The organism is Nocardioides sp. P5_E3, assembly GCF_054049275.1.
On sequence record NZ_JBFUMR010000002.1, the window covers coordinates 172451 to 215199 of the forward strand.

Annotated in this window: 41 protein-coding genes (1 of these 41 cut by a window edge); 19 read left to right on the plus strand and 22 right to left on the minus strand. The window is 71.5% G+C overall.

Annotation, left to right across the window (positions count from 1 at the left end):
• Window positions 1-117 carry the 3' end of a spermidine synthase gene (locus tag ACXJKB_RS01780; protein WP_457184828.1) on the plus strand. 570 nt of this gene lie to the left of the window's left edge, so the window shows 117 of its 687 coding nt (coding positions 571-687); its start codon lies beyond the left edge, outside the window; the stop codon is at window positions 115-117.
• A 13-nt stretch (window positions 118-130) separates the two neighbouring features.
• Here ACXJKB_RS01780 and ACXJKB_RS01785 read toward each other — a convergent pair whose 3' ends face one another.
• Genes ACXJKB_RS01785 through ACXJKB_RS01795 form a run of 3 tightly spaced genes read right to left on the minus strand, consistent with a single transcriptional unit; the run spans window position 131 to window position 2975 of the window.
• Window positions 131-2035: a penicillin-binding transpeptidase domain-containing protein gene (locus ACXJKB_RS01785; RefSeq protein ID WP_457184830.1), complete on the minus strand. Its 1905-nt coding sequence runs from the start codon at window positions 2033-2035 to the stop codon at window positions 131-133.
• Window positions 2036-2091: 56 nt separating this feature from the next.
• Entirely contained in the window at window positions 2092-2613 is a 522-nt protein-coding gene (locus tag ACXJKB_RS01790; protein WP_457184832.1) for an SRPBCC family protein, read from the minus strand.
• Window positions 2610-2975: an ArsR/SmtB family transcription factor gene (locus tag ACXJKB_RS01795; protein WP_457184834.1), complete on the minus strand. Its 366-nt coding sequence runs from the start codon at window positions 2973-2975 to the stop codon at window positions 2610-2612. The genes ACXJKB_RS01790 and ACXJKB_RS01795 overlap by 4 nt, the downstream gene beginning before the upstream one ends.
• Window positions 2976-3069: 94 nt before the next feature.
• On the opposite strand from ACXJKB_RS01795, the gene ACXJKB_RS01800 reads away from it, so the two are divergent.
• Genes ACXJKB_RS01800 through ACXJKB_RS01810 form a run of 3 tightly spaced genes read left to right on the plus strand, consistent with a single transcriptional unit; the run spans window position 3070 to window position 5766 of the window.
• Window positions 3070-4464, plus strand: a complete 1395-nt coding sequence (locus tag ACXJKB_RS01800) for a class II fumarate hydratase (RefSeq protein ID WP_457184836.1) — start codon at window positions 3070-3072, stop codon at window positions 4462-4464.
• Window positions 4465-4505: 41 nt separating this feature from the next.
• The gene (locus ACXJKB_RS01805; protein ID WP_457184838.1) at window positions 4506-5093 is read left to right on the plus strand and encodes a GNAT family N-acetyltransferase; all 588 of its coding nucleotides are present in this window, start codon (window positions 4506-4508) and stop codon (window positions 5091-5093) included.
• Between the two features lie 31 nt (window positions 5094-5124).
• Window positions 5125-5766 carry a DUF4396 domain-containing protein gene (locus tag ACXJKB_RS01810; protein ID WP_457184840.1) on the plus strand — a complete coding sequence of 214 codons (642 nt, stop codon included), beginning with the start codon at window positions 5125-5127 and terminating at the stop codon, window positions 5764-5766.
• Between the two features lie 231 nt (window positions 5767-5997).
• Here ACXJKB_RS01810 and ACXJKB_RS01815 read toward each other — a convergent pair whose 3' ends face one another.
• Genes ACXJKB_RS01815 through ACXJKB_RS01825 form a run of 3 tightly spaced genes read right to left on the minus strand, consistent with a single transcriptional unit; the run spans window position 5998 to window position 7884 of the window.
• The gene (locus ACXJKB_RS01815; protein ID WP_457184842.1) at window positions 5998-6492 is read right to left on the minus strand and encodes a PaaI family thioesterase; all 495 of its coding nucleotides are present in this window, start codon (window positions 6490-6492) and stop codon (window positions 5998-6000) included.
• Window positions 6461-7348: a CPBP family intramembrane glutamic endopeptidase gene (locus ACXJKB_RS01820; RefSeq protein WP_457184844.1), complete on the minus strand. Its 888-nt coding sequence runs from the start codon at window positions 7346-7348 to the stop codon at window positions 6461-6463. The genes ACXJKB_RS01815 and ACXJKB_RS01820 overlap by 32 nt, the downstream gene beginning before the upstream one ends.
• A complete protein-coding gene (locus ACXJKB_RS01825; RefSeq protein WP_457184846.1) occupies window positions 7345-7884 on the minus strand; it encodes a DUF2867 domain-containing protein in 540 nt (179 codons plus the stop codon). The genes ACXJKB_RS01820 and ACXJKB_RS01825 overlap by 4 nt, the downstream gene beginning before the upstream one ends.
• Before the next feature lie 55 nt (window positions 7885-7939).
• Here ACXJKB_RS01825 and ACXJKB_RS01830 point away from each other — a divergent pair, with 55 nt between their 5' ends.
• Complete coding sequence (locus ACXJKB_RS01830; protein WP_457184848.1) at window positions 7940-8530, plus strand: TetR/AcrR family transcriptional regulator; 591 nt, start codon at window positions 7940-7942, stop codon at window positions 8528-8530.
• 182 nt (window positions 8531-8712) lie between these two features.
• Window positions 8713-10149 (plus strand): hypothetical protein, encoded by a 1437-nt coding sequence (locus tag ACXJKB_RS01835; protein WP_457184850.1) that lies wholly within the window; start codon window positions 8713-8715, stop codon window positions 10147-10149.
• A gap of 21 nt (window positions 10150-10170) precedes the next feature.
• On the opposite strand, the gene ACXJKB_RS01840 is transcribed toward ACXJKB_RS01835, so the two are convergent.
• The 3 genes from ACXJKB_RS01840 to ACXJKB_RS01850 all read right to left on the minus strand — a co-directional run bounded on the left by ACXJKB_RS01840 (window position 10171) and on the right by ACXJKB_RS01850 (window position 13564).
• Window positions 10171-10848, minus strand: coding sequence for an aggregation-promoting factor C-terminal-like domain-containing protein (locus tag ACXJKB_RS01840; protein WP_457184852.1), 678 nt, complete (start codon window positions 10846-10848; stop codon window positions 10171-10173).
• 392 nt (window positions 10849-11240) lie between these two features.
• Window positions 11241-12566 carry a PhoH family protein gene (locus ACXJKB_RS01845; protein WP_457184854.1) on the minus strand — a complete coding sequence of 442 codons (1326 nt, stop codon included), beginning with the start codon at window positions 12564-12566 and terminating at the stop codon, window positions 11241-11243.
• A 218-nt stretch (window positions 12567-12784) separates the two neighbouring features.
• Entirely contained in the window at window positions 12785-13564 is a 780-nt protein-coding gene (locus ACXJKB_RS01850) for an isoprenyl transferase (protein ID WP_191192960.1), read from the minus strand.
• An 88-nt stretch (window positions 13565-13652) separates the two neighbouring features.
• On the opposite strand from ACXJKB_RS01850, the gene trhA reads away from it, so the two are divergent.
• Together trhA and ACXJKB_RS01860 are read left to right on the plus strand one after the other, a co-directional pair.
• Entirely contained in the window at window positions 13653-14393 is a 741-nt protein-coding gene (gene trhA, locus ACXJKB_RS01855; protein WP_457184856.1) for a PAQR family membrane homeostasis protein TrhA, read from the plus strand.
• A gap of 207 nt (window positions 14394-14600) precedes the next feature.
• Window positions 14601-14999, plus strand: coding sequence for a hypothetical protein (locus tag ACXJKB_RS01860; RefSeq protein WP_457184858.1), 399 nt, complete (start codon window positions 14601-14603; stop codon window positions 14997-14999).
• On the opposite strand, the gene ACXJKB_RS01865 is transcribed toward ACXJKB_RS01860, so the two are convergent.
• Both ACXJKB_RS01865 and ACXJKB_RS01870 read right to left on the minus strand, forming a co-directional pair.
• Complete coding sequence (locus ACXJKB_RS01865) at window positions 14986-15921, minus strand: DUF1353 domain-containing protein (protein ID WP_457184860.1); 936 nt, start codon at window positions 15919-15921, stop codon at window positions 14986-14988. The two genes, ACXJKB_RS01860 and ACXJKB_RS01865, sit on opposite strands and share 14 nt — an antisense overlap.
• A gap of 83 nt (window positions 15922-16004) precedes the next feature.
• Window positions 16005-17009 (minus strand): glycoside hydrolase family 26 protein, encoded by a 1005-nt coding sequence (locus ACXJKB_RS01870; RefSeq protein WP_457184862.1) that lies wholly within the window; start codon window positions 17007-17009, stop codon window positions 16005-16007.
• A 134-nt stretch (window positions 17010-17143) separates the two neighbouring features.
• Here ACXJKB_RS01870 and ACXJKB_RS01875 point away from each other — a divergent pair, with 134 nt between their 5' ends.
• Entirely contained in the window at window positions 17144-18133 is a 990-nt protein-coding gene (locus ACXJKB_RS01875; protein WP_457184863.1) for a YihY/virulence factor BrkB family protein, read from the plus strand.
• Window positions 18134-18155: 22 nt separating this feature from the next.
• Here ACXJKB_RS01875 and ACXJKB_RS01880 read toward each other — a convergent pair whose 3' ends face one another.
• Genes ACXJKB_RS01880 through ACXJKB_RS01895 form a run of 4 tightly spaced genes read right to left on the minus strand, consistent with a single transcriptional unit; the run spans window position 18156 to window position 20626 of the window.
• A complete protein-coding gene (locus tag ACXJKB_RS01880) occupies window positions 18156-18809 on the minus strand; it encodes an HAD family hydrolase (protein WP_457184865.1) in 654 nt (217 codons plus the stop codon).
• Window positions 18806-19273, minus strand: coding sequence for a PTS sugar transporter subunit IIA (locus ACXJKB_RS01885; protein WP_457184867.1), 468 nt, complete (start codon window positions 19271-19273; stop codon window positions 18806-18808). The genes ACXJKB_RS01880 and ACXJKB_RS01885 overlap by 4 nt, the downstream gene beginning before the upstream one ends.
• On the minus strand, window positions 19270-19527 hold the full coding sequence (locus ACXJKB_RS01890) for a glucose PTS transporter subunit EIIB (protein ID WP_457184906.1): 258 nt from the start codon (window positions 19525-19527) through the stop codon (window positions 19270-19272). The genes ACXJKB_RS01885 and ACXJKB_RS01890 overlap by 4 nt, the downstream gene beginning before the upstream one ends.
• 46 nt (window positions 19528-19573) lie before the next feature.
• Window positions 19574-20626, minus strand: coding sequence for an SIS domain-containing protein (locus ACXJKB_RS01895; protein ID WP_457184869.1), 1053 nt, complete (start codon window positions 20624-20626; stop codon window positions 19574-19576).
• Between the two features lie 96 nt (window positions 20627-20722).
• Between ACXJKB_RS01895 and ACXJKB_RS01900 the strand changes: the two genes are divergently transcribed.
• From ACXJKB_RS01900 to nagA, 3 genes are read left to right on the plus strand one after another with little or no spacing between them, the layout of a single operon-like run.
• Complete coding sequence (locus ACXJKB_RS01900) at window positions 20723-21499, plus strand: GntR family transcriptional regulator (RefSeq protein WP_457184871.1); 777 nt, start codon at window positions 20723-20725, stop codon at window positions 21497-21499.
• Complete coding sequence (locus ACXJKB_RS01905) at window positions 21499-22746, plus strand: PTS transporter subunit EIIC (RefSeq protein WP_457184873.1); 1248 nt, start codon at window positions 21499-21501, stop codon at window positions 22744-22746. The genes ACXJKB_RS01900 and ACXJKB_RS01905 overlap by 1 nt, the downstream gene beginning before the upstream one ends.
• A 1-nt stretch (window position 22747) precedes the next feature.
• Window positions 22748-23893, plus strand: a complete 1146-nt coding sequence (gene nagA, locus ACXJKB_RS01910) for an N-acetylglucosamine-6-phosphate deacetylase (protein ID WP_457184875.1) — start codon at window positions 22748-22750, stop codon at window positions 23891-23893.
• On the opposite strand, the gene ACXJKB_RS01915 is transcribed toward nagA, so the two are convergent.
• From ACXJKB_RS01915 to ACXJKB_RS01925, 3 genes are read right to left on the minus strand one after another with little or no spacing between them, the layout of a single operon-like run.
• Complete coding sequence (locus ACXJKB_RS01915; RefSeq protein WP_457184877.1) at window positions 23868-24812, minus strand: carbohydrate ABC transporter permease; 945 nt, start codon at window positions 24810-24812, stop codon at window positions 23868-23870. The two genes, nagA and ACXJKB_RS01915, sit on opposite strands and share 26 nt — an antisense overlap.
• Window positions 24809-25756, minus strand: coding sequence for a carbohydrate ABC transporter permease (locus tag ACXJKB_RS01920; protein ID WP_457184879.1), 948 nt, complete (start codon window positions 25754-25756; stop codon window positions 24809-24811). Before ACXJKB_RS01920 ends, ACXJKB_RS01915 begins: the two co-directional genes overlap by 4 nt.
• A 4-nt stretch (window positions 25757-25760) precedes the next feature.
• Window positions 25761-27080, minus strand: a complete 1320-nt coding sequence (locus ACXJKB_RS01925) for an ABC transporter substrate-binding protein (RefSeq protein WP_457184881.1) — start codon at window positions 27078-27080, stop codon at window positions 25761-25763.
• Window positions 27081-27262: 182 nt separating this feature from the next.
• Between ACXJKB_RS01925 and ACXJKB_RS01930 the strand changes: the two genes are divergently transcribed.
• The 4 genes from ACXJKB_RS01930 to ACXJKB_RS01945 are packed head-to-tail and all read left to right on the plus strand — an operon-like array spanning window position 27263 to window position 32874.
• Entirely contained in the window at window positions 27263-29263 is a 2001-nt protein-coding gene (locus ACXJKB_RS01930; protein ID WP_457184883.1) for a beta-galactosidase, read from the plus strand.
• Window positions 29263-30078 (plus strand): DeoR/GlpR family DNA-binding transcription regulator, encoded by an 816-nt coding sequence (locus tag ACXJKB_RS01935; RefSeq protein WP_457184885.1) that lies wholly within the window; start codon window positions 29263-29265, stop codon window positions 30076-30078. Before ACXJKB_RS01930 ends, ACXJKB_RS01935 begins: the two co-directional genes overlap by 1 nt.
• Window positions 30075-32204 carry an alpha-galactosidase gene (locus tag ACXJKB_RS01940; protein WP_457184887.1) on the plus strand — a complete coding sequence of 710 codons (2130 nt, stop codon included), beginning with the start codon at window positions 30075-30077 and terminating at the stop codon, window positions 32202-32204. Before ACXJKB_RS01935 ends, ACXJKB_RS01940 begins: the two co-directional genes overlap by 4 nt.
• Window positions 32205-32244: 40 nt before the next feature.
• Complete coding sequence (locus tag ACXJKB_RS01945) at window positions 32245-32874, plus strand: class I SAM-dependent methyltransferase (RefSeq protein ID WP_457184889.1); 630 nt, start codon at window positions 32245-32247, stop codon at window positions 32872-32874.
• 190 nt (window positions 32875-33064) lie between these two features.
• Here the strand turns inward: ACXJKB_RS01945 and ACXJKB_RS01950 are convergent, their stop codons facing one another.
• Window positions 33065-37792, minus strand: coding sequence for a family 16 glycoside hydrolase (locus ACXJKB_RS01950; protein WP_457184891.1), 4728 nt, complete (start codon window positions 37790-37792; stop codon window positions 33065-33067).
• A gap of 238 nt (window positions 37793-38030) precedes the next feature.
• Between ACXJKB_RS01950 and ACXJKB_RS01955 the strand changes: the two genes are divergently transcribed.
• Window positions 38031-40172: an MMPL family transporter gene (locus tag ACXJKB_RS01955; protein WP_457184893.1), complete on the plus strand. Its 2142-nt coding sequence runs from the start codon at window positions 38031-38033 to the stop codon at window positions 40170-40172.
• Between the two features lie 6 nt (window positions 40173-40178).
• Here the strand turns inward: ACXJKB_RS01955 and ACXJKB_RS01960 are convergent, their stop codons facing one another.
• Both ACXJKB_RS01960 and mca read right to left on the minus strand, forming a co-directional pair.
• Window positions 40179-40475, minus strand: coding sequence for a hypothetical protein (locus ACXJKB_RS01960; protein WP_457184895.1), 297 nt, complete (start codon window positions 40473-40475; stop codon window positions 40179-40181).
• 23 nt (window positions 40476-40498) lie between these two features.
• The gene (mca, locus tag ACXJKB_RS01965) at window positions 40499-41398 is read right to left on the minus strand and encodes a mycothiol conjugate amidase Mca (RefSeq protein ID WP_457184897.1); all 900 of its coding nucleotides are present in this window, start codon (window positions 41396-41398) and stop codon (window positions 40499-40501) included.
• Window positions 41399-41436: 38 nt separating this feature from the next.
• Here mca and ACXJKB_RS01970 point away from each other — a divergent pair, with 38 nt between their 5' ends.
• Window positions 41437-41826 carry a DUF4307 domain-containing protein gene (locus ACXJKB_RS01970; RefSeq protein WP_457184899.1) on the plus strand — a complete coding sequence of 130 codons (390 nt, stop codon included), beginning with the start codon at window positions 41437-41439 and terminating at the stop codon, window positions 41824-41826.
• Between the two features lie 175 nt (window positions 41827-42001).
• Window positions 42002-42493 carry a transcription elongation factor GreA gene (greA, locus tag ACXJKB_RS01975; RefSeq protein ID WP_457184901.1) on the plus strand — a complete coding sequence of 164 codons (492 nt, stop codon included), beginning with the start codon at window positions 42002-42004 and terminating at the stop codon, window positions 42491-42493.
• 57 nt (window positions 42494-42550) lie between these two features.
• Here greA and ACXJKB_RS01980 read toward each other — a convergent pair.
• The coding region (locus ACXJKB_RS01980) for a transposase (RefSeq protein WP_457184903.1) at window positions 42551-42749 on the minus strand (199 nt) is incomplete at its 5' end.

A 42749-nucleotide genomic window follows, 5' to 3' on the forward strand; every position in this document is an offset into this window, starting at 1 on the left:
GCGCCGGACCTGCTCGCCTCGCTCCGCGCGGTGTTCGGTGCCGCGGAGGAGCAGGCCCACGACGTGCTGCTCCAGGACCGGCCGGAGGAGTACTTCCTCTACCTCGCCCGTCGCTGAGGGACCGCGGCCCTCAGCGCAGGAACGCCTCCAGCACCGGGCCTGCGGTCTGCGAACCGGAGACGCCGGTCTCGACGAACACCGCGACGGCCAGGTCGCCCCGCGTCGCGATCATCCACGTGTGCGTCGGGAGCGCCCCGGAGGCGTCGGGCTGGCCGAACTCCGCGGTGCCGGTCTTCGCGCCCACCTCGCCCGGCACGTCCTGGAGGAAGCGGCCCGACCCGGTGGTGACCACGGCGCGCATCAGCCCGCGGAGGGTGCCCGACTCGGGACCGGTGAGCGGCTCCGGCGGGGGCACCTGCTCGACCTGGTGCTCCGGCAGCAGCACCGGCAGCACGGCCCGGCCGGCCCGCACCGACGCGGCGACGGTGGCCATCGCGAAGGGGCTGGCGAGCACGGTGCCCTGGCCGATCATGTCGGCGGCGGCCCCGGTCGCCGTCTCCGGCGGTGGGACCTGGCCGAAGTAGACCGGGAAGCCGAGGTCGTGGTCGGTTCCGAGCCCGAGGGCCTGGGCGGCCGCAGCCAGGTCGCCGTCACCGATGCGGTCGGCGTTGCCGATGAGGGCCGTGTTGCAGGACTGGGCGACGGCCTGGGTCAGGGTGATGTCGCCGAGCGCGGCGGCCGGGTAGTCGTCGTAGTTCTTGAACGACCGGCCGTCGACGACCGTGGTGGCGGGGCACGACACGACGTCGTCCACCCCCATCCCGCTGCGCAGCAGCGCGAGCGACGTGACCACCTTGAACGTCGAGCCGGGGGCGTACTGCCCCGTCATGGCGAGGTCGGCGCCCGCCGCCCCGGCACCGTTGGCGCTCGCCAGGACCGCGCCGTCGGAGGGCCGGATCGCCACGAGGGCAGCCGCCGGCGCACCCTCGCCGAGGGTGGCCAGCGCGTCCTCGCCCTTCTGCTGCAGCGCCGGGTCGAGGGTCGTCACCAGGTCGGCCCCGTCGGTGGCCGGTACCTCTGCGAGGGTGCGCAGCTGGTCGTCGGCGTCGCGGGCGACGACCGACGCACCGGGCACCCCCCGCAGCTGCTCGTCGTAGCGGGCCTGCAGTCCGGAGAGGCCGACCTCGTCGCCGGCGACGATGCGACCCTCCGAGGCCTCGACGACCTCGAGCGTGGCGGGGCCGACGCGGCCGAGCAGCGCCGCGGCGAACTCGCGCGTCGAGGCGAGCGGCATGGTGTCGCGCACGGCGAGGGCGCCGCGGATCTCCGCGAAGCCGGGCAGCACGTCGAGCGCGTCGTCCTCGCGCAGCACGAGCGCCTCGACGAAGGCCTCGGCGCCCATCACCTCCGCGCGCTCGACGTACGACGCCACGTCGACGTCGAGGACGCGAGCGATCCGCCGGGCGCTCCGTGCGACCTGCGGCCCCTGGACCTTGGTCTTGTCGAGCCCGTAGCGCAGCACCGGCCGCTCGGTCACCAGCACCGCACCGCCGGCCCCGGTGATGTCGCCGCGCACCGGCGGGACCGTGCGCAGCCCGAGGGTGTCGCCGTCGGCGAGGTCGGGCGCCAGCGCCTCGGGCGCCCAGTCGACCTGCCAGCCGGTCCCGGCCGGCACGAGGGACACCGTCGTGTCGTACTCCCAGGGTGCCGCGTCGGTCAGCTGCCACCGCCAGGCCAGCGTCGCCGTCGCGGAGCCGGGCTCGTCGCCGGTGCCCTCGACCTCGTCGACCGAGGTGACCTCGACGGCGACCGGCACCTCCTCCAACGGGGCGACGAGGTCGGCGAACGCGGCGCGGTCGGCGTCGTCGACCAGGGGCACGTCGGCGAGCGAGTGGGCTGACAGGGCGCCGGCGAGGTCGTCGGCCACTCCGGACGGCGGGTCGGCGTCGTCACCGCCGAGCACGGAGCACGCCGAGCTCACCCCCACCAGCAGAGCGGCCGTCCCGACGTGCATCCCGAGTCGCAGTGGTCGCATGCGCCCCATGGTCCCCAACGGGTCGTGACCGCACCAAGCGGCCACGCCGCGACCCCTCAGCCGAGCTGTGCCCGGTAGTGGTCCTTGAACGCCGGGTAGTAGTCGTCGAAGTCGACGACGGCGAGGTCGCCGCCGGTCTCGGCGAGGACCATCCGGTCGAGGTAGTAGTCCCATCCGGGGCCGACGCTCTCGGCCAGCTCGACGTCGGCGACGCCCTGCGCGAACGTCAGCTTCGTGGTGCCGTCGGCCTCGGTCAGGTCGATCTCCCACGCCCAGAGCAGGTCGGGCTCGACGGGCTGCGCGGATCGCATGACGACCCGGCGAGGCGGGTCGCACTCGTCGACCCAGATGGTCTCGTCGGCGACGTCGTCGCCCTCGGCGGTCATCCGGAAGGTGACCGAACCGGTCGACGGATCACCGGTCCACTCCCCGATCCACCGGGCGAGGCGGTCGGACTCGGTGACGGCCGCCCACACGTCCTCGATCGGTGCGCGGAAGGTGCGCTCGAAGACGAGGAAGGTCTCGCCGTGCCGCTGCTCGCGTCGTCCGGTGGGGCGGGGCTGATGCGTCGTGGTCATGCGGTCTCCTGGGCGGTGTCGGGCTGGTCGGGCTGGTCGGCGGACCGGTCGCGGGTCGTGCGGCGCACCTCGAGGTCGAGGCCGTCGAGGACCGACTCGTCGAACCGGGGGCGTGGCTCCAGCGCCGCGAGCCAGTCGGCGATCACGGCCAGACCGGTGCGTTCGAGCCGGTAGTGCCGCTCGCGGCCCCGGTCGTCGGCCGTCACCAGTCCGGCCTCGGACAGCAGGCGCAGGTGGCGGCTGATGGCCGGTCGGCTGACGGCGTGGTCGGCGGCCAGGTCGACCACCCGGGCCGGGCCGCTCGCCAGCCGCGCGACGAGGTCGCGTCGCACGGGGTCACCGAGGGCTGCGAACGGGTCCACCGTCTATTGGTAACTGTTTGGTTACCAGTTGTCAAGGCTGGTCCCGAGGAGGACGCACAGGCGTAGGAGGGCCGGCAGTGGGTACGGTCGTCGGGTGACCGAGACACGCACCGAGCACGACTCCATGGGCGAGGTCGACGTACCTCGCGACGCCCTCTGGCGGGCCCAGACCCAGCGCGCGATCGAGAACTTCCCGATCAGCGGCCTCACGTTGCAGCCCCGGCACGTCCAGGCGCTGGCCCACGTCAAGGCCGCAGCCGCGACCGCCAACGCCGCGCTGGGCGTCGTACGCCACGAGCAGGCGCAGGCCATCGTCTCCGCCGCCGACGCCATCGTCGAGGGAGCGCACGACGGGGAGTTCCCCATCGACGTCTTCCAGACAGGGTCCGGCACCAGCTCCAACATGAACGCCAACGAGGTCATCGCGACCCTGGCCGCGCAGGCCGGCGTCGAGGTCCACCCCAACGACCACGTCAACGCCTCGCAGAGCAGCAACGACACCTTCCCGACCAGCATCCACGTCGCGGCGACGCTCGCCGTCGTCGACGACCTCCTGCCCGCGCTCGCCCGGCTCGCGACGTCGTTCGAGGGCAAGGCAGAGGAGTTCGCCGACACGGTGAAGTCGGGGCGCACCCACCTGATGGACGCCACGCCCGTGACCCTCGGGCAGGAGATGGGGGCGTACGCCGCCACGCTGCGGCTCGGCGTCGAGCGGCTGGAGTCGGTGCTGCCGCGCGTGCGCGAGCTGCCCCTGGGCGGGACCGCCGTCGGCACCGGCATCAACACCCCGGACGCCTTCGCGGAGCGGGCCATCGCCGCGCTCTCCGAGCGGACCGGACAGCCCTTCACCGAGGCGCGCAACCACTTCGAGGCGCAGGGCACCCGCGACTCGCTGGTCGAGCTGTCCGGCGTCCTGCGCACCATCGCCGTCGGGCTCACCAAGGCGTGCAACGACCTGCGCTGGATGTCGTCGGGACCCACGACCGGGCTCGCCGAGATCCACCTGCCCGACCTGCAGCCGGGGTCGAGCATCATGCCCGGCAAGGTCAACCCGGTGCTGCCCGAGGCGACGCTGATGGTGTGCGCCCGGGTCGTCGGCAACGACGCGACGATCGCCTGGGCAGGCGCGTCCGGCAGCTTCGAGCTCAACGTGATGATGCCGGTCATGGCGCACGCCGTGCTCGAGTCGATCCACGTGCTGTCCACCTCCACGGTCCTGCTCGCCGGGAGGTGCGTGGACGGGATCACCGCCGACGCCGGGCGGATGCGGCGCTACGCCGAGTCCTCCCCGTCGGTCGTCACCCCGCTCAACGCCCACATCGGCTACGAGCAGGCCGCCAAGGTCGCCAAGAAGGCCCTCGCCGACGGGGCCACGATCCGCGAGACCGTGATCGACATGGGCTACGTCGAGCGCGGCGACCTGACCGAGGAGCAGCTCGACGCCGCCCTCGACGTCGACTCGATGACGGGTCGCCGGACCTCGGGGTAAGCGGTAGCCGCTCGTCCGGTTCCGGTCGTACCGTCACCGGAATGAGCGAGACGTCGTACGACATCAAGCCCCTCACGTCCGAGACGTGGCCCGCCTTCGACGACCTCGTCATCCGGCACAACGGGATCTTCGGCGGCTGCTACTGCATCTGGTTCCACCCCGACGGCCCCGAGCGGGGACAGGGCAGGGAGGGCAACCGCGGACTCAAGAAGTCGTACGTCGAGAGGGGCGAGGCGCACGCCGCGCTGGTCCTCGACGGCGACGAGGCGATCGCGTGGGCGGAGTACGGCACGCCCGTCGAGCTCCCCTCGCTCCACCACCGCAAGCAGTACGACGCCGAGAAGGACGCCGACCCCGACTGGCGGATCACTTGCGTGTTCGTCGACAAGCGCTACCGCCGCCGCGGGGTCACCGAGCTCGCGATCCGCGGCGCGCTCGACCTGATCGCGGAGTCCGGTGGCGGGGTGGTCGAGTCCTACCCGCACGACCTCACCGACCAGACCAAGAAGATGTCGTCGTCGTTCCTCTACAACGGCACCCGCCGCCTCTACGAACGACTCGGCTTCACCTACGTGCGCCCCAAGGGACTGAAGAACTGCGTGATGACGACGACCGTCGCCGCCCGTTGACGTCAATACCCCCCGGGGGTATATTCGAGGCATGGACCACGGCACGCTCCCCGGAGCCGGGCACGGCTCCCACCACGACATGGGCAGCAACGCGATGGCGGTCTCCGCCACCCTCCACTGCCTGACCGGCTGCGCCATCGGCGAGATCCTCGGCCTGATGATCGGCACCGCCCTCGGGTTGGGCAACCTCAGCACGATCGTCGTCGCGATCGGTCTGGCGTTCGTGTTCGGCTACTCCCTGTCGACCCTGCCGCTGCTGCGGGCGGGGCTCGGGGTCGGGGCCGCCCTGACCGTCGTCCTCGCGGCCGACACGCTGTCGATCGCGACGATGGAGATCGTCGACAACCTGGTCATGGCCGTCATCCCGGGCGCCATGGAGGCGGGGCTCGTGAACCCGGTGTTCTGGCTCTCGATGATGCTCGCGCTGACGGTGGCGTTCTTCGCGGCCTGGCCGGTCAACCGCCACCTCCTCGCGCGCGGCAAGGGCCACGCCCTGACCCACCACTTCCACGGCCTCGAGCCGGAGGGCGCGCGGCGCTTCATCCCGGACCTCGCGACCTCGACGCTCGTCGCCGCCATCGTCGCCTTCATGCTCGGCGGTCTGGTCGTCTCCGTCGCCGACGAGCTCGAGGAACCACCGGAGACGGGTCACGCGGCCGGCGCCACGCCGTGACAGGACCAGGCTCGATCGCCACCCCGGAACGAGAGCGGGTCAGGGCGCCTGTTCGCGGCGTCGCTTTGGTCGGCCTCGGCCGTCTCGAGCCTCCGGAGGACGTGGTTGCGCAGAGCGACGGCGTCGCCGAGGGCCTTGAGGGGGAGGGCGTGCTCGGCAAGCCCGGGACCGGGAGCATCCGTGCGGTCGAGCCGAGCGCGACCTGCCGGCAGGACTGTCGTGGTCGCCATGTCACGACCTCCTGACCATGCACGTCGCTCCGGCCAGCGCGATCACACGCTCGCCGGCGTCGACGACGCGCGCCGAGGCGACCATCGTCGTCCTGCCCGCGTGCACCACGTCGCCGGTGCAGAGCAGGGGCCCGCCCGAGAGGAGCGCCGGGCGCAGGAAGCGGACATTGAGCTCGCCGGTGACGTACCCGACGGCCGCCGGCAGTAACGAGTGGACCGCGCACCCCATGGCCGTGTCCATCATCGCGGCGAGGACGCCACCGTGGACGATGCCGAACGGGTTCAGGTGGTACTCACCGAGCTCCAGGCGGAAGTCGACCCGACCGGGATCTGCCCCGCGGGGTTCGATGCCGAGGGTGCGCACCGCCGGAGGGAGCGGGAGCTCCCCCGCGCCGATCCCGCGCATGACGGCGAGGCCGTCCCGGTCGAGGCCGGCGAGAGCCGTGGGAGCGGGGTCGTCCCAGTCATAGGTGCGCTGTCGCACGTCGGTCGACATGGCCACTCCCCTCGTCCGGGCCCCGGACGTCGACGCCGGTTGCTGGCGCCGGGCTCGCTTCGAGCCGTGCGCGACGGTGCCGCCACACGGCGTACGTCGTCAACGCGAGGACGACGTAGACGCAGACGAGCAGCCGGTCCAGGCGGTCCTTGTCCGCGCCGCCCACCATCGTGAAGAAGAACGCGCTGCCCGCGGCATTGAGCATCGCGTGCCAGACAGCCGCCAGGGTCCAGTGCCCGCCGCTGGCGAGCAGCAACAGGAGTGTCACCATCGTGAACGCGGCGTTGCCGGCGACGCCGACGGCCCACGGCAGGTCCCCGTGGAGCATGAGCGGCAGGTGCCAGAAGATGCGCATGGCCGAAGCGAGCAGCCAGGCGACGACAAAGCCGTGGCGCTGAAGCAGGACCGGGGCGGCGAAGGCCGTCCAGCCGGCTTCCTCCCCGATGCCGATGAGGACCAGGAGCACCACGAAGGTGATCGGTACCTGCGTCCAGCCGGCGAGCTGGTCGGGCGTCGGCAGCGGCGCACCCAGCAGGTGGTTGACCAGGACGATCAGGACGTGCAGGGCCACCGGCGCGAGCGCGGCGAGCAGGTACCACCTCGGTCCCGCTCGCCAATTGAGGAGCTGGCGCCCCCAGCTGCGCAGCTCGTCCCGCCCCAGGCAGGAGGTCACGACGAAGGCCGCCACGACCGGGCCGAGCGGCAGGTTCCCGCCACCTGTGCCGCCGCTCAGGAGGACGCCGATCCAGATGGCCCATCCGAAGAGGCAGGCAAGGGCGACGAACGAGCCGAGCGGGTAGCGGCGCACGAGCCGGACGGGCGCCGGTGCCTTACGCGTTGCCGTGTCGGTGCTCATGACGCCACCGCCAACGCTCGGGCCGCCTGCCCCAGCATGCTGCGCACGACCCGCGGATGGATGCGCCGGACCAACGCGGAGTAGGCACGTCCGCGCCCGCTGTGGAGCTGGACGACGGTGCTGAGCACCACGCGGCCGGGCTCGACAAGCACGGACGCGCGGAAGCCGAGGTGTCGCTGGTCGGTGCCGACGAGGACCTCGTCAGGACTCCATTCGATGATGTCGAAGACGTGTCGGCCGCCCGGCTCGATGCCGGCCACCTTGACGGCCGCCTCACGGACGACGAAGAGCACACGGATCCACGCAGGCGGCCCGTGGAAGATCGCGTCGGCCCACTCCTGCGGGTCGTGGTACGCCGCACCGCTCGGGATGCGGAGTGCGAAGGCGTCGGACCAGTCGACGCGTGGGAGCGCTCGTGCGAGCAGCTTCGTGGTTGGCAGCGGGACCTCGTGCACACGGGCGGGCCGAACCGGGCCCACGAGCGAGAGGTGAGGAGATCCGGCACCCGGCCGGACCGAGGTGATCTGAGCGTTCATGGCTCTCCTTCCATACGCCTCCGTATGGAGGCATTCCATACGGTAGCGTATGGGCATGGCGAGAGCAACGCGCAAGTCACTAGGCCCCGCGGACTGGACCGAGGCCGCACTCGCGGCGCTTGCGCGAGGCGGGGTGGCTGCCGTGGCGGTGGAGCCACTGGCCAAGGCGCTCCAGACGACGAAGGGCAGCTTCTACTGGCACTTCGCCGACCGGAACGCTCTGCTCGAGGCGACGTTGGAGCTGTGGGAGCTGCGCGACACGGATCGGGTGATGGCGAGCCTGGACGCAGCAGCGAACCCCCAGACCCGGCTACGCGGCCTGCTCGGCCTGGCGTTCAGGTCGGTCAGTGACGGCACGGACGCCGGCGCCGGCACCGTCGAGCTGGCGCTGCAGGCCAGCGCGTCGCAGCCCGTTGTCGCTTCCGCCCTCGAGCGCGTGACCGAGCGCCGCCTGGCGCTGATGACCAACCTCTACGGCGAGCTCGGCCTGTCTCCGGCCGTGGCGCGGAACCGCGCACTCCTGGCGTACACGTCCTACCTCGGCCACGCCCAGCTCGCGCACTCCACTCCCCTGCTGCTGCCCCGGGGGCAGGCCCTGTCGACGCACATCCACCAGGTGGTCGAGTCACTCGTCGACCTGGGCTGATCGCGGCGCAACTTCCGGCGCCGGTGGTGCGTCCCCCTACTGCTGCGCCCAGGGCGATGCGTGGACAGTGACACCCGGGGTGGTAGTCATCTCCGCGATGTCTGTCCTGAGCCTGGCTCGACACGTCACGATCTGCGTCTCTCGCAGGTCCCCTGTTCCGCTCACTTCCTGGAGTTGTCGTCGTGGCCCCTGCGTCTCCCCTGTCCGCGTGGATCGTGCTGGCGGCCACGTCCGCCGTGATGGCCGTGCCGGGTGCGGCGGCGGCCGACGTCCCGACGTGCCAGGGAAGACCCGCCACGATCGTGGGACCGACGGCGGGGAACAGCACCGCCGGAACGCCGGGTGACGACGTCATCGTCACGACAGCGGAGGGCGCGTCCGGTCGGGGCACCATCGACGCAGGCGACGGCAACGACCTCCTCTGCATCATCCCGGGCGCAGGCACCATCCCGCACCCGAACATCGACTCGACGTTCGACGTCCTGATGGGCGCAGGCAACGACACGGTCGTCGTGGAGGAGACCCGCAACACCAGCTACCTGCGCGTCACCCTCGGCGACGGCGACGACACGTTCCTCGGCTCGAGCCGACCGGAGACCGTCTTCGCCGAGAACGCCCAGCCGGAGTACCCGAACCTGGGCGGAGACTCCGGCCGCGACCACATCGACGCCGGCCTCGGCTCGGACACCATCTACAGCGGCTCGCCGTCCCCGGACATCCCGAACGACGACACCGTGATCTCCGGCGCCGGCGGTGACTCGCTCTACGTCGGCGGGAAGGGCGCGGTGCTCGACAACGGCGGCACCGCCGGCGACGGGGCGGGCGACAATCTCGCCATCTTCCACAAGGGCTGGCTGCAGCGACGTGTCACGGTCGACAACGCATCCCGCACGGCCACGTCGGACGCGGGAGAGCTCATGCGGTGGAGCAACGTGCAGTTCTTCCACGTGTACGTCGACTCGCCGCTCACGTTCACGGGGTCGGGTGCTGCTGAGGTCCTGACGGTGTCGACGAGCCTGGCGCCGGAGTACCGGTATGACACGACCGTCGATGCCGCCATGGGTGCCGGTGACGACGCGGTCCGGTACGCCACCGGCCCGATGAGCGGAACGCTCGACGGAGGCGAGGGCGACGACTCGATCGAGATGCCTCACTGCTCGACGATCGAGTACCGGCTCGGGCGGCGGTTCAGGTGTGGCGACACGACCGCGGACGGGGGGCGCTTCTCGTTCCTGACCGAGGTCGGTCGGTTCGAGGGCAGGGCGCTGGTGACTGCCGGCCGCCGGGCCGACATCGTCGGCACGCAGGGCAGGGACGTGATCGTGGTCCGCGCCCCTCGCGTCCTGGTGAACGCCCGCGGCGGGGACGACCGCGTCACGGTCTCTCCCTACGCAACGACGAAGGTCTCGACCCTGCTCGGCGGGAACGGCGATGACATCCTGCTCGGGGGGAAGCGCGCCGATCGGCTCGTGGGCGGTGCGGGACGCGACCTCCTGGTCGGTCGCGCCGAGGACGACGTCCTCATCGGCAGCAGGGGGCGCGACACGGCCCGCGGCGGGTCCGGGAGCGACCGCTGCTCCGCGGAGGTCGCGCGTCGGTGCGAGGTCCAGCGGACCTGACCCGACGGATCGCGCCGGGGCTCAGTACCAGCCGTTGCCCTGCTTGAAGCTCCACGCGCTGCAGGGGGTGCCGTAGGTGTCCTGGATGTACTCCAGGCCCCACCGGATCTGAGACTCGGCGGAGGTCATGTAGTCCGCCGGCAGCTCGTGGAGCTCGGTGAGGGCCTGCGGGATGCCGTACGCCGACGAGGTCGGGTTGTCGGCGTCGATGCGCCAGTCCGACTCGCTGACGTAGAGCGAGTCGAGGCAGGAGAACTGGTCGGAGGAGAAGCCGTACGCCGGCAGCAGCGCGCGGGCGATGTCGCGCGGGTCGCCCTCGGACAGCTTCTCCGAGCGCGTCACGGCCGAGCCGCCGGACATCGCGAGCGTCGTGGCCTTCGCCTTGTCGGTCCGACGTGCCGAGCGCGAGACGACCTGTCGCGACGAACGCTCGAGCGTGGTCGCGTCCGCGGTCGAGCCGGCGGCCTCGGTCGTGGCCTCGGCGGACGGGCTCGGGGTGGTGGTCGCCACGTCCGCGGCGGCGGGGGTCAGCACGTCGGGGTCGCTCGCAGCGAGGCCGCCGGTGACGCTCACGCCGGTCACGGCGGCTGCCAGTCCGGTCAGGACGACGCCGGTGCGCAGGGCTCGACGGGGCGCGCGGACGGCCTTGTGCTTGCCGGGGACGCGGTGCTTCGGGACGTACTTGTCTGACTTGGGCACAGGGGCTCACGGGGGTTGACGACAGGGGGTGTCACGCCGGGTCGTGCACGGAGGCGCGGGGGCGACCACGAAGACCTGGTCCGGCGGGACGGGGCGGTGGTGCGGGGGATCCCGGCGCCCTGCCGACGACCGAGGTCACGGAGCGGTCACGAGCCACCATGCATGAGGGTTCAACCACGTGCAAACCGAACGGCACAATTGGGGCTGTCCCTTGCGTCACAACAGTGTCTTTACGTCTCGTCAGTCCCATCGGCCACGCATGGTGACGACCGCCACCGCCTCAACCGCGCCGCTGTAACGCCGGGTCAGGAGCTGTACCCACCAGGATCCGTCATGGGGGGTACAAGCAGTAACCCGGCGTTACAGCGCACCAGGGCGGCCCGAGGCGTCGGTCAGAGGGTGACGTCCTCCAGCATCTCGGTCACGAGGGCGGCGATGGGCGAGCGCTCGGAGCGGGTCAKGGTGACGTGGGCGAAGAGGGGGTGGCCCTTGAGCTTCTCCACCACGGCGACGATGCCGTCGTGGCGACCCACGCGGAGGTTGTCGCGCTGGGCCACGTCGTGGGTGAGCACGACCTTGGAGTTGGCGCCGATGCGGGACAGGACCGTCAGGAGCACGTTGCGCTCGAGCGACTGCGCCTCGTCGACGATCACGAAGGCGTCGTGGAGCGAACGACCGCGGATGTGGGTCAGCGGCAGCACCTCGAGCATGCCGCGGTCCATCACCTCGTCGATGACGTCCTTGCCGGTCAGCGCACCGAGGGTGTCGAAGACGGCCTGCGCCCAGGGCGACATCTTCTCGTTCTCCGAGCCGGGGAGGTAGCCGAGCTCCTGCCCGCCGACGGCGAAGAGCGGGCGGAAGACGACGACCTTCTTGTGGTGGCGGCGCTCCATCACCGCCTCCAGGCCCGCGCACAGGGCCATCGCCGACTTGCCGGTGCCGGCGCGACCGCCGAGGGAGACGATCCCGACCTCGGGGTCGAGCAGCATCTCGAGCGCGATCCGCTGCTCGGCGGAGCGGCCGTGGATGCCGAAGGCGTCGCGGTCGCCGCGGACGAGGTGCACGCGCTTGTCCGCCCCCACGCGGCCCAGCGCCGTACCCCTGTCGGACAGCAGCACCAGGCCGTTGTGGCACGGCAGGTCGCGGGCCTCGGCGAGGTCGACGACCCCGTCCTCGTAGAGCTCGTCGAGGTCGGTGGCCGGGACCTCGAGCTCGGTCATGCCGGTGTAGCCGGAGTCGCTGATCGCCTCGGCGCGGTATTCCTGGGCGTCGAGGCCGACGGCGGACGCCTTGATCCGCAGCGGCAGGTCCTTGGAGACGAGCGTGACCACGTGGCCCTCGTCGGCGAGGTTGCGCGCGACGGCCAGGATCCGGGTGTCGTTGTCCCCCAGCCGGAAGCCGGACGGCAACGAGGCCGCGTCGGTGTGGTTGAGCTCCACCCGGAGCGTGCCGCCCTCCGTGCCGATGCCGACGGGCTCGTCGAGCCGGCCGTGGACGACGCGCAGGTCGTCGAGCGCGCGCAGCGCCGCACGGGCGAAGTAGCCGAGCTCGGGGTGGTGCCGCTTGCCCTCCAGCTCGGTGATCACCACCACGGGGAGCACGACCTCGTGCTCGGCGAAGCGGGTGAGCGCACCGGGATCGGCGAGCAGCACGCTGGTGTCCAGGACGTAGGTCCTGCGGTCAGAGCTGACGGAGCTGGGTGAGGTGTTGCTGGCCACGACTAACCCCTTGCTGCGGGTCGGCGCGCGCACTCCTCGCCCGGCCCGATGTCATTCAACGGACCGGAGAGCTCCCATCTGAGTGCCCAAGGTGTGCCTCCCGGTTCAGCCGGCTTCCCCACCTGCTGATGTCGCGAAAGTACGCCCGTGGATCACCCGATCCGGGGCGACACGCCCGAACGCGAGGTGACGGTCGGGTGACGTCTGCGAGCCGCTGCTCAGCCGCCGAAGCGGCGCTCGCGCTCGGCGTACGCGCGGATGGCGCGCAGGAAGTCGACGCGCCGGAAGTCGGGCCACAGGGCCTCGCAGAAGTAGAACTCCGAGTTGGCCGACTGCCACAGCAGGAAGCCGCCGAGGCGCTGCTCGCCCGACGTGCGGATCACGAGGTCGGGGTCGGGCTGGCCCTTGGTGTAGAGGTGCTCGGCGATGTGCTCGACGTCGATGATGTCGGCGAGCTCCTCCAGGGAGGTGCCCTTGGAGGCGTGGTCGGCGAGCAGGGCGCGTACGGCGTCGGCGATCTCGCGGCGGCCGCCGTAGCCGACCGCGACGTTGACGAGCACGCCGTCGATGTCGCGGGTGCTCTCCTCGGCGGCCTTGAGCCGCTCGGCGGTCTCGGTCGGCAGCAGGTCGAGCGCTCCCACGGGGTGGATCCGCCAGCGTCCCGCCTCGGCGAGCGACTCGACGGCGCCCTCGATGATCTTCAGCAGCCCGGTGAGCTGCTCGGGCGGGCGGTTGGTCAGGTTGTCGCTGGAGAGCAGCCACAGCGTGACCACCTCGACGCCGACCTCCTCGCACCAGCCCAGCAGCGGACGGATGTTGTCGGCGCCGGCCTGGTAGCCCTCAGCGGTGTTGAGCCCGACCGCCTTGGCCCACCGGCGGTTGCCGTCGAGCATCACGCCCACGTGCTTCGGGATCTGGTCGTGGGGAAGGAACTTCACCACCCGGGACTCGTAGGCCGGGTAGAGCACCCGTCGCACGGCGTCCTTCACGTTGACCACCAGCCGATGGTAACTCCGTCGCGCCGTGTGACCGGGCACTCGGTGCACTCGGCTGCGCACTTCACGCCCGTCCGGGTAACTTCTTTCCATGGAGACCTCCGGCCAGACCCCGCGCGACCGCGTCGAGCACGCCGTCGAGCGCGCCGGCGAAGTGATGGCCGACAAGATGGCCGAGATCAAGCCGCACCTGCGCGGCTGGCTGCACGCCGCCACCGCGCCGATCGCGCTCGCCGCCGGCATCGTGCTCGTCGCGCTCTCCCCCACGGCCTCCACCCGCGTCGGGTCGGCGGCGTTCGCGTTCTCCGCGCTCCTCGTCTTCACGGTGTCGGCGATCTACCACCGCGGCACCTGGTCGCCGCGCACGTGGGCGTTCCTGCGCCGCTTCGACCACGCCAACATCTTCGTGCTGATCGCGGGCACCTACACGCCCTACGCCCTGCTCTTCCTCGAGGGCAGCGCGCGTACGACGCTGCTGCTCGTCGTCTGGATCGCGGCGATCGCGGGTGTGTTCTTCCGCGTGTTCTGGACCGACGCGCCGCGCTGGCTCTACACGCCGATGTACATCGCCCTCGGCTGGGCGGCGGTGTTCTTCATCCCCCAGTTCATGGAGGGCGCCAACCGCTTCAGCAGCGGCGTCGCGGTCGCCACGCTGGTGCTCGTGGCGGTCGGCGGCGTGCTCTACACGCTCGGTGGCGTGGTCTACGGCCTCAAGCGCCCCAACCCCTCGCCCCGCTGGTTCGGCTTCCACGAGGTGTTCCACTCGTTCACCATCCTGGCCTTCGCAGCCCACTACGTCGGCGTCTCGCTCGCGACGTACTCCCTGCGCTGACAGGGCACTTCGTGCCCGTCCTGCGGGTCTGACCGGGCACGTCGTGCCCGTCGTAGAGCACCAAGTGCCCGCTCGGCGGGTCTGACGCGGCACGAAGTGCCCGCTCGGCGGTCTGACGGACGCCGTGCCCTTGCTCACGTCGGGCAACGATCGGCCGCTCCCGGTCGTCGTACAGGGGAAGCCCTGTCCCCCACCCCCCTTCGCGAGATGCCTGACTCCCCCATCGACACGCCCGAGCGGACCGACCGGACCGACCGCCAGTCCTTCCTCGACCTGAGCCTCCCGCAGCTCGTCGCCGGCGCCACTGCCGCCGCGACGTCGGCGATCCTCATCAGCCACCTGAACCTCCTCGGCACGGTGCTCGGGGCCGCCTTCGCCAGCATCGTCTCCGCGGTCGTCACCGCCGGTCTCGTCGGCGGCTGGCACCGCGTGCGCACGGTGCCGAGCCGCTTCCCACGCAACGTCCACGGCATGGTGGTGACCGCCGTGGCGCTCGGCCTCGTCGTCCTGGCGGCGCGCGAGGGTCTCACCCTCGTCACGCAGGACCTGCCGCGCGGCACCTTCGCCGCGCGCTGGCTCGCCGAGGTCGGCCTCAGCCGAGGCTGAGCACCGCGAAGACGACCAGCGAGGCGGCGACGACGACGCCCGCCAGCACCCAGGCCGCGACGGGCGAGCGTCGGGCCAGTCGCTCGAGGGCGAGGTAGCTCGCGCCGATGACGGCGAGGCCGACGGTGACGTGGAGCAGCACAGCGAGCACCACCCCGGCGATCGCGCCCGCCATCCGCAGCCGGCCCCACAGCAGGCTCAGCGCCAGCGGCAGCACGATCGCCCCCGCGAACCCGCCCGCCAGCTCCGCCCACCACGGCCTGTCACCCATCCAGGGCACGTCGACGGCACCCACCCACGAGACGTCGAACAGGTCGCCGGTGGCGCAGTAGCCGAGGTAGACGATCGCGGCGATCGTGACGCCGGCCGCCACCCGGTAGGACCAGTGCTTGAGCGGCGACCACGGCACGGCCCGGCCGACGAAGATCGTCGCCACGGTCACGGCCGACCAGACGATCCAGCGACGGATCACTCCGGTGCCGGTGTCGGCCATCGCGTCGCGGAAGACCCGGTCGGCCTCGACCCGGTCGACCACGTGCCCCTCGGTGGAGACGTAGGACGCGGGGTCGTCGCGACCGGCCACGAGGGCGTCGTGCAGCAGCGCAGCGGGCAGGTGGGCCCCGGTCTTGGGCACCAGCCAGGTGAACAGGGCGGGCACCGAGGTCAGGTCGGTGCGGAAGCCGGCGTCCGCCGGGACCAGCAGCTCGCCGAGGTGGCGGTCGCGGTAGGCCAGTCGACGCTCCAGGGCGAACGTCTCGACGCCCTCCTCGGAGTGCCGCTCGAGCACGATGCGCGGATCGGACCCGGGTTCGGGCGGCGCGCCCGGACCTGCCGCGGTCGGCAGCGTGCCGCCGTCGTAGAACCGGCGCGGCTCCACCGCCACCTGTCTCCCGATCGATCCGACGCGCTCCCGAGCCTGCATGCCTCCAGTCTGGCCCTGCGGACCGACAGCCTCCACCCGCCAGGCACGGCCCGACCTCCCGGGCACGGCACCCGGAGGTGACGTCAGGCGGGCATCTGGTCGAGCGCGGAGCGGATCGCCTTGAGCGCGTCGTTGGACGAGCTCACCCGCCAGTCGCGCTCCTTGTTGCCCTGGAACCAGCACACGGCCCGGACCCGCGGGAAGGTGGTCGCGGCGAACATGTCGGTGATCCAGCGTCCCTTCGAGGCGGACTTGATGCGCGGTGCCCCGTCGTCGTACGACGGCTCCTTGCAGCCGACCTCGCAGATCCACACCGGAGCGGTGGGGTGCAGGGCGACGAGCCGGTCGTACTGCTCGCGGTAGATGTCCTCGAAGGTGCGCCACGGCCCCCAGCTGAGGCCGGTGTTGCCCCAGTTGTAGCCGTCGAGGCCGAGGACGTCGACGTAGTCGTCACCGGGGTAGATGGTGCGGATGTCCGTCGTGCCCTCGTAGGTGTCGGTCGTCGGGTTGAACACCCAGCGCAGGTTGGTGACGCCCCGGTCGCGCAGGTAGGTCACCAGGTAGCGCCAGGCCGCGACGAACTCCCCCGGCGTGCCGCCGTGCTCCTTCTCGCCGGCGGGGGTCGGCTGGAACGAGGTCCAGTCGCCGTTCATCTCCGGCCAGGGGCGCACGTACATGACGTACGGGAAGGCGCGCGCCGCCGCGGCGATCTGGTCGAGGTAGGCGTCGTGCAGGCCGGCCGGCCACTCGCTGTAGCGGAACTTCCCGATCTCCCACGCGACCAGCAGGTCGCGCGCGCCACCCCGAGCGGTGTCGAGGTCCTGCTGGGCGGGGAAGACGACGTCGGGTCCGTAGAAGTAGGACGCGATCGAGACCGGCGCCTGGACGGTCCGCTGGAGGTCGTCGAGGACGCCGGGGGTCCACGGCACGTCCCACGCGTAGGCGCCGAACCGGACCTGCCGCCCCAGCGGGGTGCCTGAGGCGGCGTACGCCCTGCCGGGCGCGACGGACAGTGCCGCGGCGGCGGGGCCGAGGAGGGAGGCGACCACGAGGGCGCGACGAGACAGGGTGGAACCGAGGAACGACACGGAGACTCCGAGGGGTCGAGAACGTCTGCCAGCGGCCGCGACGACCGGTGGGACTTCCAGCGTAGAGGCGGGCGGAGCACCCGTCCGGCGAATCCGGGCACTCCTCCGCCGTGGCCGCCGCCTAGGGTGCGCCCATGACCACCGCGCGGACCGTTCCCGTCACCACCGAGATGGACGGTGACGAGCTGGACGCGCTGGACGCCTGGCACCTCGCACGCCACCACGGGCTGGGGAAGATCGCGGTCGAGTCCTTCGTGCGCTTCCGCTACGGCGACGGGTTCACCAACTCGCGCGCGCTCGCCCTGCAGGCCTGCCTCGCCGTCGTCCCCTTCCTCCTCGCCCTGACCGGCCTCGCCTCCGACATCGACCACGAGCGGCCCGCCGCGGTCGTGGCGCACGTCGTCGACTCGCTCTCCCCGGGCTCGGGCGAGGGTGACGCGCTCGCCTCGGCGGTCGACGGGTCGGACGCGTCCGAGCGTGCCGGTGAGATCGCCCTGGTGCTCGGCCTCGGCTTCGCGCTCCTGTCGATGACCACGGCGATGGCGCAGGTCGAGCGCGGCGCCAACCGCATCTACGGCATCCGGCGCGACCGCAAGGCGCTCCACAAGTACGGCCGTGCGGCGGTGCTGACCGCCGTGCTCGCCGCGCCGGTCGGCGTGGGGTTCGTGATGATCGTCGGCGGCGGCGCGCTCGGCGAGGCGATGGTGGAGAGCTACGGCTGGTCCGACACGGCCGTCGACTGGTGGAACGGACTGCGGTGGCCGGTCGGCATCGCGCTGCTGGTGTTCGCGATCGCCGTGCTGCTCGACCACGCGCCGCGCCGCCGGCAGCCCGCCCTCTCCTGGCTCGCGCTCGGGTCGGGGATCGCGGTGGTGCTCAGTGCCGTCGCCACCGCCGGGCTCGCGGCCTACGTCTCGCTCAGCGGGTCGTTCGGCAGCGTCTACGGCCCCCTCGCCGGCGTGTTCGCCCTGCTGCTGTGGGCGCTGCTGTCGTCCGTGGCGTTCTTCTACGGCACGGCCGTGTGCGCCCAGCTCGAGGCGCTCCGGGCAGGCGAGGTCGAGCCGGCGCTCGACGACCCGGGCCGCCCGCACGCCACGACCGTCGGCGACCAGGTCGCCGGCTGACCACCGCGCCCCCCAGGCCGGGTCACGCCCTCAGGAGCGCGAGAAGCGGCCGGAGGTCGCCGTGGACCTCGACCGCGCCGGCGTCGAGGAGCACCTCGCGCGGGTGGGACGTGCCGATGCCGTGCACCTGGCGTACGCCGGCACCGAGCGCCGCGCGGACGCCTGCCGGTGAGTCCTCCGCCGCCAGCGCGGCTGCGGGGTCGGCGTCGAGCCTCCGGCAGGCGAGCGCGAAGCCGGCCGGGTGCGGCTTGCCGTCCTCGACGTCGCGGGCGGTGACGACGAGGTCGACGCTGTCGAGCTCGAGGGTCAGCGACTCGACCAGCGACCGGTGCACCCAGTCCGGTCCCGCCGAGGTGACGATCGCGACCGGCGTGCCACCGGCGCGGGCTGCCTCGATCAGCTCCCGGGCACCCGGCACGGCGCGCGCCGCCTCGTCCGGCACGTGCTCGAGCACCTCGGCGAGCACGGCCTCGGGGTCGAGCCCGTCCCAGGGGCCGGGCTCTGTCGCGAAGACGTCGACCGCCCGGCGGCCGGTGAAGACGGAGAGGTCGGGAAGCTCCCAGCCCTTGTGGGCGAAGAACGACTCGTAGCCGCGCCGGTGCAGCGGCTCGGAGTCGACCAGCGTCCCGTCGAGGTCGAGCAGGAGTGCGGAGACCCCCGTCGTCGCCCCCGTCATGCGGTCGCGAAGAGCACGTCGCCGGCAGCCACGGACCCGCCGATGGCGTCGCTCGTGACCGACCCCTTCGGTGCGTCCATCAGCACGACCGGGACGATCGGCGAGACGTCCTGGCCGCTGGCCGTGGGCGGCAGCGAGGACGGGTCCCACATGATCATCGGGTCGCCCGCGGCGACCTCGCTCCCCTGGGTGGCGAGGACCTCGAAGCCCTCCCCTTCCAGGCGGACGGTGTTGATGCCTAGGTGCACGAGGACGCCGACGCCGTCGCCGAGGACGACGAAGGCGTGGGGCAGGACCTTGACGACCTTGCCGGCGATCGGCGACACCACGGTCGTGCGGCCGGGCTCGGGCTCGATGGCCACGCCGGGGCCGACCATCTCCTCGGCGAAGACGGGGTCGGGCACGTCCGACATCGCGACGACCCGTCCCGGGCAGGGGGCGAGGACCTGGACGGCACCGCTCACATCAGGTCCTCGATGTCGTCGGCGAGGTTGTCCGCCTCGGGCCCGACGACGACCTGGACGACGGTGCCGCTCGCCATCACGCCGTGGGCTCCGGCGGCCTTGAGGGCCGCCTGGTCCACGATCGAGCCGTCCTTGACCTCGGTGCGGAGACGGGTGATGCACGCCTCGATCTCGACGATGTTGTCGGCGCCACCGAGGCCGGCCAGGATCTGCTCTGCCTTGCTGCTCATCTCAGGTTCCTTTCGTGGGTGGATCCACTGTCGCGTACGCCGACGGGTGCCGGCGCAACGGTCGTAGGGGTCAGCGGTCGGTCTGGGTGACCTTCTTGAGGCCACGCGGGTTGTCGGGGTCGAGGCCCAGCCGACGGGCCATCTGCTCGATCATCAGCTGCGCGGGCACGATCGACGCGATGGGCTCCACCGTCTCGGGCAGGTCCGGACCCGCCAGGTGCAGGTCGCACTCGGCCGCGAAGTCGGGCGTCCCACCGAGCCCGAGGACGCGCGCCCCGCGCTCGTGGAGGTCGCGGACCAGGTCGACCATCGGCTCGGCGAGCGGGCCCTCGCCCGCGCCGACCAGCACGGCCAGCAGCCCCTCGCTGACCACGGAGATCGGGCCGTGGCGCAGGTCGGCGTAGGAGTAGCCGCGCACCGGGCGCAGGCACGTCTCCTCCATCTTCAGCGCCGTCTCCAGCGCGGTGCCGAGGAGCAGCCCGCGACCCGACACGACCACCCGGTCGGTGGTGGCCAGCGCCTCAGCAGCCGCGTCGACGTCGGTGTGCAGGAGCTGCTCGACGGCGCCGGGCACGCGGTCGAGCGCGTCACCCAGCGGCGCCTCCCCCAGCGCCTCGGCGAGGACGGCGAGGGCCACGAGCTGGGTGAGGTAGGACTTGGTCGCCGGCACCGCGACCTCGGGACCGGCCCGGGTCACGAGCGCGACGTCGGCGGCGTCGGCGAGCGGCGACCCCTCGACGTTGGTCACGCCCACGGTCGCGGCCCCGCAGGCTCGCGCCCACTCCTGGGTCTCGACGATCTCGGCGGTCGCACCGGACTGGGACACCGAGACCACGACCGTGTCCGAGAGGTCGAGCCGCGCGCCGTAGTGGGTGGCGACGCTGGGCGCGGCCAGCCCGGCGGGGACGCCGGCGGCCACCTCGAGCAGGTAGCGGCCGTAGATCGCGGCGTTGTCGCTCGACCCGCGCGCGACGAGCAGCACGCGGCGGCGCCCTGCGGCGAGCTCGCGCAGTCGCGGCTGCTCGGGCAGGAGCGCGTCGAGGGTGCGGCGGGCGGCCGCGGGCTGCTCGGCGATCTCGGACGCCATCTGCGTCGCGGGTGAAGCCGGGAGTGAGGTGTCCATCGTGGTCCTTGACAACGTCGACGTGTCGGAGCCATGCTCTCCAACTGGTACGTACCAGACCGTACCAATGGATCCATCAGACGTCGAGAGGACGACATGTCCCCCAGGATCGAGGACGGCCCGCGGCCCAAGCACGTGCAGCTGAGCGACGTGCTGGCCGAGCTGGCGACCCGCGACCTCGGGCCCGGAGCCTCGATCCCCTCGGAGCGCGAGCTCATGACGACGTACGACGTCTCCCGCGCCACGGTGCGCAAGGCCATCGACAGCCTGGTGGTCGGCGGGCTGCTGGAGAAGATCCACGGCAAGGGCACCTTTGTCGCCCGACCCCGCGTGCAGACCAGCCTGCACCTCGCGTCGTTCTCCGACGACATGCGCCGCCGCGGCCTGGTCCCGGCGACCCGCCTGATGCGCGTCGACGAGGAGCGGCCGCCGCCGGAGGTCGTCAAGGCACTGCGGCTGGGCCCACGCGGCACTGCCTGGCGGATCGACCGTGTGCGGCTCGCCGACGGCCAGCCGATGGCGATCGAGCAGGGGTGGTACCCGTGCTCCGTGCTCCCCGGCCTCGACACCGCGGACCTCACCGGCTCGCTCTACACGCTCTTCGCGAGCAGCTACGACCTCGTCATCGACGGTGCCGAGCAGACCCTGTGGGGCGAGGCGGCGGAGGGTGCGACCGCGCGCCGCCTCGAGGCACCCGTGCACACACCGCTCCTGGTCTTCCGCCGCATCTCGACCGCGGCGGGCCGACCGGTCGAGTACGTCGTCTCCCGCTACCGGGGCGACCGCTACCAGGTCCACATGAGCCTCGGCGCCACCCCCGACGCCGTCGGAAGAAGCAGCACCAACAGCACCACCAGAAGGGATCGATCCTGATGACCACCCAGGACGCCGCCTCGGGCGGCACCACGACCCGGCGCAAGCTCAACCTCGCGCCGGTCCAGAAGTTCGGGCGCAGCCTGATGCTCCCCATCGCCGCGCTGCCCGTCGCGGCGCTGCTGCTGCGGCTCGGCCAGCCCGACCTGCTGGGCGCCGACGGGCTGGGCTGGGACAGCGTCGCAGCCGTCATCGGCGCAGCGGGCAACGCCCTCTTCGCCAACCTGCCCCTGCTGTTCGCCGTCGGCATCGCGATCGGCATGGCGCGCAAGTCGGACGGCTCCACGGCCCTGGCGGCCGTCGTCGGCTACCTCGTCTTCCAGGGGGTCGGCGAGGCGATGTCGCCCGAGATCCTCGAGGGTGACGAGCTGATCAACTACGGCGTGCTCGGCGGCATCGTCATGGGCCTCGTGAGCGCCTGGCTCTGGCAGCGCTACCACCGGATCTCGCTCCCGCCCTACCTCGCCTTCTTCGGTGGACGTCGCTTCGTCCCGATCATCACCGCCTTCGCGGCCGTGGTGATCTCGGTCGCGATGAGCTTCGTCTACCCGGCCTTCGACTGGGCGATCACCGGCCTCGGCGAGCGGGTGACCGACAACGCCGTGCTCGGCGGCTTCGTCTACGGCACGCTGAACCGGCTGCTGATCCCGCTCGGCCTGCACCACATCCTCAACAACCCGCCGTGGTTCATCTTCGGCGAGTACTCCTCCGGCGGCGAGACCTACAACGGCGACATCGCCCGCTTCCTGGCCGGCGACCCGACCGCGGGTGCCTTCATGACCGGGTTCTTCCCGATCATGATGTTCGCCCTCCCGGCCGCCGCCCTGGCGATCTGGCACGAGGCCAAGCCGCACAACAAGAAGCTGGTCGGCGGCATCATGCTCTCGGCCGCGCTGACCGCGTTCCTCACCGGCGTCACCGAGCCGCTGGAGTTCGCGTTCATGTTCGTCGCGTTCCCGCTCTACGTCATCCACGCCCTCCTCACGGGCTCCTCGATGGCGCTGATGAACTGGATCGGGGTCAAGGACGGGTTCGGCTTCTCGGCGGGACTGTTCGACTACGTCCTCAACTTCAACATCGCCACGAAGCCGCTGCTGATCATCCCGATCGGCCTGGCCTACGCGGCGCTCTACTACTTCCTGTTCCGGTTCGTGATCCGGAAGTGGAACCTCAGGACGCCCGGTCGTGAGGACGAGGACGACCCGGCCGGCGGTGGCTCGATCCTCGAGCAGGACAACAAGGCCTGACGTGATCCTTGCTGCACGACAGGTGGTCACCCCGGCGCGGGTCCTCGCGCCGGGGTGGCTCCTCCTCGACGGCGACCGCATCGTCGAGGTCGGCGAGGGGGCGCCTCCGCGCGAGCCCGACGTCGACCTCGGCGGGGCGACCGTCGTCCCGGGGTTCGTCGACCTCCACGTGCACGGCGGCGGGGGCGCGTCGTTCGACCTCGGTACGGCGGACGCGGCGGCGGTCGTCGCCGACACCCACCTCGCCCACGGGACGACGTCGATGGCGGCCAGCCTGGTCACCGACACCCCGCAGCGGATGGCCGACGCCGTCCGCGAGCTCGCCCTGCTGGTGCAGGACGGTCGGCTCGCCGGCATCCACCTCGAGGGCCCCTGGCTGAGCCCGCAGCGCTCCGGCGCCCACCAGCCGGGCTCGCTCACCCACCCGGACCCGGCCGCGGTCCGGGCCCTCCTCGCCGCGGGGGACGGCGCCGTACGCATGGTCACCCTCGCGCCCGAGCTGCCCGGCGGGATCGAGGCCGTCCGGCAGCTCGCCGACGCCGGCGTCGTCGCCGCGATCGGCCACACCGACGCGACGTACGACGAGTCGCGAGCCGCCCTCGACGCCGGCGCCCGCCTCGGCACGCACCTCTTCAACGCGATGCGCCCGCTCCACCACCGCGATCCCGGCCCCGTCGGCGCCCTGCTCGACTCCCCCGTCGAGGTCGAGCTGATCGCCGACGGCGTCCACCTGCACCCGGCCGTGCTCCGCATGGTGTTCGCTGCCGCGCCCGGCCGTGCCGTCCTCGTCACCGACGCGATGGCCGCCGCAGGCGCTCCGGACGGCGACTACCGGCTGGGCCCGATGGCGATCGAGGTGCGCGACGGCGTGGCACGTCTCGCCGACGGGAACGGCACCGGCGCGATCGCCGGCTCCACGCTCACCATGGACGCAGCGGTCCGCTTCGCCGTGCGCACTGCAGGCCTGCCACTCCTCGACGTGGTCCACGCCGCCAGCACCGCGCCGGCCCGGGTGTGGGGCCTGGACGACGTCGGCGCGCTCGAGGCAGGTCGCCGGGCCGACCTCGTCGCGCTGGACGAGGACCTGCAGGTGGCCCGGACGATGCGCGCCGGCGTCTGGGTCAGCCCTTCGTCGATCCGAGCGTGAGCCCGGAGACGAACTGCTTCTGCAGCAGGAAGAACACGACGAGCACCGGCAGCGCGACGATGATCGAGCCGGCCGCGACCAGGTTGGTGTCGGTGAAGAACTGCCCGCGCAGGTTGTTGAGCGCCGACGTCACGGGAAGCTTGTCGCCCTGCTGGATGAGCACGGTCGCCCAGAAGAACTCGTTGTAGACCCAGGTGAACTGCAGGGTCGCGAGGGCTGCCAGCGCGGGCCGCACCAGCGGCATGGTCAGCTGCCAGTACTGGCGCCACACGCTGGCCCCGTCGAGCTCGGCGGACTCGTAGATCTCATGGGGCAGCGTCTTCATGTAGTTGCTCAGAACGAACGTGCAGAAGCCCATCTGGAAGGCCGTGTTGACCAGGATGAGCGCCCAGAAGCTGTTGAGCAGGGAGCCCGAGTCGCTCATGAACAACGGAAGCGGGACCTCCCGGAACATCCGGAAGACGGGGATCAGCAGCGCCTGCGGCGGCAGCAGGTTGGCGGCGAGGAAGACTCCCAGCATCAGCAGGTTGAAGCGGTAGCTGAACCGCGCCAGCACGAACGCCACCATCGACGAGAGCCACAGCGTCAGCAGCACGGCCGGGATGGTGACCAGCAACGAGTTCTTCAGGTGGAGCCCGAAGTTGCCACGCGTCCAGGCCTCCTCGTAGTTGGAGGTGGTCCACCCGCCGAGGGAGAGGTAGCCGTTGGCCTGCGTGTAGTCGTACTCGCGGAACGAGTTGATCAGCGCCCACAGCAGCGGGAAGAGCCACACCAGCGCCAGCAGCGCGACGATGACCGTCACCACCACTCCGCGCGGCCTGCTCATGACCCCGCCCTCGACACGCTTGGGAGGGGTGCCGGTCCCGCTCGCGCCGGAGGGCGTGGGACCCGTGTCCGCGGGCAGGGTCTGGGTGCTCATCCTCGGCGCTCCTCACGGAAGACGTTGCGCAGGTAGACGGTGATGAAGATCGACGAGATCAGCATCATGATCACCGCCAGGGCGGAGCCGAAGCCGTACCTCGTCGCCTCGCCGATGACGTTCTGGGCGACGAGCGCGCCGATGACCTCGAGGCCGTTGCGGCCCTTGTTGATGATCCAGACGAGGTCGAAGGCACGCAGCGATTCGATCACCACGATGACGATGACGATCATGTTGATCGGACGCATCACCGGGAAGATCACGTGGAAGTAGGTCTTCACCTCGCTGGCCCCGTCGATGGCTGCGGCCTCGCGGAGGCTGGCGTCGACGCCCTTCAGGCCGGCCAGGTAGATGAGCATGATGTAGCCGGTGTGACGCCAGGACGTCGCGACGAGGACAGCCCACAGGTTGACGTCCGGGTCGCCGTACCAGTCCACCTGGGTGCCGAAGACATCGTTGATGAGGCCCTGGTCGCGGGAGTAGAAGAGCTGCCAGATGAAGCCGATGAGCGCCAGGGACAGCACGACAGGCATGTAGAAGGCGGTCTGGTAGAAGCGGCTGCCCCTCATCTCCCTGTCGAGCAGCACCGCGAGCAGCATGCCGAACACGGTGGGGATGAAGAACAGGAAGCCCAACCAGATCAGGTTGTGCTGGATGGCCGGCCAGAAGGCCGGGTAGATCGTCGCGATGTCCCGGTAGTTCTGGAAACCGACCCACTCGATGGTGTCGAGGTCACCGAAGCCGTTCCACTTGCCGAACGACAGCGCGACCGACCCGAGTGCCGGCACCCAGACCAGGCCCAGCACCAGCACCAGCGGGACCGTGACCATCGCGATGACGGTGATCCGGTCGCGGGTGCCCAGCTTCTTCTCCCGGCCCTGGCGTGGCGCCGAAGCCCGCTCGGTGGTCCCTTCGGGCTGCGGCGCCTCATCGATGTGTGCCATGGCGTCAGCTGAAGATGGAGTTGGCCTGCTCCTGGATGCTGGCCGTGACCCCGTCGATGTCGTCGGGGTTCTTCAGGAAGTCCTGGATCGACGGGATCATCACCGTGTTGGCGAAGTCGGCGTTGGTGTCGCGGTCCATGAACTGGGCGATGTTGGCGGCCGCGCTGACGACCTCGACCGACTTCTTCTGCAGGTCGCTGTATGTGGAGGTGCTGGAGCCGGAGTTGGCCGCGATGAACGGCGCGTCGGCGCCGTTGTTGCCCACATCGGCGGCCGCGGCACTGCCCAGCCACTTGGCCATCGCCTTGCCGCCCTCCTGGTTCTTGCCGGCCGCGGCGACGCAGAAGCCGTCGATCGGCGCGTCGAGCGCGTCGGCGCCGATGCTGGCGTCGAGCTCGGGGAAGGTGAAGAAGTCCAGGTCGTCCACGTCGCTGATCGCGTCCACGACGAAGGTGCCGAGGAGGTACATGCCGCACTCGCCCTTGCCCATCGAGGTGGCGGCCTCCTGCCACGTCCGTCCGAGCGGGTCGGCCTGGTTGTACGGCAGGAGCGTGCGCCACTTCTCGAACACGGCCTTGACCTGGTCGCCGTCCCAGGCCTCGTCCCCGGCCATCAGACTCATGTGGAAGTCGAAGCCGTTGAGCCGCATGTTGAGGATGTCGAACGTGCCCATCGCGGGCCACCCGTCCTTGTCGCCGAAGGCGAACGGCGTGATGCCCTTGCCCTGCATGTCGTCCATCAGCGCCATGAAGTCGTCGTCGTTGGTCGGCGGCTGCCACCCGTTCTTGTCGAAGACGGACTTGCGGTAGAAGACCGCCCACGGGTAGTAGCTCACCGGCACGAAGTACTGCTTGCCGTCCGGCGCGGTCGCGGCCTCCTTGAAGGAGTCGTCGAGGCCGTCGATGGGCCACTCGTCGCTGAGGTCGGTGATCAGGCCGTTCTCGGCGAACTGGGCCATCCGGTAGCCGGCAAACCAGGTGAAGACGTCGTCCGGCGTGCCCTGGAGGTAGGTGTTGATGCTCTCCTGGAACGTGTTGTGGTCGACGGCGTTGACCGAGACCTTCGTGTCGGCCTCCTTGCCGTACGCGTCGGCCATGGCCTTGAGCCGGTCGTAGGCGGGACCGGAGCCCTCCGCCTCGTTGATGCCGAAGCTCACGCCGCCGCCGGACGAGCCGCCCGAGTCGTCGCCGCCGCACGCGGCCAGCAGGTTGGCGCTGCCGACGGCGAGGCCGCTCAGCGCGAGGCCGCGCAGCACGGAACGCCGCGAGGCGGCCATGGTGGTGAGCGCCGAGCGGGGGATGGCGCTGGGACGGGAGAGTGACACGACGGCCTCCTGGGAACGACTGACAGCCAAGGACAAAATCAAACAGGGATGCACAGCATGTGACGGCCGCCACAGGGTCGTCAACCCTTTCGGGCGGCCATTCGGCACCAGATCAAACATTTCCAAACCCAAATCCTCGTCAGGGCGTTGACTTTCGCGTGTGAGGGCGGACACAGTTGCGCATGCCGACTTCCCTGCCCGCACTCGCCTTCGGCGGCGACTACAACCCCGAGCAGTGGCCGGCCGAGGCCCATGTCGAGGACCGTCGCCTGATGCGTGAGGCCGGGGTCGACCTCGTCACGCTCGCGGTGTTCTCGTGGGCCTGGCTGCAGCCACGAGCCGGAGCGTGGGAGTTCGGCTGGCTCGACGAGCAGATGGACGACCTGCACGCGGCGGGGATCAAGGTCGACCTCGCCACCGCCACCGCGTCTCCACCGCCGTGGCTGACGCACCGCCACCCCGAGATGCTGCCGGTGACCCAGGACGGGCGCACGCTGTGGCCCGGCGGGCGCCAGTCCTTCTGCCCCAGCTCACCGGTCTACCGCGAGCACGCCCTGGAGCTGTGCGCCCGGATGGCCGAGCGCTACCGCGACCACCCGGCGCTCGCCCTGTGGCACGTGTCCAACGAGCTCGGCTGCCACAACGCCCGCTGCTACTGCGACACCAGCGCGACGGCGTTCCGCACGTGGCTGCGCCGCCGGTACGACGACGACGTGGCGCGGCTCAACGACGCGTGGGGCACGGCGTTCTGGTCCCAGCGCTACGACGACTTCGAGCAGGTGCTGCCGCCACGCGTGGCGCCCACCCACGCCAACCCCACCCAGCAGCTCGACTTCGCGCGCTTCTCCTCCGACCAGCTGCTCGACAACTTCGTCGTCGAGCGCGACGTGCTGCACCGGCTCTCCCCCGGGGTGCCGGTGACGACCAACTTCATGGTCATGCGGCAGACACCTGCCATGGACTACCTGCGCTGGGGGCGCGAGCTCGACGTCGTGTCCAACGACCACTACCTCATCGGCGCGGAGGACGGTGGCCACCGCGAGCTGGCGTTCAGCGCCGACCTCACCCGCGGTACGGCCGAGGGTCGTCCGTGGCTGCTGATGGAGCACTCCACGAGCGCAGTCAACTGGCAGCCCCGCAACCGCGCCAAGGTGCCCGGCGAGATGATCCGCAACAGCCTGTCGCACGTCGCGCACGGCGCCGACGCGGTGTTGTTCTTCCAGTGGCGCGCCTCGCGGGCCGGGGCGGAGAAGTTCCACTCGGGGCTCCTCCCCCACGCCGGCACCGACACCCGGCAGTGGCGCGAGGTCGTCGAGCTGTCCCGGGTGCTCGACGCGGCGGAGGAGGCGGCCGGCAGCACCGCCCGCAACGACGCCGCCATCCTGTTCGACTACGAGGCGTGGTGGGGCTGCGAGCTCGACTCCCACCCGAGCATCGACGTGCGCTACCGCGACCGGGCCGAGGACCTCCACCGGGCCCTGTCGGCCCAGGGTGTGGGGGTCGACGTGGTCCATCCGTCCACCGACCTGTCGTCCTACCGGCTCGTCGTGGTGCCCACGCTCTACCTCGTCGACGACGCCACCGTCGCCGCCCTGACTGCGGCAGCCGAGGCCGGTGCCACCGTCGTGATCACCTACTTCAGCGGCATCGTCGACGAGCACGACCACATCCGTCTCGGCGGCTACCCGGGGGCGTTCCGCGAGCTGCTGGGCGTCCGCACCACCGAGTTCCTCCCGCTGCTGACCGGCCAGTCGGCACAGGTGGAAGGGCTTGGCGCCGACGCCGTCACCGCAGACACCTGGGCCGAGGACCTGGAGCTGGCCGGCGCGGAGGCCGTCGCGACGTACGTCGACGGCCCCGCCGCCGGACTCCCCGCGGTCACCCGCAGGACGGTCGGCGAGGGCACCGCGTGGTACGTCGCCACGCGCCTCGACCCCGGCGGCACCGACCGGCTGGTGGAGCGGCTGGTCGCCGAGACCGGCATCGAGGCGCTGCCCGGCGCCACCGACCTGGTCGAGGTCACCCGCCGGGTCGGCGACGACTCGAGGTGGCTCTTCGTCATCAACCACGGCGACGCACCCGCCCCGGTCGACGTGCACGGGGTGGAGCTGGTCACCGGCCGCGACGTCGCCGGTGACCTGCAGGTGCCCGCGGGCGGCGTGGCCGTCGTGCGGGAGTCCTGATGCTCGCCGCCCAGCGCCGGGGCCGGATCCTCGCCGAGCTCAGCCGGGACGGGACGGTGCGCGTCACTGACCTCGTCGAGCTGCTCGGCGTCTCCGACATGACGGTGCGGCGTGACCTCGTCGCCCTGCACCGCGACGGCCTGCTCGAGAAGGTCCACGGCGGGGCCCTCGCGGTGGCCGAGCCGTCGTCGTCCGAGCCCGGGTTCGCCGCGAAGTCGGTGCAGCACCGGCGGGAGAAGGAGGCGATCGCGGCGGCCGCCGCCGAGCTGGTGCACACCGGCATGGCGATCGCGGTCTCGGCAGGCACCACCACCCACGCCCTCACCGAGCACATCGCCCGGATCCCCAACCTCACCGTCGTCACCAACTCGGTGTGGGTCGCCGACGTGCTGCACCGCACGGGTGACGCCACCACCTCGGTCCTCCTGACCGGCGGCCTCCGCACGCCGTCCGACGCCCTGGTGGGCCCGGTCGCCGTGTCGTCGCTGCGCAGCCTGCACGTCGACGCGTTCTTCATGGGCGTGCACGGCATGGACGTCCGAGCCGGCTTCAGCACGCCCAACCTGCTCGAGTCGGAGACCAACCGCGCGATGATCGAGCGCTCGCGGCGCCTGATCGTGTGCGCCGACTCCAGCAAGTGGGGCGTCGTGGGCCTGAGCAGCATGGCTTCGCTGTCGGAGGCCGCCGTGCTGGTGACCGACTCCGGACTGTCGGCCCACGCCAGCGGCGCGCTCGCCGACCACGTCGGCGAGCTCGTCGTCGTCGACCCGGTCGACGACGACGATGACGACCTCGTGGCGGCGGTCGACTCGTGAGCACCGCGCCCGTCCACCTCGCGCGCGGCGGGGTCAGCCTCGTGCTGGCCGACGACGACCACGGCATCCCCCGCATCGTGCACTGGGGCGCCGCGCTCGGCGACCTCGACGACGCGGCCCTGACCGACCTGGCGGCAGCCCGGCGACCCGGCGCCTCGCGGTCGTCGTACGACGGCAGGCGCACGACGGGCCTCGTGCCCGACGGCACGCGCGGCTACTCCGGCACCCCTGCCCTGTCCGGCCTCCGCGTCGGCGGCACCACCCGGGCGGTGACGCCGAGCCTGGTCGCGTGGGACGTCCGCACGGACGGCGGCGCGAGCGTCACCTGCACGTCGACCGACGACGAGGCCGGATGGTCCGTGCGGATCGCGCTGTCGCTCGACGGGGCCGGCCTCCTGCACGCGCGGACGTCGGTGACCAACACCGCCGACGGCGACCTCCACCTCGCCTCGGTCCTGACCGCGCTGCCCGTCGGCGCCCATGCCACCGAGCTGCTCGACCTGACCGGACGCTGGTGCAAGGAGCGTGCGCCGCAGCGCCACCCGTGGGTGCAGGGCACGCACCGGCGCGACGCCCGCCACGGCCGCACCGGCCATGACGCGACCCTCGTCCTGGTGGCCGGGACACCCGGGTTCACCTTCGGGTCCGGCGAGGTGTGGGCCGTGCACACCGCGTGGAGCGGCAACCACACCCACTACGCCGAGCGCACGCCCGAGGGTGAGTGCCTGGTCGGCGGGGGTGAGCTGCTCGACCCGGGCGAGGTGGTCCTCGCCCCCGGCGAGACCTATGACGCCCCGCACGTGCTCGGCTCGTGGTCGGGATCGGGCCTCGACGCGATGAGCCACCGCTTCCACGCCCACCTGCGCGACGTCACGCCGCGGTCCCGGACCGAGCGCCCCGTCATCGCCAACTCGTGGGAGGCGGTCTACTTCGACCACTCCCTCGACCGGATCGCCGAGCTCGCCGACGCCGCCGCGTCCGTCGGGGTCGAGCGCTTCGTCCTCGACGACGGCTGGTTCCTGGGCCGCCGCGACGACACCTCCGGGCTCGGCGACTGGACGGTCGACCCCGCCGTCTGGCCGCAGGGACTGGGCCCGCTGGTCGACCACGTGACCGGCCGCGGCATGGAGTTCGGCCTGTGGGTCGAGCCGGAGATGGTCAGCCTCGACTCCGAGACCGCCCGCCGCCACCCCGAGCGGGTGCTGCGCGGGCGCTCCGCCGTGCCGCCGGAGTGGCGCCAGCAACAGGTCCTCGACCTGCAGGACCAGGGCGCGTACGACGACCTGCGCGACGCCCTCCTCGCGCTGCTCGACGAGCTGGACGTCGCCTACCTCAAGTGGGACCACAACCGCGACATCACCGACGCCGTCCACGACGGTCGGCCCGCCGTGCACGGCCAGACGCTGGCCTTCTACCGCCTGCTCGACGAGCTGCGGTCCGCGCACCCGGCCCTCGAGGTCGAGTCGTGCTCCTCGGGCGGCGCCCGCGTCGACGCCGAGGTGCTGTCCCGCACCGACCGGATCTGGCCCAGCGACACCATCGACGCGCTCGAGCGGCAGCACCTGCAGCGCTGGACCTCGCTCCTCGTGCCGCCGGAGCTGATGGGCTCCCACGTCGGAGGGCCGACGGCGCACACCACCGGGCGGACGCACTCCCTGCGCTACCGCGCCGCGACCGCGCTGCTGCACTGGTTCGGCATCGAGTGGGACATGTCGCGCCTCGACGAGGCCACCCTCGCCGAGCTGCGCGCGTGGATCGAGCTCCACAAGCGGGTGCGACCCCTGATCGGCACCGGCACGCTCGTCCACCCCGACCACCCGGACCCCGCCGTCGTGGTGACGGGCATCGTGGCCGAGGACCGCTCCGAGGCGTGGTACGTCGTCGCGACCGTGGCGGCGACGGCGACCCAGCACCCCGCCCCGCTCCTGCTCGCGGGCCTCGACCCCGACCGGCGCTACCGCCTCACCGAGGAGATGCCCCGCGGCCCGGTCGGCGCCGACCTGACCGGCACCTGGTCCGCGCACGGTGCCGAGCTCGGCGGCCGGGTGCTGGCGACGTCGGGCATCGCGCTCCCGGTCCTGGACCCCGAGGAGGCCCGGGTGCTGCGACTCGTGGCCGTGGACTGAGCCCGGCGCCACGTCCCGAACCGGGCCTACCCTGCTGGACATGGACGCACACGCCTGGGACGAGAGGTACGCCGCCACCGACCTGGTCTGGTCGCGGGAGCCCAACCAGTTCGTGGCCGCCGAGATCGCCGACCTGCCTCCGGGCACTGCGGTGGACCTCGCGGCCGGCGAGGGACGCAACGCCATCTGGCTCGCCTCGCGCGGGTGGTCGGCCGTCGCCGTCGACTTCTCGCAGGTCGCCCTGGACAAGGGCGCCCGCTTGGCTGCCGACGACCCCCGAGGGCTCGACGTGACGTGGGTCCGCGCCGATGCCACCACCTGGGAGCCGGCGGAGCCGGTCGACCTCGTCGTGGTGGCCTACCTGCAGGTCCCCGCGGGCGACCGGCGGCGTGCCGTGCGCAACGCAGTCGGGATGCTGCGTCCCGGCGGGACGTTCCTGCTGGTCGCCCACGACTCGACCAACCTCACCGACGGAACCGGCGGCCCGCAGGACCCGGCGGTGCTGATGACCGCCCAGGACGTCGTCGGCGACCTGACGAGCACGGCCGACCTCGACGTCGAGGTGCTGCGCGCCGAGCGTGTCGCCCGCGAGGTCACCGCGGCCGACGGCCACGGCGGCGAGGAGCGTCGTACGGCGTGGGACTGCCTGGTCCGCGTGGTCAGGCGCTGACCCAGGCTCGGGAGCCGGGGCTGCGTCATACCGATCCGCACCGATGGGTGCCGGTCCGTATGACGCAGCGGCCGGCGATCCGTCGGACAGGGCGTACGACGACGACGGCCCGCCCTCCGGTGGGAGGACGGGCCGTCGGGGGGTGTCCGGGGGTCAGACGTTGTTGCGCACCTGACCACCCGGGAACGGGTCAGCGCTTGAGGCGGACCTTCACGCGCTGCGTGGTGCCGTCCTCGTGGCGGACGACCAGCACCACCTTGAGCGACGCCTTCTTGCCGAGGAGGGCGCGTGCCAACTTGTTGAGCTTGAGCACCACGGTGCCCTTGTCCCGCGCGTCCATGTCGAACGCGCCGGCGCCGAGCCGCTTGCCCTTCGCGCCGCGGGTCCGCAGCACGACCTTGCCCTCACAGGCCACCGAGCCACAGCTCAGCACCAGCTTGGCCTTGCGACGGTTCTTCGTCGCGTCGACCTTCCCGCCCTTGACGACCGTCACCGCGGGCGTCGACGGGGTCGTCGGCGGCGTGGTGGGCGGCGTGGTGGGCGGCGTCGTGGGCGGCGTCGTGGGCGGCGTCGTCGGYGGCGTCGTCGGCGGGGTCGTCGATGGCTCCACCACCTTCAGCTGCGCACTGCCCTGGCCCGGGTCGGTGGCCACGTCGCCGGCGTACTCAGCCACCAGCTCCACGGTCCCCGCCTCGGTGAACGGGCCGACCTCGAAGGTCGCCTTGCCGTCCTCGAGCTCCACCGCCGGCAGGTCGGTGCCGTCCACGGACAGCACCACCTCACCAGTCGGTGCCGCCTCGGCGGCCGAACCGACCTCGACAACAACCTCGCCCTTGGCGCCCGTCTCGACCTGCTCCGGTGCGGTGACGCTCACCTCGGCCGCCACGTTCTCTGGGTCGTCGAGCTCCATTAGCTGCACGTCGCGGTAGTAGACGTTCTCGCCGCCACCGTGGTTCTGCAGGCCGATGTGCGACGGCCAGGTGAGGCGCTTCGTCTGGTCGTCCGGGCTGGTGAAGTCGTTCACCAGCACGTCGTTGAGGAAGACGCGGATGCGCTTGCCCTCGACCCGGATCTCGTAGTGGTTCCACTCGTTGACCGGCTTGAGCGCCGCGTCCCGCTCGGCGTTCGCGCCCTTGAACGTGTAGATGGCACCCGTCGTGCGGTCGGGAAGGTCGGTGGCGTCGATCTGGATCTCGTAGCCACGGTCGACCGCGACCCAGGGGTCACCCGCCGGGTTGGGGGCGTCGCCGTCGTAGCGGGGGGTCGTCTCCGGGTTCGGGAACCCGACGAAGACGCCACCGTTGTCGTCCTTGGTGAGCTTCCAGTCCAGCTGCAGCGAGTAGTCGCCCGCGAGCGGCTCCGAGTGCCACAGCAGGCCGAGGCCACCGTTGGTCTTCAGCGTGCAGTCGGCCTCACGGGTGAACAGGCCGGGTCCGGCCATGTTCCAGTCGTCCATGCTCGCCGCGGTGCCGTCGAACAGGCTGCGGTAGCCCGGGTCTGCAGGCGTGGCCTCACAGGTGTCGGGCTCGACGACCGGCTCGACCATCTTGAACCAGTCGAACGCGCCGACCTGGCTGCCGGTGCCGTTGTAGGCGGCGACGCCGACCTTCGGTGCCACCAGCCCGGTGCTCGGGTAGCCCGAGCCCATCGACGTCCACGTGGCACCCTGGTCGACCGACCAGCGGCCCTGGATCGAGGTGCCGGTCGAGACCATCTGCAGCTGCAGGTCGTCCGGAGCGGCGCCCTCGGGCAGGTCGGCGTTGGTGTAGACCATGTCGCCGTTGATGCGGCGGCCCAGCTCGAGCACCCAGTCGCCGTCCGGCTTCTCCATCGCCACGAACTTGGCGTAGTTGGTGGCGCTGGTCCAGGCCACGAGACCACCCTGGAGGTAGTCGTCGGCACCGGTCATCGAGAACTGGGTCGCAGCGGCCCAGGGACCCTCGGCCGGAGCCGGCTGCAGCACCATGTTCTTGGCGTCGACCGCCCCTCCGGAGAGGTCACCGGACTGCGCGTTGATGCGCAGCTGGCCGTCGGCCACGGCGACACCGGTCGCGGTCTTGTTGAGGATCGTGCTCCAGCGGCACGTGTCCAGCTTCGTGCCGTCGAACTCGTCGTCGGCACCGGGCGTCTGACCCGGCGCGCACGCCTCACGGGAACCGAGGTCGAGGTAGTCGATGTTGACGTTGCCGTTGTCGCCGGCGTCGCGCTGGATCTTGATGACGTTGGTGCCGGCCTGCAGCTCGAGCTGGTCGGTGACCGAGCCCCACTCCTTCCAGGTGGCGAACGGCGGCAGCGACAGCTTCTTGGCGAAGACGCCGTTGACGTAGACGGACATCACCTTGGTCTGGCCGGCCTGGGGGTTCGGGCCGTTGGCGTAGCCGAGCTTCACGTTGTGGAACCCGGCCGCCGTCGCGGTCACGTCGAAGGTCACGGACGCGCCGTCGACCTCGAAGCCACCGACGTAACCGGCGCCGCTGAAGCCGGCGTGCTCGGTCTGCACGCGGTTGCGGTCACCGGTGATGGTGCCGACCTCGGCCTCGACACGACCACCGGTCGGGTCGACGACCTTGAGGTGGTCGAGGTTGACGTTGCCGTCGTCACCGGTCTCGTAGGCGATCTCCACGGTGGTGACGCCGGCCGGCAGGTTGACGCGGACGGTGTGCGTGCCCCACGTCTTCCAGTCGCCGAGCGGCGGCAGGACGATCGTCTGGAGCACCCCGCCGACGTACAGGCTCATCTTCTTCGCCTGGTTGGGCTGCGGGTTGGGACCGTTGGCGTAGCGCAGCACCAGGTCGTAGGCGCCGGCCCTGGGGGCGACGACGTCGACGGTGACACCCGAGCCGATGGTCTGGATGCCGTCGACGAAGCCCGAACCGGTGAAGCCGGCGTGCTCGGTGTCGATCCCGGCGGTGCCGGTGAGGATGCCGTCCTCGAGCTCGTAGATGCCGTCGGCCGGGGCCTCGGGCTCGGGCTCGACGTAGCCGGGGTAGCTGTTGAGGGTGTACCAGGCCTCGGTGCTCCACAGCGTGTCACCGGACGTCGAGGCGAACGGCCGCGGCGAGCGGAGGTGGACGACGCGGTCGGGCTTCAGGCCATCGACCTCGAGCGTGACGGTCTTCCCGTCCTCGCTGGCGGTCGCGCTGGTGACGGAGAGGCTCTCCTGGTCGAGCTTGGGACCGCCGTACTGTGCCGTCGCGCGGTAGCGCCACTGCTGGACCTGGTACTTGCTCGCCAGGTCGGCGAGCGTGTCAGCGGACAGGGGCTTGGTGTACTCGATCTCGAAGCCACCCTCGACGACGTCCATCGACAGCATGTCGAAGGGCACGTTCTGGGTGAGGTCGAGCTTCTGCAGGCCGTAGCGCAGCTTGCCGTTCTGGCCCCAGTTGCCGCCGGCGCCGAGGCCACCGATGATCAGCTGGCCGTTGTCGCCCTTGAGCACCCGGCTGACACCGGCCTCGAGGCCCTGCGTCATCCGGAACAGCGCGCCCTGCTTGGCGCCGTCGACGACCTCGAGGTCGGCGCGCTGGAGGCCGCCGTAGGTGACGTCGCCGATGAACATCTGGCCGGCGTACGGGCCGCCGTCGACGACGACGGGCGTGCTCGGGGAGTTGGCGATCTCGTTCTGCGGCATCCACAGCACCGGCTTGGTGACCGGCTGGTCGTCGAAGCGACCGGGCGTGCCGTCCTTCTCGGTGGTGAAGTGGTTGTAGAACTCGCCCGGCTTGATCTCGATCAGCTTGGAGGCCGGGAGCCAGCCGCCCTGGTTGTCGGTCACGAAGATCTCACCGTTCGCGCCCCAACCCATGCCGTGCGGCGTGCGGAGGCCGCCGGCGACGTAGTCGATCTCGCCGGTGTCCTTGTCGATGGTGATGTGCGTGCCGCGGTCCTGCGAGCCCTGCGGCACGGTGGTCGCGCCGCCGAGGTTGATGGAGACGGACAGGTTCACGTGGAACTTGCCGTCCTTGTAGAGCATGCCGAAGCCGAACTCGTGGAAGTTCCCGTCGAACGGGTAGGTCGCGATCTGGTCCTGCGACTGGAAGACACCCTGGGCGTCCTCGTCGGTCAGCTTGATCAGGCCGGTCTTCTCGGAGATGTAGATCTCGCCGTCGACGACCTTGATGCCCTGCGGCTCCTTGAGGCCGCCCGCGATCTTGGTGCGCGTCACGTCCGCGGTCGAGTCGGCGCCCTTGACGCCCTCGAGCCGGTAGAGCTCGCCGAGCTCCACGTTGCCCTGGTCGTTGCCGTTGCCGCCCCAGGTGAGGACGAGCAGGTCGTCGCCCATCCACTCGAGGCCGGTGACCTGCGGCTCGAAGCCGCTGGGCCGGAGGTCGGTGACCTTGTAGGCGGGGTTCACCCCGTCGAGCTGGAGGCCGTCGCCGGCCGAGTCGTTCTGGCCCTCGCAGTACTTGAACCCGGGAGCCGTGACGCGCGTGACGCCGGCCTCGGTGCTGAGGACGGAGGTGGGCACGACGGTGAACGCGGCGTCACCGGGCTTCTTCCACTGCAGCGTGAGCTGCTCGCCGCCACCGGCCTCGAAGAAGTTGATCCGCAGCTTCTTGATGCCCGGCGACAGCTCCGCCGAGCCGTCCTTCGGCGTGTTGCCGTGGAGGCCGTCGTTGTCGATGACCTTCGTGTCGTCGATGAACAGCTCGGAGCCGTCGTCGCTCAGCAGCCGGAACGTGTAGGAGCCGGCGGTGGGGATGTCGAGGTTGGCGAGCGCCTCCACGACGAAGTTCTCGGACAGGCCGCCGAAGTCCTCCGGGGCGTCCCAGTCGATCGTCGGCTTGAGCAGGTCGACGTTGGGGGTCTGCGCGGCCTTCAAGGTGCAGAGCTCGGAGATGCCCTGGCCKAGCTGGTAACCGCGCATGGTGACGCCGGGCTCGTCGCCGGCCGGGATGGCCGACGCGGCGCTCGGCACCGTGGCAGCAAGGCTTGCCGCAACGGCAGCGGCAAGGGTCGCGGCGGCCCAGCGGCGCGCGCGGGGGGGTGGAGCGGTGGAGGAATTCTTCGACACCGGGGATTACCTCTCGGGAGCCCGGGCACGACGCACGCCGGGACGGTTGTGACGTCGCTCACCCTAGGACCGATCCGACAGTTTGTGAACAACTTTTGACTGGTGATCGTCATAAGGGATGGTCCCCGTTACAGTTCCGCTCGTGCTGGAGGACCTCGGACGGCTGCTGCACCGCTGGCGACGCCCGGTCCTCGCGACCTGGGCGGTGGTCGTCGTGCTCGGCGCCGTGCTCGGCGGATCGGTCTTCGACCTGGCCGAGGCTCCCGACCCGTTGCGCGACGACAGCGAGTCGGCCCAGGTGAAAAAGCGGCTGGAGGYCGCCGACCCCGAGGGCGAGCTGGTGGTCGCCGTCCTGTCCGGGGCGGACATCTACGGCATCGACCTGATCGACCAGGCCACGCGCACGCTGCACGACGTACGCGACCTGCCGGACGTCGTCGAGGTGCGCGACCCCTGGACCACCGGCGCGCAGGACCTCGTCCGGCCCGACCGGTTCGGCACGGTCGTCACCGTCGAGATCGACCACACCGTCGACCGCGACCGTGCCCTCGCTGCCGCCGCGGAGGTCGAGAAGACCCTGCAGCAGGTCGGCATGCCCGAGGTGCTGGTCGGCGGCCCGCTGCTCGCCGAGGAGGCCTTCGGCGAGCAGGCGGTGCAGGACGCCGCGCGCGGCGAGGGCGTCGCGATCCTCGTGCTCGTCGTCGTCCTCGCGCTCGCCCTGGGCGGGCTCGTCGTCGGCCTGCTGCCCGTGGCGACCGCGCTCGGCTCGGTCTGCGTGGCCCTGCTGGCGCTGACGGGCCTGGCCCGCCTGACGCCGGTGAGCGACTACGCCGTCAACGTCGTCACGCTGCTCGGCCTCGGCCTGGCGGTGGACTACGCGCTCCTGGTCCTCGGCCGCTTCCGGGAGGAGCGAGCAGCCGCGCCGGGCACCGACGTCGCGGCAGCGCTCGGGCGCACGCTGGCCACCTCCGGGCGCACGGTCCTCGTCTCGGGCCTCACCGTCGCGACGGCGCTGGCCGGCCTGCTCGTGCTGCGCGACCCGGTCCTCTCCCCGATGGCGATCGGAGGCCTCGTCGCGGTCGCCGGCGCCACGCTGACCGGACTGACCCTCGCCCCCGCGCTGGTCGCCGTGTCACACGGGCGGATCCCCGCACCCGCGGCGGGTCGTTTCCTGGGCGGCACCCCCAGCGCCCATGCGCTGCTGCCACGCCTGGCGAGGTTCGCGCAGCGCCGCCCGTGGCCGGTGCTGCTCGGGTGCACCGCCCTGCTGCTCCTGCTCAGCACGCCCCTGCTGTCCCTCGACCTCCGCAACTCCGACACCCGCTCGCTTCCCCGCGACAGCGAGCCGCGGCTGACGCAGGCCGCGATCGAGGACCGCTACCCCGACCAGGTGGCCACACCGATCACCGTGCTTGTCGAGGCGGAGTTCTCCTCCCAGGAGACGGCGGACGCCATGGCGGGGCTGGCCGGCATCCCCGGCGTCGTCGACGTGCTGCTGTTCGACCCCGTGCCCGGCGACCTCAGCCAGCTCCTCGTCGAGCCCGAGCCGGACGCTGCCGGCGACTACGACGGCCCGAAGGTGCAGGACCTCGTACGCCGGCTGCGGGCCGCCGACCTCGGGGCCGACGTCCTCGTCGGCGGGCCCACGGCCGAGCTGGTCGACACCCGCGACGCCCTCGCCGACCGGGCGCCCATCGCGGTGCTGGTCGTCGCGCTGCTCACCGCCCTGCTGCTGGGACGGCTGACGCGCTCCGTCGTCGTACCCATCAAGGCCGTGGCCCTCAACCTGCTCTCCCTCGGCGCGACGCTCGGCGTGGTGGTGGCCATCTTCCAGCGCGGTTGGGGGTCGTCCCTGCTCGGCTTCGACTCGTGGGGCGCCCTCGACGTCACCACTCCCCTGCTGCTGTTCATGTTCGCGTTCGGGTTGTCGATGGACTACCACGTCTTCCTGGTCGCCCGGATCCGCGAGGCGTGGGACGAGGCCCTGGCCCGCCCGACGCGCAAGCGGGATCGCGGCAAGGACCTCCGGGCGCTCAACGACGAGGCCGTCCTCACCGGCATCACCGCCTCGGGACCGGTGGTGACGCTCGCCGCGGTCGCGATCGGGATCGTGTTCCTCGGCTTCGCGCTCGGCGAGCTGATCGCGGTCAAGGAGATCGGCGTCGGGATGACGGTGGCCGTGCTGCTCGACGTGACGATCGTTCGTGGCCTGCTGCTGCCGGCGTCGATGACGCTGCTGGGCCGGTGGAACTGGTGGCTGCCCGGGCAGGGGCAGCAGGGCTGAGGAGCCTCAGCGCTCGTCGGTGGTGGAGGAGGTGCCCGTCGTGGCCGAGCCACCCGGGGTGCCCGGTGCGTCCGGTGCGTCCGTCGCGTCCGTCTCCTCGGAGCGCTGAACCGGCTCGTCGCCGTAGACGCCGGCGTCCTTGGCCGCCTGCGCCTTGCGCAGCTGCTTGACCAGGCTGAACGCGATGATGACGACCGCGATGATCATGAAGATCCACACGGCGAAGCCCAGCGGACCCGCCTTCACCTCGGTGTCCTCCGGCGTGGGGTCGTTCACGAGCGCGATGATCAGCAGGTGGAGCATGCCCCTAGTGTCCCACTTCCTGCTCAGGGAGCGGGGGTTGGGATCCCCGCGAAGAGATCGTCCTCGGGCAGTGTGCTCTCGACCGTCGACTCGACCAGCTCGTAGTCCTCGGTGGGCCAGGTCTTCTGCTGGATCTCACGCGGGATCGCGAACCACATGCCGTCGGGGTCGATCTGCGTGGCGTGGGCGAGCAGCGCCTGGTCGCGGACCCCGAAGTAGTCGCCGCACGGCACCCGCGTGGTGATCCGGTCGTCCCACTCCGGCTCGCGCTCCCACTTCTCGAGGCGCTCGGCGTAGGGCGACTCGAGGTCGTGGGCGAGCATCGCCTCGTGGAGGGCGTTGGTCTTCGCCCAGCTCCAGCCGTGGTGGTAGTAGAGCTTCATCGGCTGCCACGGCTCACCCGCGTCGGGGAAGCGATCCGGGTCGCCGGCCGCGTGGTAGGCGGCGACGGAGACCTCGTGGCAGCGGATGTGGTCGGGGTGCGGGTAGCCGCCGCGCTCGTCGTACGTCGTCAGGACGTGGGGACGGAACCCGCGGATCAGCCGTACGAGGCGCTCGGTGGCCTCCTCGAGCGGCACGAGCGCGAAGCAGCCCTCCGGGAGCGGCGGAAGCGGGTCGCCCTCGGGCCAGCCGGAGTCGACGAAACCGAGCCAGTCCTGACGGATGCCGAGGATGTCGCGGGCGCGGTGCATCTCCTCGCGGCGGATCTCGGTGATGTTCTCCCAGACCTCGGGGCGGTCCATCTTGGCGTTGAGCACCGAGCCGCGCTCGCCGCCGGTGCAGGTGGCGACGTGGACGTCGACCCCCTCGGCGACGTACTTCGCCGTGGACGCGGCCCCCTTGCTCGACTCGTCGTCGGGGTGGGCGTGGACGTGCATGAGGCGGAGGCCGGCGCGGGGTCGGTCTGCGGGGGGCTGGGCCATGGTCTGGAGTCTAGGAGCAGGGACTTACGCTTCTGTGCGTGACCACCGACCTCGCCGACCGCTACGGCGCCCCCGCCCGGTGGCGGCGCCCCGCAGCCGTGGGCCTCGCGGTCGTCCTCGCCGTCGTCGGACTGACGTGGCTCGGCTGGACGGCGTGGTTCCACGGCAGCCCCGACGTCCGCTCCGAGGTCGTCACCTTCGACGTCACGAGCGACCACCAGGTCGAGGCCCGCGTCGACGTACAGCTGGCGGACGGCGTGGAGGCCAGCTGCCGCGTGCGCGCGCTGGCCGAGGACAAGACGGCCGTCGGCGAGCTCGCCTTCACCCCGGTCGACGGCCCCAACGAGGTCGTCATCCGCACCGAGCGCCGCGCCACCTCCGTGGAGAAGCTCGGGTGCACCTCGCCCGACCAGCCGCGACCGCGCTGAGCCGTCGGCCTGCACTTTTGCCTCAGTCTTGCTAACCTGATCGTTCTGCCCGTCCGGGTGCGCTGGCCGACGTCTGTCGCCGCGCCGACACCGATCGGACGGAAGATCCCACTGACCCGATGCGGGCGCGCTGAGGCACACCCGCATCCAGTACCACGTGAGCAGGAGCACCGACATGACCGACCAGGGCACCGTCTGGCTGACCCAGGAGGCCTACGACAAGCTGCAGGCCGAGCTCGAGGACCTCAAGGGCCCCAAGCGCCAGGACATCATCGAGAAGATCGCCGCAGCACGTGACGAAGGCGACCTCAAGGAGAACAGCGGCTACCACGCTGCCAAGGACGACCAGGGCAAGCAGGAGGCCCGCATCCGTCAGCTCGAGGACATGCTCCGCAAGGCCGAGGTCGGCGAGACGCCTCCCAACGACGGCGTCGTCGAGCCCGGGATGGTCGTGACCGCCCGCATCGACGGCGGCGACGAGGAGAAGTTCCTCCTCGGCGCCCGCGAGAACCTCTCCGAGGGCGACACCCTCGACGTCTACTCGCCGCAGACCGCCCTGGGATCCGCGATCAACGGCAAGAGCAAGGGCGACACGGTCACCTACACCGCGCCCACCGGCAAGGAGTTCTCCGTCGAGATCGTCGACGCGGAGCCCTACAAGGCCTGAGCACCACCCTGATCACCGCCGGAGCGGTGGTCCACCCACATTCCTGACTCGGCGGATTCAAGCGGTCGATGCAACACCGGTTGGTTTTGGTGGGTTCGACAGTAGTTCGTCGAGTGCCTGTGCCGGTGTCTTCCAGCCGAGGGTCTTGCGGGGCCTGCGGTTGAGCTTGGCGGCGACGTGGTCGAGGTAGTCGAGCTGGTAGACCGACAGGTCGGTGCTTTTGGGGAAGTACTGGCGCAGCAGGCCGTTGGTGTTC

Excerpts from the sequence above, each read along its gene's own strand:
- ACXJKB_RS01905 (WP_457184873.1), top strand. The coding sequence starts at position 21,499 with ATGACCACCCAGGACGCCGCCTCGGGCGGCACCACGACCCGGCGCAAG.
- mca (WP_457184897.1), bottom strand. The coding sequence starts at position 41,398 with ATGGCCCAGCCCCCCGCAGACCGACCCCGCGCCGGCCTCCGCCTCATG.
- ACXJKB_RS01920 (WP_457184879.1), bottom strand. The coding sequence starts at position 25,756 with ATGGCACACATCGATGAGGCGCCGCAGCCCGAAGGGACCACCGAGCGG.
- ACXJKB_RS01945 (WP_457184889.1), top strand. The coding sequence starts at position 32,245 with ATGGACGCACACGCCTGGGACGAGAGGTACGCCGCCACCGACCTGGTC.
- trhA (WP_457184856.1), top strand. The coding sequence starts at position 13,653 with ATGGAGACCTCCGGCCAGACCCCGCGCGACCGCGTCGAGCACGCCGTC.
- ACXJKB_RS01815 (WP_457184842.1), bottom strand. The coding sequence starts at position 6,492 with ATGTCGACCGACGTGCGACAGCGCACCTATGACTGGGACGACCCCGCT.
- ACXJKB_RS01825 (WP_457184846.1), bottom strand. The coding sequence starts at position 7,884 with ATGAACGCTCAGATCACCTCGGTCCGGCCGGGTGCCGGATCTCCTCAC.
- ACXJKB_RS01865 (WP_457184860.1), bottom strand. The coding sequence starts at position 15,921 with ATGCAGGCTCGGGAGCGCGTCGGATCGATCGGGAGACAGGTGGCGGTG.
- ACXJKB_RS01915 (WP_457184877.1), bottom strand. The coding sequence starts at position 24,812 with ATGAGCACCCAGACCCTGCCCGCGGACACGGGTCCCACGCCCTCCGGC.
- greA (WP_457184901.1), top strand. The coding sequence starts at position 42,002 with ATGACCGACCAGGGCACCGTCTGGCTGACCCAGGAGGCCTACGACAAG.
- ACXJKB_RS01820 (WP_457184844.1), bottom strand. The coding sequence starts at position 7,348 with ATGAGCACCGACACGGCAACGCGTAAGGCACCGGCGCCCGTCCGGCTC.
- ACXJKB_RS01790 (WP_457184832.1), bottom strand. The coding sequence starts at position 2,613 with ATGACCACGACGCATCAGCCCCGCCCCACCGGACGACGCGAGCAGCGG.
- ACXJKB_RS01930 (WP_457184883.1), top strand. The coding sequence starts at position 27,263 with ATGCCGACTTCCCTGCCCGCACTCGCCTTCGGCGGCGACTACAACCCC.
- ACXJKB_RS01875 (WP_457184863.1), top strand. The coding sequence starts at position 17,144 with ATGACCACCGCGCGGACCGTTCCCGTCACCACCGAGATGGACGGTGAC.
- ACXJKB_RS01895 (WP_457184869.1), bottom strand. The coding sequence starts at position 20,626 with ATGGACACCTCACTCCCGGCTTCACCCGCGACGCAGATGGCGTCCGAG.
- ACXJKB_RS01810 (WP_457184840.1), top strand. The coding sequence starts at position 5,125 with ATGGACCACGGCACGCTCCCCGGAGCCGGGCACGGCTCCCACCACGAC.
- ACXJKB_RS01830 (WP_457184848.1), top strand. The coding sequence starts at position 7,940 with ATGGCGAGAGCAACGCGCAAGTCACTAGGCCCCGCGGACTGGACCGAG.
- ACXJKB_RS01960 (WP_457184895.1), bottom strand. The coding sequence starts at position 40,475 with ATGCTCCACCTGCTGATCATCGCGCTCGTGAACGACCCCACGCCGGAG.
- ACXJKB_RS01805 (WP_457184838.1), top strand. The coding sequence starts at position 4,506 with ATGAGCGAGACGTCGTACGACATCAAGCCCCTCACGTCCGAGACGTGG.
- ACXJKB_RS01785 (WP_457184830.1), bottom strand. The coding sequence starts at position 2,035 with ATGCGACCACTGCGACTCGGGATGCACGTCGGGACGGCCGCTCTGCTG.
- ACXJKB_RS01935 (WP_457184885.1), top strand. The coding sequence starts at position 29,263 with ATGCTCGCCGCCCAGCGCCGGGGCCGGATCCTCGCCGAGCTCAGCCGG.
- ACXJKB_RS01860 (WP_457184858.1), top strand. The coding sequence starts at position 14,601 with ATGCCTGACTCCCCCATCGACACGCCCGAGCGGACCGACCGGACCGAC.
- ACXJKB_RS01880 (WP_457184865.1), bottom strand. The coding sequence starts at position 18,809 with ATGACGGGGGCGACGACGGGGGTCTCCGCACTCCTGCTCGACCTCGAC.
- ACXJKB_RS01900 (WP_457184871.1), top strand. The coding sequence starts at position 20,723 with ATGTCCCCCAGGATCGAGGACGGCCCGCGGCCCAAGCACGTGCAGCTG.